This window comes from Ruegeria sp. CE12 (assembly GCF_056537525.1).
Genome location: NZ_JBQFRS010000007.1, coordinates 1 through 57,671 on the forward strand (window position 1 = coordinate 1; position 57,671 = coordinate 57,671).

Consider the following 57,671-nt stretch of genomic DNA (forward strand, 5'->3'; position numbering starts at 1 on the left):
GCGCGAAGCTGCAGGCGTCGCTTCGACCATAGATCCGGAAAGCTCTACAATACCTGCGGAGTAGTTTTCGATAACCCACCTGTGACCCCAATATGAAGTTGGGGTCACAGACAAGAAGAAGTGTCGAGCAAAAATACTGTCCGGGAAGCAATTACTCCACGGGGTTGTCGGCAACAAACCGACAGAGATGTTCAGCAACACGGTCGCCCGCCTCCAACAGGATCGAGTGCTTTAACTTTGGCAGGATAAACAGTTCCGAGTTCGGCAGCGCCTGATCTATCAGGCGATTCAGGCGCGGATTGCAGCCCCCGTCATTTTCACCGGTGAGCACCAGGGACGGGGCCGTGACACGCTGCAGCCAAGATGCCATTTCTGTGCCCGCATAGATTCGGAATACATTCAGGAAAACATCCGGATCCGTTCCGATCACCTGCTTCAGCCGGTTTTCAATCACTTCCGGATGTGTCGCGATGAATTCATCGGTGAACCAGCGGGCGGTCAGGGTTTCCAAAACCTGCGGGATGCCCTTTTCTTCCATCGCATGCACGACCCCCCAGACCTTCGCGCTGTCTTCCTTGGTGCGAAAAGCGGCAGTAGACAGAAGTCCTAGCGAGTTGACACGGTTCGGGTACTTCAATGCATAAGCTGGCCCGATCATACCACCTAGGGAATGACCGGCGAAATGTGCGCATTCAAACCCTGTCTTCTCTCGCACCCGCTCCAGATCGGCGACCAACTCATCCAGACCAAATGGGCCTTCCGGCAGCGGCGAGGTCCCGTGTCCGCGAAGGTCATAGGTTACGACGGTGAATTGGTCGGTCAAAATCGGCAGAGCCTTGGCCCAGGTATTGCGCGCCGCCCCGATTCCGTGAATCAAAAAGAGCGGTGGGCCGTCGCCCTGAACGGAGAATTCGCAGTCGATCACATCTGCCATCTATCAGCCCTCAATCCGGAAACTTGTCAGAGCAGAGCTGTCCGCCGGAACCCCAATCGCCTTTATCCACATCTGTTATCACCACGTGCACACTTTGCGGCGTCCCTCCTGCTGCGTTGATAAAGGCATCCGTCAGCTCTCGGATAAGTGCCCGCTTCTGCTCTGGGGTGCGTCATGAAAACATTTCGACACGAATTATTGGCATTGCGGTTCTCCTGTTGGGCCGTTCTGAGGGCGAACAACGTGGTATGCGCCCGCCATGTAGGCCAGGGGTCTCATACCCGCTTCATTCACTGTACTGACGCTGCCCGCGACAACCGAATGAGTTCCATGGGTCATTGTCTGTTCAACTGTACAGGTGAAAGATGTGGCTCCGGCAAGGACTGCACCCGAAGGCGCCTCTGACATTTCTATGCCCTGGAACGGGTCCCTTTGGGCGTGATCGAACATCCCGGAAAATTTTTGAGCGAGGTGTGAGGCACCCTCGGGCAAGACATTAACACTGAAAGCACCGTTTGCGGCGACTGTTCGGGCAATCCGACCTTCGCTTCTCAGGCAGACCAGTACCGACGGGGGATCAGCGGAAAGCGAGGTAAATGCACTCACGGTCGCACCCGCCCGCCCGGCAGACCCATCGGTTGTGACAATGGTGACTGAACTGGCAACCTGACGCATAGCCGAAATAAACATGTCACGGCTTACGGTCATTCCGCCGCCTCGGTGACAGTACGACTGGTGAAATGAGGCATGACCTCTTCGGCGAAACACTGCAGCCCATCCAGCGTCTCTTGAGCGTTGCACCCGAAATTGGGGTTCAGGATTACCCTGTTGATGCCGAGCTCGGAATAAGGACCGAGTTTGTCGATCATTTCCTGCGGCGTGCCGATGAGCAGGCTTTCGGCCAGTTCATCGACAGTTTGCTTGCGCGGAAGCTCGCGGATCATTCCCTTATCCACGACACCCGGCCCGGTAAACACGTTGTCGAAACGGCTGTAGTACCTGTTCGCAGCCGCGATCTTGTTTTGTCGGTCAGTTTCGTTTTGGGTTACAAAGCCAACCCGTGAAAGCGACAGGGTCAGATCGCGCCCAGCTTCTCCCATCTCGCCTTTGGCGCGACTGAAGCCATCGACTTGTTCCAACAACAGTTGCTGGTTTCCCGCAAGCGGTGTCGTCTGAATGTGGAAGCCGCGTTTGGTGCAGTGATAAATACCTTCGGGGTTCAGTACCGCCATCATCATTTGCGGCCCACCGGGACGTAGAGGACGTGGCATGATGGTGATCGGGTCGAACTGATAGAAGTCACCATCCCAACTTACTTCTTCTTCGGACAGAAGCGCCTGCAAAACGGCCAACGATTCATTGAACCGGGCTTGGGTTTCCTCCATCGGCACTCCCAGCCGCTCCATCTCGTATTTGAAGGCCCCGCGACCCACACCCAACATCAGACGCCCTTCAGTAAAGATGTCGGCAACAACCAATTCGCCTGCATAGGTGCGCATGTCGTGTAGTGGCAGCACGACGATTGAGGTCATGATCTTGACGCGGCTTGTATGCGCCGCGATTTTGACCGCAAACTGCAGCGGGGCTGGCATCATCAAGCAGTTGATCAGGTGGTGTTCGGTCACCGACACGGCATCAAAACCCAACCGGTCCGCGAGGATCGCCTGCTCCAGCATGTCGGCATAGACCCGATCCCCGCCATAGGATTTATCAGGGTAATCTGCAGAAAGTTGGATGCTGAATTCCATGATAAGCCTCCTTTGTCTGTCCACGCTACGGTGCCAGAAAAAGGAAATTCTATAAAACGGAATTATTCTATCAATTACATCGAAAAATCTGCATTATCTATTTATGAACATAGCCGCAATTCAGACGTTTCTCAGCGTCGTTCGTACTCGAAATCTAAATCGAGCGGCTGAGGAGCTAAACATCACGCAGTCTGCGGTGACCGCCCGGCTCGACGCATTGGATCAAGCCTTGGGGACCCGATTGCTCGTTCGATCCCGTAAGGGGACGATGTTGACCAAAGCGGGCTTTGCGTTTCTGGAACAGGCAGAAGTGATTACTCGCACCTGGGAAAACGCGCGCTCGCGTGCCAACCTGCCCCGGGGCGTGATACGTCTTTTCAGTTTCGTTTGTGATCCGGGACTGTGGACTGGCTTAGGTCAAAATTGGATCAGGCGAATTCGGGACGACCATCCAGAAACAGCCATTGAGATCTGGTCCGGGCTGACTGGAAATGCTCAATCCTGGTTGCAGAGCGGGATGAGCGATGCGGCACTGCTGACTGAACCCCTTGTCGGGACGGATTTCGAAAGTCGTGAATTCACCACCGACAGTTTGATCCAGGTCGCTACGCAACAGCGTGAGGCAATGCGTTGGGATCCTGACTACATTTATGTGGACTACGGCGCCACATTTAGGGCGCAACACGCCGAAGCCTGGCCAACCGACGAAACCGCATCTGTTGCCTTCAGTAGTCCGGATTGGGCACTTGCGCATCTGCTTTCTGAAGGCGGCTCCGCCTATCTTCCCCAACGTATGGTTGCCGATCTAATTGCAGAAGGCGCTTTGTTTAGCGTTGAAAACGCTGTCGTATTCGAACGACGGACATTTCTCTCTTGGCGCAAGGGTCAAGAAGATAACTTCCCTTGGCTTGCATCTTCGGGTGTAAATCCGAAAGAATACTAAGCTACAAAGGGACAGTTGTGCCGATCTGAATCTGGTCCCCGTGTGAGCTTAGCGAACTCAGTCGCTCATTCGCGAACATGTTGCCTCAAGACATCGATATATGCCGTTTTGTTGATTGGATGCCGCTTTCCGCTATCCTGCAGATCAAAGGGAGGCTTCGTCTATGCGAACTGTGTTTCTGGCAGGCACCTTGTCTGTTGTTGCGACGCTATGCGCCGCGCAAACTTACGACATTGTAATTCTCAATGGTCGTGTGATGGATCCGGAAACCGGATTTGATCAAATCGCTAATGTGGGAATAAGCAATGGTTGGATTACGTCGATTACCGAAGACGCTATTGAAGGCGCTGAGACCATCGATGCGACAGGGCATGTTGTAGCCGCAGGCTTCATCGACCTTGAGCAACACGGTCTGGACCCGTGGGGCATCAAGGTAAATCTTCGTGACGGCGTCACAACCCAAATGGATTTCGAGGTCGGGGCCGCGAACATAGATGAGTGGTATGACGCGCGCGAGGGTGTTACGCAGGCCAATTACGGTACTGTCATTGGGCAAGAGTTCGCACGGATGCGGGTTCATGACGGTCTTGCACTTGAAGGAGGAGACATCGATTTCCGCAATTTCTTCGCTCTTAGGGCACAATCGGTGGAAGATGGCGTTGAAGGATGGTCTTCGGTTCCAAGCAATCGTGAGCAGATGAACGAAATCACGGCGCAGCTTGATGAAGGCCTGCGTCTTGGCGCGCTCGGCGTTGGATCGACCATTGGGTATGCCCGTGAAGGTATTACCACGTATGAGATGTTCCAAGCGCAACGTGCAGCAGCCCGTTACGGGCGGGTGACCTCTGTACATCACCGGTTTCACCCCAGTGCTTCTACGCCGACTGAGACACAAACGGGGGTTAATGAAATCCTTGTCAACGCGATGGTGCTTGGCGCCCCACTGCACATTCATCACGACAACGATTATGGCTGGTGGGAAAACCAGGAAAAACTACAGATGGCCCGCGACCAAGGTTACAACGTCTGGTCCAGTTACTATCCCTGGACCGCCGGATCGGGCAACTACGGCGCCTCCATTATCGCCCCGGAAAACTGGGAAGGCTCGATGGGTTACAAATACGAAGAGACGATCTTTGATCCGCAACTTGACCGCTTCGTAACCAAAGACGAGTTCTTGAACTTTGCAGAGAATGAGCCCGGACGAACCGCTATCGTATTTAGTCCGCCAAGAGAGCAGTGGCTCAATGATTGGATAACAATCGCCGGGTACGGCATCTCTGGTGATGGGATGGCCGGGTTGAACATTGAGGGCAATCTGATGAGTTGGGATGCGCCCTACGAAGATTACGCAGGGCACCCGAGGTCTGCCGGTAGCCATGCGCTTGTATTGAGGCTGGCACGTGAAGCAAATGTGCCACTAATGCTTACGCTCACTCAGTTAAGCTACATCCATGCAAAGCGATTGGGTGATACCGGGTTGCGATCAATGCAGGTGCGCGGGCGGATGCAGGAAGGTATGGTCGCCGATATAACGATTTTTGATCCCCAGACAGTGACCGAAAAGGCAAACTATACACTGGGTCAACAAGGCCTTCCGTCGCAAGGTATTCCCTATGTGCTCGTCAATGGAACGATTGTTGTTAAGAACAGCGAAGTTCAACGAGATGTATATGCGGGACAGCCGATCCGGTTTCCAGTCGAGGAAAACGGGCGTTTCGTTCCGGCTGGTCGCGAACAGATCATGGGTATTCTCACGCCCGATACGGGCACAGCGCGCCCAACGCTGCTTGATGACATCACGAATAGTGAAGCCAATGTAGTACCTCTAGCGCCATCGCCAAAACAGTTTGCGTCGGTAGAGCCAACCGACGCTTATGATTGGTTTACACCTCGCAATGGCCTAGATGATGGTGCCCTGTTCTTTTGTGTCGTACACGCTCGATTTGAAGATCGCTCAACAGCAAGACGTGACTATGCGAAGGCCATGATGTCCAAAACGGGTGAAATTGGTCCCAAACAGCCGGGGCGGGGCATAGCAAACTAACTCGCTAAATTGCGCCCCAGCTCAATACAAAAAAGCCCGCTTTGGGAAGCGGACCACTACTACTGTAGCTATCAGACCGTGAGTAACATTCGGTTAACCCTGAAATCCAATGGCCCAATGATAGATGGAAAAAACGCGCACGTTGCGTGCAAAATATGGAAATCAGCGTTTCCGTATCACTATTGATGAACTGCTAATCAGTCTTCTCTGAGGCGCTTAGGTGCCCGCATTCAGCGAGGCGTGGACCTGCAAGGGGCAATCCAGTTGATCTCTTTACAGAGATGAAGGACCGTAAGAGTAATTTCAGAGGAGCCATAAGACTTACGTTCAATCATCCATTTAAGCCTAGGGAGAGCGAAAATGACCAACGCAACCTACAAGAAGATCGATGTCGTCGGCACGTCAACGGAATCTGTCGATGCCGCTATCAAGTCGGGAATCTCAAAGGCGGCTGAGACTGTAAAAAACCTTGATTGGTTCGAAGTTTCAGAAATTCGAGGTCACATAGAGAATGGTGAGGTTGCTCACTTTCAGGTCGCTATGAAAATCGGGTTCAGGCTCGACTAGGGCAACATGACACCCTCAGCTCAACAGGCGTTACTGAAGAAGAGCGCTGACAGTTCTTTCCAAAGAAGCAGGTCTATTTGTCAGCGTCGGTAAACCCGAACGCCCTGCGATATTTGGGGATGAAGAGCGCTTTCCCTTTCATCATGCGGGTGATCCAGTCGCCGAAGGTTGCAAAGAGCCAGCTATTTCCGATGACGGGGCCGAGTGGCACCAGAATGGGAGCTCTTTTCCTTGGCACGTAAGGCTTCTGCTTTTCGACGGATGCACCATCTATCACTTTCTTAAGCGTCTTGATGAGCCATGGATTTTGTCGGGTCGTCGCGACAATTGTCATTCCGTCGCCAACGTTGGCAATGTCACCGGCTACGAAGACATTCGGGTAGTCCGACGGCCGCAACCACTTGTCGGTCTCAACACGGCCTGCAGTGCCTGAGGTCACACCCGGAAGACTTTGGACCAATGATGTTTGAGGTTTAGAGCCAATCACCGGAAACACAAGATCAGCGGTAATCACACTGCCATCAGCCAGAGTTACAGATCCTTCGTAAGGCCGGTCCAAATGACGCAAGTCCTGCACCCTTTGGCCAAGAATGACAGTGACGCCGAGGCGTTCGAGTTTGCGTTTGAGCTGTGTACCAAATCTAGCCGGGTATTTTGGAAACAAGGTGTCATCGGAAGAAATCAAGGTGATGGTCTTTCCCGGCTGCGCCGCCGAGATCTCGCCCGCAAGTTCAGTTCCCACGGCGCCCGCGCCGACGATTGCTACAGAAGTCGCCCGTGCTAACCGTCCACTGACATCCATGCTGGCTTGACGGAAATCAGCGATGCTGTCTCCCGACGGTTTGAATGGGGCAGCATAAGACGATCCAGTTGCGATCACGATAAAATCCGCCGGGAAAACGGCTCCAGAGTCCAGGTTAACCTGGGTTTGGGAAACTGAAACTGCACGACCCCGCACGACTTTTCCTGACTCTAGTAAGTTGTCGTAGGGGAGGATGATCTTGTCCAATAATGTGGGTTCAACTAGCGCACGGATTGCGGCAGGCGGCTGCACGAAGGCTTCGCGTTGCTCAATCAGGGTGACATCCGCATAAGCGTCCAGTTTCTTGGCGACCTCAAACCCGACATAGCCTCCACCCACGATCACGATCTTCTTTTTGGTCATCGGGTTCCCCATTGCGGCACGTTGCATTGATGGTTAGCTAGCTTTGTACGATCGATCCAACAAGTACGGTCATTTGGGATACTGTAATGAAATCGGACGAACTTGAAGAACACTGCCAGATTGAATCACTGATCTCAGCCATTTCAGGACGTTGGAAACTGCTGGTTATCTATTGGTTGGCGCAAGGCAGCTGCCGTTTCAATCAACTCCAACGCAACTTGGGGTCCATTACTCATCGCACATTGACGCGGCAACTCAGCGAGTTGCAGGAGACGGGGTTTGTCTCTCGCAAAGATTTTCGGACCATACCGCCACACGTCGAATACAGCCTCACGCCTTTGGGCCAAAGCCTGATCCCACTGTTGTATGAAATGCACGAGTGGGCAGCGCAGAACGCGGATAAACTACCGAAGACAAAGACCCGTCCGGGCTAGCTTGGTCAACCAACTTTGGCTGAACGGAACAGCAAAATGATCGCAGCCTGTTTCTCTTGTGGACTTAATTGCGCAGACCATCGCGAACTACTGGCATCCGTGCATGTGAACATCACGCGCAGCGGGATGAAAGAAGCCGTATTTGCGCTGTCTCCTTCAATCAAGGGCCATCACCGGAGGTGGATTGCAGTTCGCACGAGAGCCTGAACAACATGATTGAAGGCTCCGCAGGCCGAGCCGTAAGCATAAATGAACCATAGGCCGGTTCAAAACCGTGCCTAGCGTTCCAGCCGGTCCTTGAAAGTGCACTCGATTACTATCTGACGTTTGACCAGATTTGGATGAGTTGCTTGCTGCCACAGGCCCCGAGCGATTTGTATCTACAACCTACATAAACGCTTGCCTATTGTTGCTACTGATCAGAACGACCACCTCAGACCGGCCTTAAAGAACAGTCCCTGGGCGTCGCTTCCAAACTCCTGTTCGGCATTTGCTTCAAACGTCATGTTGCGGGCAAAGTCGTGCTCGTATCCGAGCAGCACGCTGGCTCCGGTGAAATCTGTCGATGCGAACGAAAGGTCTTGTGTTGTGGAAAATACTGTAACGCTCGCATCGGTATTGCCCAGATCACGTCGTAGGACACCCGACAGTTGGCCGATCAGGACACCGCCGCTGTTCAGCGCATGTTCGGCTTCGACACCCAAGCGGGCTTCGATGACTTCGGTGGTTGCGGCTCCGACCGTTGCGTTGGCAGATGAACCGGTCTCGGTATAACTGTCATCATCTTGACGGGTATAGCGTACACTGCCGAAACCCAGCAATGCAAACGCGTCGCTGACGTCAAATGATCGCTCAACACCCAGATAGGCCGTTGCGAGAGTGCTATCGTAGTTGGCGCTTGCGTTGGCGCTGCCGGCAATTTGGCGTGAGCGCTTGGTCGACAACCAGCCATAGCCTAGCCCGGCCTCAATTGTGAAAGATCCAATCTGACGTCCCAAAGACGCGTCCAGATACACACCATTTGTGTCAAAATCTGTCGTATCGGTATCACCGTTCGAGCGGAGGACACCCAGCCCAAGCGCCAGCGCCAAACCATTATCCAGCTGTCCGGAGTACCCAACACTGCCATTGAATACTGTGACATCGGTATCAACTCCGGGCACGTTTTCGAAACGGCGACTCGCAGCATCTACAATCACATAGGGGCGGAAGGGGCCGAAGCTGACACCCGAAACACGGCCTGTTGCCGAATTGCGCGTAACCTGAGCCTGCCCTCCGTAGTTCAGTGTGCTCATGGAGCCATTGACCACTCCGCCGAAGAAGGCCGTCACGTCGGCTGAGTTCAGCAGTTCGGCGGAATCGACGCTGGCATAAATCGGTGCTGCGCCACCTTCATCTTGGACAAACCACGCTGACCGGCCATCAGAGGCTGTTGTGGCAAATGTGCCTGAGCCCGTTGCAGCGTCCTGGAACCGAAACACCGCGCTGCCACCGACGGCATTCAGATTTACATTATGTTCCTGTACCCGGATCAGCCCCCCGACTTTGTCCTGGGTGACAAGGTTTAGCGTCCCTGCGCCGGTTCCCAAATATATCGCATAGGCGTCCCCCGAGGCGGACGTCGCGGAGATATCGCCAACGGCGGTGATTACGCCGTCAAAGTTCCCGAAGTGCAGGCCGTAGGCGTTGACCTTGTCACCACCTGCCGCATCGGCCCGAATGACGCCGCTGTTGGAGAAGTTGCCCTGCATGTCCTCGATGTAGAACCCAGCGGCGGTGCCGTCGGCATTGTTCGTTGCATTGACCAATCTGGCAGTGGCCGTAACTGTTCCTGTGTTTGCGACGTCGCCTGCCATCGTATCGTATAACAGAACGGCCTGAGCGCGCGCGCGTTCGACCCCCTGGGCAAAAGCTGTGATATTACCCTGATTTTGAACCGTATCACTGGTACTACCGCGCACGTAAATTCCGCGTGCACTGGATTCTTCGGTGGCCGAAAAGCTCTGCGCGGTGATCGTTCCCGAGTTCGTTAGCTTGCCCTCTAGCCCATCGCGAACGAAGACCCCGGCCACATTTGCGCTGTGACCTTCTGCGCGAACTGAAACAGTGCCGCTGTTTGTGACATCACCACCGACCTTGCTTCCTACATAGATCCCATAGGCTTGCGCTTCGGTTTCCTGCGATGTGGCCTGTGCGATGACTGACCCAGAATTCGAGAAGCCGCCATTGAGTTGCTCATCGATGTTGAAGCCATAGGCCTCAGCTTCGGCTTGTGCAGTTGCTGACACAAATACCGAGCCCTGATTAGCGATGTTGCCGTTCAAATGGTCATCGTCGCCTGCGCTTCCCACATGCAAACCATAAGCTTTGGCAACACTGTCTGACGATTTGGCCCTGATGGAAATGGCACCCTGATTCCGGAAATCACCTTTCAATCCGTCTTGTGCATACAGTGCTGCAGCCCGCGCTTCCTTGTGTGCTGCTGCCTGAACCGTCATCGATCCGGTGTTGTTCAGGGTACTGACTGCTTCTTCATGGTCAAAGTAGAGCGCATAGGCGTAGGCATATTCATCATCAGAACTGGCTTGCACCGCGAAAGACCCTGAGTTTTCGATATCCGCGTCAACCTGATCATTTCTGGTTAGCAGCCCATAGGCCTCGGCTTGTTTCGTTCCCGCGTCAGCAATCGCCCGGATCGTCCCGGAATTGTTCAACGCGCCGGTCCACTCCCGATTGATATAGACGCCCGCAACGGTGGCTTCGGTCGCACCAGTACCCTGAACCGAAATCGCGCCCGAGTTGAGGATGTTACCTTCCAGCCCCGACACCACAGAAATGCCATACCCAAGTGCGTCATTGGCCGTGCTTTGCGTGACGACCGAGATATTGCCCGAGTTCATGATGTTTGCGCCAACCTCACCGGACAGCCTCAGCCCAATCGCTTCGGCTTCGTCTTCGGCGCCGGCCTGTAGCGCTATTGTACCGCTGTTGCTGACATCCTTGGTGACACCGCCACTGATATAGAGACCATAGGCGTCCAAGTCATCTTCATCGATCCGGCCGACAACTTGAATCGTGCCCGTATTAGAGAAGGCGCCATCCAGTCCTTCGTCAATCCGAATGCCGTAGACATCTGCCGACGTTCCACTGTCAACTTCGCTGCGAATAAGCCCGCTGTTCAGAACATCTCCGGTCACGCCATCTTGAGCGTAGAGACCATAGGCATATGCTTGTTTGTTCTCTCCGATCGCCTTGACCGACAGGACACCCGAATTGTTGAAACCACCCTGGATGTGACCCGTGACATCCAGACCCTTCGCCATGACATCTTCATGAGACGCACCCGTGGCAGTCGCCGTAACTGCTACGCTACCAGAATTGAAGAACGTACCCGTCAGCTTACCATCGACGCGAAAGCCCGATGCCGTGGCCGTATCCTCACCGGAAGCCGATACAAACACCGAGCCCCCATTGGTAATGTTCTCGGTTACGTCACCATAAGAGATCATGCCGTAAGCAAATGCATCTGACGAAGATGCAACGGCCTCTGCACGGATTGATCCGTTGTTCGTCATGCTGCCGGTCAAGCCGCCTCCGACGCGTAAACCCGCGACATTCGCGGCATCGGAACCCGCACGTGCGACAGCTCTGATGCTGCCTGAGTTGGCCACATTGCCGGTCATGCCACTGGTAACGTCCACACCGCTGGCGCGAGCGCTGGATCCACTGGCATCGGCCATGACCGAGATACCGCCCAGATTGTTGAAGTCACTGGTCAGTCCGCCGGCGATGTCGATACCATTGGCCGAAACTTCATCGGACCCTTTAGCATTTACAACAATCGTACCGCTATTTGTGACTGCCCCCGTCAGTCCACTGCTGATATCAACACCGTCCGCGCGGACGGATGTTGATCCTGATGCGTTGACTACAACCGTACCAGAATTCGACAGATTTCCAGTCATACCTCCGGATACATGCAGGGCCTCCGCCTGAACCTGGCTAGAGCCACCTTTCGCAGTAACCGAAACGACACCGGTGTTTGAGAAGTTTCCATCAAATCCACTGGTGACGTAGAAAGCGTTGGCATCTGCCTCAGACGAGCTGATGGCCTCGATGGACACAGATCCACTGTTCGTTATGTCTCCGGTCAAGCCGCTGCTGATGTAAAGTCCATCCGCATCCGCTTCGCCCGCGTCGCTAACAGCTTTGACGGCAAAGCTTCCTGAGTTGACGAAATTTCCGGTCAGACCGCTGCTGACGTAAAACGTGCTTGCGTAAACCGACGTGCCCCCTGCAGCATTGACCGTGACAGTACTGGCGTTGGTGATGTCGCCTGTCATCCCGCCGCTGACATAGAAAGCATCGGCATCCGTTCTATCGATGCCGCCTTGAGCATCAACTGCTATGGTACCGGAATTCAGGAAACTGCCCGTCAGACCGCCACCGATACGTATGCTGGCGGCGTTTGCTGTGTCGGACCCTGCATGCGCAATGGCGGTGATCCTGCCAGAATTAGAGATATTGCCCGTCATGCCACTTGTGATGTCGATACCACTGGCGCGTCCGCTGGTATCATCAGCATCGGCCTCGGCCCTAACGGTTCCGCTGTTCAGGATATGACCTGTCAATCCGCCGGCGATGTCGATCCCGTTGACCCGAACTTCGTTGTTACCATCTGCCCTGACGGCAATCGTGCCGCTATTGTTGATAGTGCCCGTCAGTCCACTGCTGATATCGAAACCATCCGCGCGCACCGAGGAAGACCCTGAGGCGGAAACGGTGACCGTGCCCGAGTTCAACAGGTTTCCATCCATTCCGCCCGCGACGTGCAATGCCGATGCGGATGCACGATCCGAAGCACCGCTTGCTCTGACTGATACCATACCAGAATTCGAGTAGCTTCCGGTAAACCCGCTGGAGACATAGAACGCGTCAGCATCAGCCCGCGACGCGCCGGTCGCTTCAATGGTGACGGTGCCATTGTTTGTTATGTCACCGGTCATGCCACTACTGATGTAGAACCCGTCAGCGTCTGCTTCACTCGCGTCGCTATCGGCTTTGACCATGATGCTACCGGAATTCAGGAAGCTGCCGGTCAGGCCGCTACTGACATAAAAGGCGTCAGCATCGACCGACGAATTGCCCGATGCGTTGACCGTTACGGTGCTGGAATTGGTGATGCTCCCCGTCATTCCGCCGCTAACATAAAAGGCATCGGTGTTGGTTTCCTCACAGCTGCCTTGAGCAGAAACCGAAATGTTGCCGGAGTTCAGGAAGTCGCCCGTCATGCCGTCAGCGACTCTGACAGCAACGGCCTCTGCCGTTTCGGCTCCGGTGTTAGTGGTGACAGTAATTGTGTTGGAACTGATAATGCTGCCGTTCAACGCTCCATCGATATTGATGCCGGTTACTGAAACCGAAGCACCGCTTGTTGTGGTGGCGCTGAGAGTTCCGGTGTTCCTGATGGTTGTGCTGACGTCGTCCCCAAACATCAAAGCTGTAGCCGAGGCATTCGACGATCCTGCCGCAGCGACCGCTGAAACGGCTCCTGCATTCATGACGGATCCTGTGGATTGAATGCCATTTTCAAACCTGCCGCCAGTGGCGACAGCATTGTCCGCGACCGTGGATGCGCTTGCCGACAATGTTCCTGAGTTTGAGAATGCCCCGCCGAACTCGTCATTGGCTAGGAAGCCATAAGCCGTAACGTTGGCTGCACCTCCGGTAATGGAAGCGCTTATTGCGCCGGTGTTGATGATCTGACCCGAGGGCAGCAACTGGTTGTTCGCCTGAAGACCTACCGCCAGCGAGTTTGCTGTTGCAGAGATAGAACCGCCGTTGGTGAGGACGCCGGAATAATCCGTGTCCAGTTCGACAGCGCGCGCCGTGGGTGCAGAAACGGTTACCGAAGTTGGTGATGTAATGCTGTTGTCTTCGTCACTCGCAAATACTAACGGCGCTGTTTGCGATGCGGTGATGACTTCTGCTTGGGCCTCGCCTGACGGTAATGAGCCTATCGATGCCGCTGCAAGAAAGACCGAAGGTGCGATGCTGGCAATCTTGCCTTTCCATTTGACAACGCGCCCACCCCTAGCCACGTGCGCCTGCACGGACCGCCGCAATCCGGTTGTATTCACTGATGTTCCCCCAAAAAGGTCTTTTTTTATGATTTGTCTATGCTTGGCCTAGAAACAAATATCGGCGTAATTGTGGCAAACTTCGAAGGTGTGCATCATGCTTTTCCGAACAGGTTAGTATTTAGTAGTCGCCACGTATCAATATGATATTAATTGGTAAATTCAGTCAGATACGTCATTGGTAGGCGAGCACTTTTGAGTGGAGCTTGTACGGTACTCATCGCCATGACGCGCCGCTAAGCTCCAGGAAAAACAACTGGACTGATCGCGCCTGCTATGACTCGATTGCTGCAATATAAATACAGTTAAGGTGTGGGGGTGACCCCCCGGAGTATGAGGTCTACGGTCACGTCCTTACGCTGCAATTTTGGGGCAGGTTTGAGCACCAAGATATCGTAGTTAGGAAGTGCAAAACGACTGTTCCTAAATTGGGGACTAGAGGCATGCTCATCCGGGTCTCAACGCCTGAACAGTTTAAATGCAGAGAGCCGGATCGTAAGAACCGGCTCTCTGATCGTTAGTATGGCAACTCTCATCAGTCGCACCATCTGACGCTCAGTTATTCTTCAAGGCCAGGAGCGTTCGCCCTCGATAACTTGTGCGCTGAGTTCAAGATCGCCAACATTCTCGAAGGTTGGATAGGCTTCCTGCATTGCCGCGACCAAAGCGGCAGAGTTTTCAGCCTCTTCCGACGCTGCTTCGAACGCAGCGACGTATTCTTTGGTGAAATCAACGATGCTTTCATCCTCGGCACTATCGCCAATGACATGCCCGGGAATGATACGCTCGGGGTTGAGCGCGGTGATCTGCTCCAATGTTGCACGCCAGTTGTCGCGGCTTTCGGGTGTTTGGTTGTCTGCAAGCCAAACATGGACGTTTTCATAAAGAACCACACCGCCCATAACGGTTTTCTCGGTTGGTGCCCAAAGGAAGGTGTGAACGGGGTCATGGCCGTCCAAGCCTACAACCTGAATGATTTCTCCGTCCACGGTGAGGTTGTCGCCCTCCAGAACGTCCGGGATGATCAACTCGGTCGGCGCATTTTCCTTCAGGATCGGCCCCCAGAAATCATATTTGAGCTGGATCGTCTTCTCGATCCCTTTCACGGTTTCCGGTGTGGCGACAATTTTGACATCGGGATAAGCTGCGCGGATCGTATCCAGCCCGAAATAGAAATCGGGGTCTTTGTGGCTGATGAAAACGGTCGTAAGCGGTTTGCCGGTCGCCTGGATCATGCTGACCAGTTGTTCGGCATCATCCTTTTCAAACTGCGCATCGACCAGCAGCACTTCGCTGGGTCCTTCGACCAGATTTGAAGACACCGGGAACAGGCTGCCTTCGTTGGGAGTGAAGTGGGTGATTTTCAGGTCGGCAGCCATTGCAGCCGTTGAAATCATCATTGCTGCTGTAGCGGTCAGGATTGCTTTCATAGTCATCTCCTTTGTCAGGGGGCAACCATCTATGGCCGTTGCGGTTGCCTTACGTGTGACAAATAGGGAGTCGACGTTGTCAGCTAAATACGCATTATATGGACTTAGTGTCAGCTAAAAGATGACGATTAATGGCAAAATCAAACCTGAACCGGCTCGAGTATTTTGTGGCAATAGCTGAGGCTGGAACTATCACGGCGGCGGCAGATCGTATGCGTGTCAGTAAGGCCGTTGTCAGCAAGCAATTGCAGCTTCTTGAAGAAGAGCTTGGGGCAACATTGATTGTTCGAAATTCTCGCCATCTGAACCTGACGGAAATCGGTCAGTCTTTTTATGCGGCTGCGCAGGCTTCGGTTGCACAGGCGGAAGAAGCTTACGCGATGGTGAGGCGTGGTAATGCCGAACCTTCCGGAACACTGCGCATCACTGCACCACTTGATCTGGGTGCTGACTATGTTGTTCCAGTCGTTGCGGAGTTTCGTAGAATGCACCCCGCGGTAACCATCGAGCTGACATTGAGTGACGTGCGGATTGATCCGGTTGAAGCACGATTCGACATTGCCTATCGTGTTGGCTGGCTGTCTGATTCTGCGAATATCGCCCGCAAGTTGGGAGAGTTCAGACAGATCGTCGTTGCCTCTGCAGAGGTCATCAATGAGTTGGGCGATCCTGATACACCTAGTGACTTGTCGAATTTTCCGTTTATAGAACATCGGGCACTATCGACTCCGCTCCGCTGGCGTTTTTCCGGTCAAACTGGCGAAACAATTGATGTTGAAATGAAGCGTGCCCTGTCGGCTGACGTGACGCCGGCAATCAAGGCGATGACACTTGACGGGGCAGGTATCTCAATCCTTCCGGATTTCTACGTTCGGAAAGAGCTCACGGATAGATCTCTGATCCAGCTACTCCCGGACTGGACGCTCCCGTCCGGAGGAATTTATGCAGTTTATCCGCCGACACAGTATAGATCGAGCGCTACGCAGCGGTTTTCGAAGCTCTTCGCCGAGAACATGGGCAAAGAACTGGCATAAGCAGCAAGTTGGGAACCAATCACTGACTATTGAGTTGCGACAGCCTGCATAGATGCCTTTTTGTGTTTCTTCACATGGGGTGAACCAAGATCGTCACGCTCGTTTCGGTGCCGTTGCATCGCAGCATTATTGTTTGCAATCACATCGCCCTTTGGGCCAGCCTGCTGCCTCTACTGCAAGAAGTTCATGGCACTTCAAAAACCGCTGATACGCTCTATGAGCCAGTACATCGACACTGAACCGATGCCGTAGGCGGCAACTACTGTAGCCCCTTGGCTGATTGGAGCCGCAATCAGGCGCCAGGTTGTCACCAACAGAGCCAAGACGCCGACAAAACAAAGCTGTCCGGCTTCAACGCCTAGGTTAAACGCAAGCAAGGCTGCAGGAATATCATTCGCGGGCAGTCCAATGTCAGCCAAAGCCCCTGCAAAACCCAGACCATGCAAAAGTCCAAACCCGAAACAAACGATCCAGGGTTTTTGTTCTGAAAGTCGGAACCGACCTTCGCTGCTCTTTACAATCTCCATCGCCAGAAAAACGATGGACAGTGCGATAACGGCTTCTACCGGCGGACCCGGAACGTTCAATATACCAAACGTTGCAAGCGCTAAGGTTATGGAATGCGCAAGTGTGAAAGCTGTCACTGCCCCCACCAGTCTCCATGGATCGCGGACCAGAATGAACAATGCGAAGACAAACAGCAGGTGATCCCAGCCTTCCAGTATGTGTTCAAAACCCAACTGGAAGTAGGCGATGAAAACCGACCATGTTGTTTGTTCAGAAGGTATGTTCTGAACGGTGGCATCTGACGTGAATCGAAGTGTCGCGGGTGAGGATTCTAGGGGGAGTAGCCGTACCAATACATCGTTCTGTTGCGTCTCTAATCCTTCAATCTTGATGGGTTGCCCCGCAATGCCCGCGCGGCACTCGACAACCCAGGAAGAAACCCACGCTCTGCTATCGGAAATCGGATCAGGCCCACGTGCCGGGGTGCAACTCTCTGGCAATACAGCATCAATCGCCATTGGCTGACCATTCACATCGGGCTTTCGCCAATGAACGCTCCAGGTGTCAGAAGCGATTTGGCGAATTTCCAAGTATCCCGGATCAAGCGCATGCGCATCAGCACCACTTGTGGAGCACGCAAACAGCAGGGCTACCAATAAGCAGACGATGAGTTTCATTTGAGCCGACCTGAAAGATCAGGCGTTACAATTTCGTAGTTATCGGCCAGAGCGTTAAACTGCGCTAGCGCCAGATCCTCACTCATCGCACGGTGCCAATCTCGCAGCACCACGCTGTGAATTTCTGACAGGGGAGGTATTTGACTGGGTTCGACGGCCAGTACCTGAACCAGATGGACCCCATAACCAGACTGGATCGGTCCCGTCCACTGATCTGTTTCAACCTCCGCGAAGCTTTTCGAAAATCCAGCGCCAAAGACCGAGTCAATTGCTCGGGTCGGGGTCAAGGGCATTGAGGCAGGTAGCAGTGTGGAGGCGCCGACAGCTGTGACATCTTGATCTGTGCGCAGTGCTGTCAACGCCTGTTCAATTTCGGCATCGCTTGGTTCTTCACCCAGAAAGACCTGAGTGAAAGCCACCTTGGCGGGCGTAGCGTAGCGTTCTGGGTTTTGTTGAAGAAACGCCTCTAGTTCTTCGTCCTCCGGAACAACTGAAGTAGCGATAGCTTCGGTTAGAAAATCCATTTTCTGGCTGAGCCGAGATCTGATCACGGTATCTCCGCGATCCAAGCCAAGCTTTTTCGCTTCCCTGACCAGAATCTCCTCACGAATTGACGCATTCACCAAAGCTTCTAGTTCAGCGCCGCTTGGAGAGCGTTTCCGCATCGCTTCAAACTGGGAAGCTAACAGAGCGACATCGCTTTCGCTGATCGTGATAGTCTCGAGGTCTTCGACGGTCTCGCTATCTTTTGAAACTATGTGGAACCAAAAAAAGATTGCCGCTCCAATCAAGAAGAAATGGAACAGAGGTTCTTTTAGTAATCGCATGAAGACTCCTGCGTGAAACGCAATCAGGTTTTATGTATCGATGCTGGCATCAGACAAATTGATTATACAAGTTAATGAATGCTCCGCGCGCTTTAGATGTTTGGTTATAGCTCCGAGGTAGGGCTGCTACCTCGGGCTCTCTTCTCCAGCACAGAGCGTGTCACTCTGTCGGCGTATACCAAATCGGGGACGAATATGCGCGCTCCTGATGTGTGAGTATCGCATCTTCTGGCAATTCGGAGCCGAACCTCAATTTGTCATACAGCACCCAGCGCGGCGTCGGGATTTCGATGGCACGCACATAATAAAACGCCCGCGCGTTCGGATCGAAATCAGGATCAGACCAAACGGTTACCAACTCGGCGGTGCCGATTGTGTTGGTCCAGCTGGCGGTTTCCAAATCCACTGTGTTTCCAACCGCTGGGATTTTGCCGTTTTGATCAGCAACACGATTATCCGACCACGCCACGTCGTAGACTTTTTCCTGCAAGGTCCCTTCGGAGTCGAGCCACCCCTTTATCACTTGCACGCGATCCAGATTGGCTCCGATCGGGTCGCGAAGCGCCGCGATAAGGAATGCAGGCGCACCGTCTCCTTCGCGAGGACGCAGGTCAGAACCCATCGGAACACCTTTGGTGTAGCCAACATCTGCAAGGAAGCGGGTTTCAACGTCCGCATCATTGAAATCCCATCCGCCAAAGAACCGCAGGCCAATTCGGGGTCCGGTGGTTGCATAGGTCTCTCTGCGTTTGAACGCATCGAAGATGGCGGCACGGGTATTCTCAGTCGCCCAAACTGCAGTGTATCCAGAGGCAACAAGGAGGTCGCCGGGGATTTCACCAAGATCATTGGCGATGAAGGGATGTTCGATCCGCGAGGCTGAAGGTTCAACGCTGACGGACTTTCCAAAGAAGTTGTCTTCTTCGGCTGTGGCCAGAGAGGTATGGCTGTCCGTAGCGCCACCCATCCCGAACTTATAGGGGTTCACGCCGAACTTTTCTTCCAGCATCAAACCGCGCTTCAGCGCCTCGCGGGCGTATTCACCAGCCAGCATATCGTCGGTCTTCAATTCTGTGATATCGAGATTGCCTACGTCCCAGTTTTCGTAGTCCGCGAATTCATCGTCCGGGCTCAGGAATGGATGTGCTTCGCCATCACCCTTGATTTGCGTGACCTCATAGTGCGGCTCCCACTTTGCTCGGGCGGCTACATAATCCTCGTCGACCTTGCCGCCATGGTATGTGTCGTCGGTTGGGAACATCCACCCGTTCGACAGGTTGCCGTTGTGGGCAAAGGCTACCGCGCGGCCACCCGTTTTTTCTTCATATTCTTCAAGCCAGGCATACAGCGATTTTGGGTCTGTATCGCCATATGGTGGTTGTGTAACCGGGGGAACCATCTGCAGAGCTCGGATCGGCCCATCGCGGAGCATGACATTGCGATGCAGATTGAAACCCTTGGGAACCGATGTCCACTCGAAGCCGATGAACGCCGTAAAGTTTCCGGGGTCGTTGTGCTGCTCGGCCGCCAATACAATGCTTTCCCAAGTAAAGGCAAAAGCATCCGCGCCGGGGCTGTAAGACTCGAGTAGGATCTCGGGCAGGGTCATTTGCGAGAAATTGGTAATGATATCAAAGGCCGTTTTTCCGGCTTCTTCACCGCCCGCTTTGTACCCCTCGTACCACTCTAATCCTTTTGGATCAGCAAGAACGCCAGGCTTCCCAGCTTGCAGATCCGGTGCAAACCCCATGAGATCAGTGTGATCTGTGAGAACCATCCAATCCAGTGGCCGGGCCAGCCTCACGGGTTGACCTGTAGAAGAAATAACCTGCTCACCTTTTGCAAAACGCCAGGCGTCGTCTGGCAGTAGTGTGTTCCCAAAGGCGCCGGCGTCCAGTGAAAGCCCCGTGTGAAGGTGCGTGTCTCCCCACAGTGGGCGTTCAGGAAAACTCCGGTTTGCATATGGCGAATAAGGTCGATCTGAGAACAAACCTTCAGCAGCCTGTTCGCTTGGGACAGCGTCGGCCAAGATATTCGTCGGCGCCAGTCCAAGTGATATAAAGCACACCAATATACGAAGCATTATGACCTCCCAAATCAACTTAGCCCGGCGGTGTCGATGAATTACATCGCAACAAAGTGATATTCGTATTTCTCTATATCATAGTGAGTTGCCTAATTGAGAAAAATCTTGGAACTCTGATTTGTCGCAACGACGCAACCAAAAGCTTTGGCCGATGGGTGCTCAGAATGGGTCGAAAACAATATGACCTGCATTCTCATTGATTTGTGGCTTAGCCCAACTGAGGTGTGCGCTGAGCCTGAAGCGGTTCTACCGCTTGGTGTGCGACCGGGCACTTTGGCGGTCATAGCTCACGTGTTCGTCTAAACTAAGAGGCAAGATCAACTATTCGCACAGCATAGTATCTATCAACCAGATGGATCATCACTAAAGACATTGGAGTCCAACCTGTAGAAGCGTCGCTGAAACAGGAGTTATCAACATGACCAAGAAGATCACAATCATCGGTGCCACAGGCCATCTGGGACATCGTGTGACCAAAAAACTCGACGAGAAAGGTGTTGAAGTGACCGCCCTCGTGCGAGACCTCGAGGCGGCTAAAGCTGCTCTGCCTGCTGGGGTTCGGCTCGTTCAGGGTGATGTGTCAGACCCCGCTAGTCTGCTTTCAGCTTTGCAGGGAACCGAGACGCTGTACATCACACTGAATACCGAGACGTTGGACACCGCCGCGCCGTTCCACACCGAGCGGGAAGGTGTGATTAACGTTGTCGCGGCGGCAAAAGAGGCAGGGGTTCAACACATCATGCAAATTGCGGGCGTTGACACCGCATACCCCGATTTTTCAACCGAAGGGATGGCTTATGGTACCAATGCGATCCGTCGGGGCGGGATCGATGCCATCAAGGCGTCCGGCATCCCCTATACCTTCTTCTATTGTTCGTTCTTCCTAGATTCGCTGCCAAAGTTCTTGATGGATAACCAGTTTGCCGTCATCGGTAATTACATTCATCCAATCCGGTTCACCAATTCCAGCGACCTGGCTGAACTGGTTTTGAATGCCATTGGCAATGATGCGGCAAAAAACAAAGAGCTCGCCGTTCAGGGCCAGCAGGCTAAGACCTACACAGAAGGAGCGACCGAATTTTTGAAAACTTACGCGCCTAAGGCAGAAGTCATTCAGTTACCAATGGAGGCGATCGGCCAGATGGGACTGCCGGAAGAGCAGGCGGTCTTCATGGAGCATTTGCTCACCTTCGTGCAACAACTGCGGGAAGAGCTGGTCGCTGGCGAAACGTGGGAAGTTCTTGGAAAACCAAAACACACCATTGCATCTTTTGCAAAGGAGCTTCGCGAAGAAGCCTAGGCCATAGTGGAGTTCTGAATAACGGCGTTTTCAGCCAGTAGCTCGCACAGCTTGGCAGTGGCCTGACCCATCGGCTTTTCAAAAGACCAAACCATATCCACCGAACGTTCGGCATAGGGTTTGGTCTCGAATTGCAGCGGCAGGAATTTCAGTGCGCCGGTCTGAACAAAGATGTCCACCGCATGCAATGGCAGCGCCGACCACCCCAGGTCGGCCCTCACAAGATCGATAGCCTCAGTTGCAGTGCTCACCTGCCAGATCGACGGCGAGGCCTTGAGAATTGCACTGTTAGGGTTGTCAGCTTCTTTCAACAAGATCTGACGATGCTGGCGCAACTCCTCCCACGAGACCGAGGGTGTATGTGCAAGCGGGCTTTCAGGATGGCTGACGCAAACCAGCTTGAGTGAGCCCAAAGAGCGGAAGTCAAGCGATTGAGGGATGCCCTCGGGTTCCAGAATAATGCCGAGATCCACTTCGCCTTGAACAACCAGCCGCTGGATATCTCCGGCGGCGAATGACTGGATCTCAACGTCAACAGATGGAAAGTCAGCGCTGAAGGTTCGGATGATCTCTCCCAGATTGGCCAGTTTGATGTGCGGTGCCATGGCGATCGTTATGCGGTTCTCCAGGGTCATGGATAGGGCATCGGCAATCGCCAGAAACCTGCTGCGACGCTCGAGTAGAATTTCGGCCTGCGAGATCAACATCTCTCCCGCATCGGTGAGGGTAGGGTATCTTCGGCTGCGATCAAAAAGCTCGACGTTCAGATCGACCTCGAGGTTGGCGACCAAAGTGCTGATCACCGACTGTGCTTTGTTGCACTTTCGCGCTGCCGCAGAAAAAGACCCTTCGCTGTGAGTGGTGACGAATGCCTCCAATTGTTCGAACGATGCGCGCATCAGGAGTTCTCCGCTAACTATCTGTTAGTGGTATGGTATTGTGATTAATGGGTTGTAACAACAGATCCATTTGACCAAGAATTCTCCGCTGGCAGCGAATGTCCGCGCTGATGGATCGCATTGAGGTATCTGCTGACATCGCCGAACGGCGGGCTCGGGTCGACGGTGTTTTTGGTTGATCAGTGCCTTCGTCCACCATAGCGTACCACGTATGTCTGAATTTGATTTCCTGATCGTCTTAGAGCGCCACAGCGCTCACCGCCGAAAGCGTTTCGCCGGATAGCGATTCCTCGTTTGGCTCACTGCTTAGCGAAACTTTTTTTCGGAGATCTCAGATGACTGAATTCAATACTATTCCTGTGCTTGATCTTTCACCATTGATCGATGGCGAAGATACATCCGACCTGGCCCTGGAGTTCCTAGATGCATACGGCAAGACCGGGTTCGGCTATGTCATAAATCATGGAGTGGATCCTGCATTGCGCGCCGCCGTGTTCGCGGCCTCAAAGAAGTTTCACGCGTTGCGAGAGACTAAAAAGCAGGCAATTGCGCTGGATGAATGCCATCGTGGGTACATAGCCATAAACACCTCGACGGACGTAAATTCCGATTTGGCCAAAGTGACAAAGCCGAACCAATCTGCTTCGTTCATGATGATGCGCGAGGACCCGGAGAGAGACCCTGATGTCTATCTGTCCGGACCAAACCAGTGGCCAGACCTGGATGGGTTTCGAGAGGCTTGTGAGGCCTATGCTCATGCAATGACCGAATTGGGCAACAAACTGTTGAGGTTGGCACTGGATGCAGTTGGTGTCGAGGATCGTTCAATTCTCGCTGCATTCGAAACGCCGACTATATGGCTGCGCTTGCTTCACTATCCACCGCAGCCTCCGAAAGCGCCGGATGATCTGTTCGGTTCAGCCCCCCATAAGGACTTTGGATTTCTGACATTGCTGGCGCAAGATGATGTTGGTGGCCTTCAAGTTCAGACACCGGCTGGCCATTGGGTGGATGCGCCGCCAATCGAGGGTGCTTTCGTAGTTAATGTCGGCGACATGCTGCATCACTTGTCCAACGGAAGGTTGTTGTCCACGCCGCATCGGGTGATCAATGCGAGCGGACGAGAGCGCTATTCCGTGCCGTTCTTCTTTGACCCACATGTCTCTGCCGTAATCGCACCCCTCCCGGAAACAGGCATCGCTAGGTTTGAACCTTTGAACTTTGGTGAGTTTCTCAGAAATGAACTCGAAGCCAGCTACGATGCCCATCAAGCTGACCAGTCAGAAACTTAGAGCGTGCTGTTATCCTTGAGAAAAATTTGCTCTCCCGTCATCGATGGAAGTAACAGTGCTACGGTTAAATATACTGCACAATTTGCAGGGGGTGCCTGCGGCAACAGATTACTACTTGGAACAGGTCGCCTTCATCGCCGCAGCGTGGCGATGGATTACGTGACTGTTCGGAATTCATCTTTGATAAAAGGAGCAAGGCAACCTTGGGCGAGGCAAACGCGCGTCAGGAGGGGTTGGACTGATCAACCAGCCTTCGGGTTCTTCTGCGAACTGGTTGGCCATATTGTTGGCGAAACGCCCTGCGCAGCCCAGACGCTGAAGAAAAGCCGCAACGCAGGGCGATCTCCTCGACACTCAGTCTGGTATGTGTGCTGAGGTCGCGCGCACGTGCCAGACGAAGCGCCTGGTAATGACGCCCTGGAGAAACACCAAGCTCCTGCTTGAACAGACGGGCCAGACTGCGTTCTGACATGTTCGCGAAGGCTGCGAGTTCGGCCAGCGAAAGCGGTGTTTCCAAAGTGTCAGCCATACGGGTAATCAGCATACGCAGCTGTTCTGAGCCATGGATGCGAAGCCCACGTGCCCCGGAACCAGAAAGTTGCGCACTGGCGCTGTCCTGCAGGAACATGGCCGCTGCCTCTTGCGCTGCTACTGCACCGTAACGACTGGTGATGAATTCCAAGATCAGATCCAGCGCTGTAGCGGCGCTGCCGCAAGTCCAGAACCGCCCATCCTGCACGAAACGGTCGGGTTCTACGGCGGTGGCCAGAAAGCTCTCGGCAAACTCGTCGTGGAGTTGCCAGTGAATGGTGGCACGGCGCCCATCCAATAGGCCCAGGGCCGCCATCAGCCAGGAACCCGTGTCTGCCCCGATCACTACTCCCGATCGCAAGAGGGGATTCAAATGGCGCGAGAGTGGTTTCTGCACAGCTTCCGCGCGGAACTCGTCACCACCCACGATCAGAGTCAGGTCGGCCGCACTCATGCCCTGAAGCGATCTGTCAGGTGCAACACGGATGCCGCTGGAACTGGTCACTGGGGCGTCACTCGCAGTCAGGATTGTCCACCGGATATCTGCACCACGATTGTCACGAACCACCCGCAGCGGTTCCAGCAGGCACGCCAGAACGATGTTGGAAAAACTTTCCGACAACAGAATCGAAACGGTGAGCTGTGTCACTTTGGCAGAATCCGCACATTTTTCGACAATATTGGTCCGTTCGGCATCGGGGCACAATCCTAACGTCAGTTCAATGCCCCAAAGCGCGGCAACATGTCAGCAGCCCGACAGGAGACACGTTTTCATGACAACACGGCCCCTTGATCATATTCGCGTGCTTGATTTCGGCCAGTATCTGGCGGGCCCCCTGGTCGGAATGATGCTGGCTGATATGGGGGCCGAAGTGATCCGCATTGATCCGCCCGGAGGCCCAAGGCTAAAAGAACCAGCCACCGACATGCTGTCACGTGGCAAATCTGCGCTAACCTTGGATCTAAAAAGCGAAGCGGGCCTTGCCACGGCGCGGGATTTGGTTGCCCGGGCCGATGTGGTGATCGAAAACTTCCGACCCGGGGTGATGGAGCGGTTGGGCCTGGGGCCGAAGACTTTGCGGGAAATCAATCCGCGCATCGTGTCGCTGTCTTTGCCGGGCTTCGCCTCGACCGATCCGGCGCTGGCCGATCTGCCTGCGTGGGAGGCAGTGATTGCCGCGCGCACCGGGCAGTTCACCGACATGGGGTTGAACCGGCGGCTGATGGGGATCAACCCTTCTTTCACTCCACTCACTCTGGCCTCTGCCTATGGCGCAGCATTTGGCGCGATGGCTGTGCAGTTCGCCCTGCTTGCACGGGACCGCAATGGCGGCGAGCATATCGAGGTTCCACTGGCATCTTCCTTGCTTGAAGGGCTCGTCTACAACTGCGAACAGATCGAGGATTACCCCGAACGTTACAAATCCCCACGCGAAGTGGAGCTCGACCGGCGAACGGCCGCGGGCCTGCCCATGAACCTCGGATTTAGCGAACTGGAAGAGTTCCTGGATCCATTCTATCGCACTTATACCTGTGCCGACGGGCGGGGGTTCTATGTGGTGGCAGGAAGCGTCAAGACGCACCCGCGCCGGGTGTTGGAGACCTTGGGGCTGAAAAAGCTCGCCGACGAACTGCCCGATTTCGATGCCTATCTGGATACACGTGATTGGCCCGATGAATGGTCGCTGCGAAACTATCCCGTTGGCGAACGTGACAGAGAGCGGGTGTCGTCGGCAATGAAGGCTGCATTCCTGACCAAGCCTTCATTTGAATGGGAAGCACTGTTCGGAGCGGCCAAGGCACCGGCCACGGCGCAGCGGTTTTCAAAGGAATGGCTCGCAGACCCCCACGCGCTGGCCTCGGGTCTGGTGCTTGAGGTCGATGACCCGCGCTATGGCAAGATGCGGCAGATGGGGAACGTGGCCTGGCTCGCCGGGGATGCGGGGGCTTTGCAAAAAAGCCCTGGGCCTGAACCGGACAGCGCCCCTCTATCCGACATACTGGCCGAGGTTCCCCGAACAGCCGCAGGTGGCGACGGAGAGGGCGGGTGGCTCGATGGACTAAAGGTGCTGGACCTGACTAACGTTATTGCCGGCCCGACCATCGGGTCAACTCTTGCCCGGTATGGAGCGCAGGTGACCTCGTTTCAGCCAGTGGATCCTTCGGTTGATCCTTGGAATACGGTGGTCTTTGGGCTGCACGCGCATCGCGGAAAAAAGAGCGTTCTGCTAAACCTGCGCTCGGACGACGGTCAGTTGGCTTTACGGCGACTGATCGAGGCGTCGGATGTGATAACAATGAACGGTACCGACGAACAGCGTGACGCCTTGGGATTGAGCGAAGCGCAGCTGGCGGCTATCAACCCGCGGCTGATCTTGGTGCAGCTCGACGCCTTTGGGGGGCCGGCGCGCGGGCCGAAATCTGATCATCTGGGATATGACGATCTGGCGCAGGCGGCGACCGGGGTCATGGTACGCTTTGGCGGTGGTATGCAAACGCCCGAAGAACATGCGCATTTCGGAACCATCGACGTCCTGACCGGATTCTGTGCCTGTGTGGCACTTGGCGCGGCGCTGCTGCGACTCGAGAAAACTGGCAAAGGTGGCATCGCGCGTGCAGCGCTGGCCGGGGCAGGAAATCTGATTCAGGCCCAGTTGATGTATGACTTCGACGGGCGCGCAGCCTTCGACGAGCCTGCGGGGCGCGAGGCTCTGGGTTGGGGGCCGTTTTATCACTGCTACCGCGCGGCGGATGGTTGGATGTTCTTTGCTGCGCCATCCGAAGGGAGGGAGGCGCTGGCGCGCCTGCCGGAATTTGCTGATCTGGTCGCGATGCCCGAAGTAGAAATGGTGGCTGCGATTTCACAACAGTTCGCCACGCGCAACGTAGCCTACTGGTCGCAGGCATTTGCCGGAACTTCTAGCACCGTGATGCCACTAGGTTCGCTGCACGACACACGTGATGCAGTTCTGCAGCCGGAAAGTGGTGGCCGGATCGATCTGACCCGGGGAACCTTCAGTGTGATCCGGCATGACCAGCACCCTATGGACCGCTGGTGTGATCTTGTGGCACCCAATGCGGTCCGTCCCGCGCGCGCGGCCATTACCATTCCCGGGCCGATGCCCAAATACGGAGCCGACACTCGCCTGGTTCTGGGCGCAATCGGCTTTTCCCTTGATCAGATCGACGCCATGATCGCCTCCGGTGCGATAGCGGAAAGCTGGTCCGGAAAGTACTTGCCGGAATAGGATGTCGAGATGACCCATTCGGAAACTTCAGGTCCTGCCACGACGCCCCGCACGCGGGCTAAGGCGCGGCATATCCTCGATAACTACTACATCGGCCCGTCGCGTGATGACGCGGTGCTCGAGATTTGGGGATATACTGACCGGATGACTTATGCCCCGGGTGACCGGGTGGCGCTGCGGGTGTCAACGACTGCGGACACCTGGGATTTGGAAATTGGCCGGGACGGACAGCGCTATGAGCCGCTGCTGCGCGAGTCGGGGCTTGCGGGAATACACCAAGACACGCCGCCCGACTGTTCGGTAAAGGGGTGTGACTGGGATATCGCCTACGAATTCACCATCCCCGACGACTGGCGCGAGGGTGGATACCTGATCACGTTCAGCGTCGAGTGTGACGGAGACAGGATCGAGGAACACCACCTGATCCTACTGCGCCGAGCACCCTCAAAGCCACCGACGCCTTACTTACTGGTTTGCGCCACCGGAACCTGGCTGGCCTACAATTGCTGGGGTGGATCAAACCACTACGAAGGGATTACCGGACCCAAAGGCAACGCGTTCTCCCCGATCGTCTCAACCCAACGCCCATGGACGCGGGGGTTCTGCAAGCTGCCGGAGGGTGCCCCTCGCGCAGTGCCAGAGGGTGCCCATGTCCCCGGCGGAATGGTGCGTTACCCCTATATGGAGTGGGCATACGCCTATGGCTATTCCAAGAAATACGCCTCAGCTGGCTGGGCCAGCTATGAACGGCATTTCGCGCGTTGGGCAGAGGCGCAGGGGTTCGAACTGGACTTTGCCACACAGCACGATCTAGAGGCCGATCCGGAGTTGTTGCGCCGCCATAAATGCGTGATCTTTGTCGGCCATGATGAGTACTGGACCGCCAATATGCGCCATGCGGTGGATCGCTATGTCGATGGTGGAGGGCGGGTTGCTCGATTTGGCGGCAACTTCCTTTGGCAGACGCGGATCGAAGACGAGGGTAGGACTCAAATCTGTTATAAATATACAGCAGACCGCGATCCTCTGGTGGGGACGGATCAGGCGCATCTGGTCACTGCGGCCTGGGAGATCGCCCCGGTGAACTGGCCCGGCACCACGACACTCGGTGCAAGCGGACTGAAGGGTGTCTATGCTGGCCTGGGCCGCTGCGTGGGGCAGGGCAGTGGCGGTTACACCGTCTATCGACCGCAGCATTGGGCCTTCCGGAACACAGAGCTAGGGTATGGCGATCAACTGGGCGCAGGATCACGCATCTTTGGCTATGAGGTGGACGGCGTTGATTACCGGATGGAGGACGGTTTGCCCTTTGCTACCGGCAGCGATGGGGCTGATCAGGCGATACAGATACTGGCGCTGGGGCTCGCAACTAACGTGGAGCCATCACATGGGGTGTGGGGCGAGACGGCCTATATCGGTGACAGTGACGCGCATTTCAAGGCACAGGCCGTGTTTGGTAAAGTCACGCCCGAGACCATGGATCGCAGCGCTCGCGGCAATGGCGTGATCGTTCATTGGGTACGTGGCAAAGGCGAGGTGTTCAATGCGGCGACCTGTGAATGGGTCATGGGACTGACCCGCCGGGATTGGCAAGTTGAGCAAGTCACCCGTAACGTGTTGGAAAGGTTTGGGTGATCTTGAATATCCCTCAGTAGGTGCCGTCGAAGCGAAGTGTTGAGAGGAAACCGCCTGTGATGACCAGACGTTAGGTAACAGCGGTATCGCCAGAAAAGCTCTTGATATCCCCGGAAGGCCCATTGTGATGGAGAACTGCAAGCTCTGGCGCGAAACTGCGGAGCGGATGTGTCTTCGGCACTTCGTGGTCCGTCAACAATTGGCTTTCGCCCCGAACATCTCAGCCGTTCTGATCCCGAAGGCGTGGATGTTCCTGCCGGTGTCGAATGAGTTGAAGTACCTGGGAAGGAAATACTGTTGTACTTAAGTACAGCGTTTCAAAGCCAACCCATAACTGTTCGGATCGACGGGCATCACGAAGTTGGCGAAGGCGATCAGGTGTTCATACACCTTACCCGATCCTCGATACATACTTTTGCGCGGTGAAAGAGCCCATGCACAGCCGCTATTACTTCGTGGCAAATCCGTGATCACCGAACTCGGGCATTTCAATGCAAATCTTTAGCTCGTTCCGGAAACCGGAATATCCGTTCCGGCTGCAAAGATCTAACAAGTCGATTGCCAATTCTCTTGCTTCAGAATGTCGGGATTCCTCCAGCAAAACATGGACCTCTGCCGTCAGCAGCCAGGCTTCAAACGCATCCATTTTCATCAACTGAGCCAGATTAAGACCCTTGTTGAGAACAGTCCGTGCTTCATCGAATTCGTGTTTTAGCGCAAGCAATCGAGCCAAAGGAGCAGCGGAAAAACAGCACAGCACATCGATTCCGGCCGAATCCGAAGTTCGAAGCGCTTGTCTGAGAGCTGCTATTCCAGTGTCCAGCTCACGTTTCATACAAGACTGTATTCCTCGGGCGACAAGCGCAAAGCTTTGGTCATAGGCTTTCCCGGTTTCCTCGGCGATGCTAAGCGCAGTGCGAATATCCTTTTCACTTTCAGTGAACCGTCCGGCCATACTGTAAGCATTGGCCCGCGTCGCAATGCCCAAAACCGAGATCGAACCCGTGGTACCTATGTCCACTGTACGAAAGGTCTCTGCAAAGAGGCTTTCGTGACGATCGATTGCAGATACCGAGCTGAGATAATCCCCGTGAAACCAAGCGGCCTGGGCCAGAGCAAAGGCAGCCTTGGCTTGCAGCATCGTATCGCCAGACGTTTCGGCGTTTATCAATGCAAACTGCGACACTCTTATAGCATCCCGCACGTCCGAAAGAACCGAAAGCATGATCCCTTGGTCAATTTGCGAGGCGATACGGGACGATGTATCTCCGATCTTTTTGCACAAGTCCTCAGCCTCGCGCGAAATGCTCAGGATACGTTCGAAGTCCCCGCTGGCCACCAAAGATACACGCAAGCCCCTGCGCGCTTGCAGCCCCAGCTTGGCCACCAAAAATGCATCAGCCTCGTGACGGATCTTATCGATGCAGCGTAGAGCGTGTTCAAAGAATGATACGGCTGCCTCAAACGAATAGAGCTTGATCGACAACTCACCACAGTGGTTATAGGCATTTGCGGCGTCCAGCCAGAGTTCACCACCATCCGCATGACGGGCGACCGACTGCATGTGGTCGAGATTGTCGGTATCCCCATCCTTGTTCAAGGTTGAGAAAATGGTCCGGTGGTGTTTGTACCGCCGCAGCCTGGGAACACTGCGATAGCCGACTTTCTGGATCAATGCGTGGCGGAACCGAATGGTTTGAGCATTGCCGCCCACCGCAAACTCGAGCAGACCCTGTTCAATCAGGCTATAGACCCGGGCCTGCGCATCTTGGAATTCACTTTGAAGGGTGTTGAACAATACGTCCCGGTTCCATTGCATTCCGCCAACAGCAACGATCTGCAACGCCTTTCGATCTTCAAGATCAAGTGCATCGATACGTGAGGCAATCAATGGCTGCACTCTTATGGGGATGTCGAACTCATCCACAGTATCGGGAAGCTTGTTGGGATGTTTGTCATCATCCAGGCGGTCGCGGATATTGTACACAAACTCTTCGACAAACAGCGGAGTTCGGTCACTCAATTCCTCGATGTATCCGGCGACAAGCTGATCGACGCCACTGTTATCAAGCAGCAATCTGATCAGGTTTTTGCAAGCCGCAGCTTCCAATGGGGGTACGTGGATGACGTCCAGCAAAGGTTTTGGCCCGGATGAAACGAAATCTGCATTGCGCGACGTCAAAAGGATCAGGACGCGCTGTGCCGCAATTTTGTCCAGCAGAGTGTCTACTACGTCCAGCGTACCTTTGTCGGCCCAGTGCAGATCTTCGACAATCAGCACCATTGGCGCCCCGGATCCCAGAGCCAAAACGAGCCGCGCAAGCGCATCGACCAGAAGCTTTCTGCGGTGCAAATGGTCGGCCACACCCATCTCGGATTGTGGCTGAACTCGCGTGAATAACGAAAACAGCTCTTGTCTTGTTGCTTCGCCGAGATCGTGAAGGCTTGCCAACACGTTAGACAGTCTGGCTTCTAGCCCGATTTTGGATGTGGGATCAGAGTATTGAAGATAGGACGTAATTGCGCGCGTAATCGGCAGAAACGCAGCTTCCTGATCCAGTGATGTACAATTGAATTCCAGCGTTTCGTGTTTGCCAAGGAAAGCGCTGTCGGCGAACTCATGCAACAATCGGGACTTTCCAATTCCCGCGGTTCCGATGAGCAAAGCTGCATTGCCCTGACCGGAACGGATCGTGTTCCAGGCGTCGAACATACGTTCCAGTTCTTGTGCTCTGCCGACAAACGGCGACCGGCCCCTTCGGATACGTGAACGCCACCGCGAGACCTGTTTTTTACGCGCCCGTATCTCGTACAATCTAATGGGTTCCGCCAGATTGCCGAGTTCAAGCTCGCCGACTGGTTCGTGTTCGAATACCCCACCCGCGTGTTCGATCACTGCACCGGAAACAGTAACTACGTTGTGACGGGCGCGGCTTTCGATCGTGCTGGCAATATTCATGACTGGGCCAAGGAATGCTTGCTCTTCACCCAGCGTGTGCTGGAGATGACTCACCAACAGTTCACCACAGTGCAGCCCAATCCGAATATCTGGCTGCGCACCGTCCATTTTCGACAGGTTTTGAATGATTTCCAGGGCGCTTGCGATTGCCTTGATTGCATGATCTTCGTCTGCATCAGGCGCCCCAAAAACTGCCAGGGCTCCATCACCGGTAAATAGTGTCGTCGCGCCATGACTCTCACAGGTCGACATCATCAGCTCAATTGCTGGTCCAAGGTGGTCAACAGCATCTTCGGGATCGAGAGAGCCGATCATCATCGTAGATTTGACTATGTCAGCGAACATGACAGTGCACATTTTGCGCTCTGTCGGTTCTATCTGAACGTTGCCTGCCATTCTGTCAAAGTCCTGTTAAAATGTACAACTTTGCTAAGTTAAAAATTCTTGTAGATTATAGCACCTTAAAGATTTGGCCCGCAGGCCTTTCGATAAACCCGACGATTGAAATTAATTGAAACGTCATGGTTAATGGACTAGCCGTATACAAATATTAATAAGAGGGATTGACGTGACAGACAAACATAAACACGGATTAACGCTTGAAGATGTTCAGATGATCATTGGTCGGGGCGTTCTTGATGAATCTTTTCGTAAAGAATTTATTGCTGACCCAGAAGACGTCGTTAAACGTCTGGGCATCTCTGTTGATGAGGACGGTAGCGCGGTTGACCTGCTGAAAGCGATCAGCGCTGTCTTCGATGGTCGCGCCGATGTACAGGCTGCCATGTCCGATATCAGGAAAGCATACGAAGTGTCTTCGGACGGTGTGATCCGGCCTCGCTGCGCCTGACGCGCAATGACAGAAACGGCACTCAGCCCGACACTTGATGCAGGCGCAGAACATCATCGTCTGTGTCTGGTGTCGATGCCGTTTTCATCGCTTCAACATCCTGGCCTGGGGTTGGCGTTGCTTGCACAACTGGCCCGCAGAGCAGGTGCCCGGACAAGCGAGAAGTTCTTTAGCTTTGATTTCGCAGAACTCATTGGGCTGGATCGCTATTCGCTTTTATCGGACGGAAGGTTTTATCAGGCGCTTCTAGGCGAATGGGTTTTCAGTGACCTGATCTATCCCCGAAGCGAAGCCGTTGCCTTTGAGTATCTGACGACGGTTCTGGCTGATCACGTGTCAGGTGTGGAATGGCTGACCGTGATGCAAGACGCCATTTCGGCCCGCGAACAGGTCGGTGCCTTTGTGGACAGGTGCGCCGAAGAAATCCTTCAGGATAAACCGACCGTAGTAGGCATCACATCGTCGTTTCAGCAAGTGATGTCTTCATTGGCCATCGCCAAGGCTGTACGCCGGCGATCTGAGGATGTTGTGATCGTGATGGGCGGTGCAAATTGCGAAGGGCCGCTCGGTCAGGCCCTGTTGCAAGCCCACCCTGAACTGGACGCAGTCTGCATTGGTGAGGGAGATGAAGCGTTCCCCGATTTTCTCGGTGTATTGCGGTCGCGTGATGATCTGCCAAGTGTGCCGGGCATACTGACGCAATCACAAAAGACGCGGCCGCTCAAAGATGCGACGGCCCCTCTGGTCACCGATCTGGATGCGCTGCCTGTCCCGGACTTCACCTCGTTTTTTGATAGGTTCAATAATACACCCGGTTTGCCGGATCTGTTCAAACCATCGGCGACAATTGAAACCTCTCGTGGATGCTGGTGGGGTGCCAAACACCATTGCACATTCTGTGGCCTCAACGGCCAGTCCATGACCTATCGCAGCAAATCTGCTGATCGGGCATTTGCAGAGTTCAGTGAGCTGGCCGATCTGTATGGTCCGGACCTTGTTGTGGTCGACAACATTCTGGACCATCGCTATCTCAGGACGCTTATTCCTAAATTGGCGCAGGATGAACGCCCGTTTCTGATGCACTATGAGGTCAAATCCAACCTTTCACCGGCCGTGATTGCCTCTTTGGCAGACGGAGGTGTCAGAAAGGTTCAGCCAGGGATCGAAACGTTTGATACGAAAACCCTGACACATATGCGCAAAGGTGTGTCTGGGATTCAGAACATTCAGACCCTGAAACTTTGTGCAGAAGCCGGTGTGTTTGTCGAATGGTGTTTTCTGTTCGGATTCCCGGGTGAAAACCCCGAAGGTTTTGAACGTATGGCGCACCTGATACCGCACCTGCACCACCTGCAACCTCCGGGTTCGGTCGGCCCCGTCCGGGCTGATCGCTTCAGCCCTTACTACGACTATCCCGAAGCCTATGGCATTCAGGTCCTACCGGCAAAGCCTTATAAGTATATCTTTGATGTTCCAAAAGAGGATCTCACACAGTTTTCCTATCACTTTGACATCGTCGATAAATCAGACACCACGGCGCACAACCGCGCAGAACCCACACTCAAGGCGCTGACGGTTTGGCAGAACGATGCCGGCTCTGCCGAGCTGTATCTGGACAAGGATGTTGTGATTGACACACGGTGCCCAGATCAGCGCATTGAGCATCAGCTTTCGTCCGCAGAGCGTGCGGTCGTGGCGCATGCCTCCACTATTGTTGGTGCCACTCAATTGGAGGAGCGTGTAGCCCCTCAATTCGGTCGGACGTCAGTGCGCAAAGCGGTTGAGCGGTTGTGTGAGCTTAACCTGCTGACTGTCGAACAAGACGCCTTACTGTCGCTTGTACTCAGGACGCCTGGTTTCACGCGGGCTCCCGATTGGAATGTTATTCGGAACAGTCCGCACCTGGCTTTTGCCGTGCAACGACGTGAAGATTTTGTCTGATAAGGGCGTGTCTATTTTGGTTTCTCTAACCGCGGCTGGGATGTTGTGCTAAAGGTGCCACGGCTTGCCCAAATTTTTTGCACACCTCTGTCAGAGGCTCGGTGGATTGGACGTTCTACAGAGCCATAACCTCGGACATTCGGATTTTTGTCGGGATTGCTGGATGAGTTCGTCCCGCATCACGCCGATCCGGACTTTCAGCTAATTTGCGACATAGCCTGTGAAAGCGCGAACGCTGCCGACGGCCAGACTGCAAACAAATCAATTGGTCCTGAATCTATGCAGTTCACCGAACTATGGTTAGAGTTACCTGTATGATTTAGCCGAGATTTGTTATGCAAACCAATTCTATTTCCCGTCGGTTTTTCCTTGGATCTGCGACCGCCTCGCTAGTCGGCGTGCCCCTGACTGCGTTTGCCCAGACGACATCGCCGTCTCAAATGGCGGGCGTTGCGGTACCACCTGGTCAAATTGCGACAGCAATCGCGGCATTGGATGATGTTGTTGCCGAGATCATGGCGCGCAGCGGTATCCCCGGCGTCTCCGTCGCGGTCGTGCACAAGGGTGAAACAGTTTTGACCAACGGTTACGGTCTGCGTCGCGTGGGGGTATCGGATACCATCAACCCGGACACCGTGTTTCAGATCGCTTCCGTATCAAAATCAGTCGGGGCCACAGTGGTTGCGCAACAAGTGGGACAAGGTCTTATATCCTGGGACAGCCCCATGTACGAACTCTTGCCATGGTTTCGTCTGTCGGACCCGGCGCGAAGTGAGTTGTTGACCATTGGGGACCTGTACAGTCACAGGTCCGGTCTGCCAGATCACGCAGGCGATGATTTGGAAGATCTGGGCTTTGACCGCACAACGATACTGGAGCATCTGCGGTTGCTGCCGCTCGCTCCATTTCGGACATCTTACGCCTATACCAATTTCGGCCTCACCGCCGCCGCTGAAGCAGTAGCGGAAAAAGCGGGTATCGATTGGGCAACGTTGTCTGCGCAGGCGATTTACCAGCCGCTTGGTATGACGCGCACTAGTTCGCGTTTCGCTGACTACATGGCGGTCACTGACCGGGCTGTTCCTCATACGCCCAGCGATGGAGTGTTTCTCCCGCAGTTTCAGCGCATGCCTGACGCGCAGTCGCCAGCAGGTGGTGTCAGTTCCTCTGCCAACGATATGGCCAGATGGATGCAGTTGATTCTGGCAAATGGCCGTTACGGTGACGATCAGATTATTCCGCCCGAGGCCCTGCTTCCTGTGATCAGTCCGCAAACCGTATCATCACCGCCGACATCCCCAGACAGCCGCGCCGGGTTCTATGGGTTTGGCTTCAATGTCAGCACCGAACCTTCCGGGCGGGTAAAACTCAGCCACTCAGGGGCCTTTGTAATGGGCACGGGCACCTGTTTCTCTCTCATTCCCTCTTTAGATCTCGGCATCGTCGTATTGTCGAATGCATCTCCGGTAGGGGCGGTGGAATCCATCGCAGCGGAATTCACCGATCTGGCTCAGTTTGGAAAGCAGACCCGCGATTGGTATGCAGGCTATTCTCAATTGTTCAAACCGTTCTTTGACCCACTCGGCCATACTGTGGGCGCCTTTCCCCCGGTCGACGCGGCCGTTCCTCTGAATTTCGAAACCGCTGTCGGCAAGTACAGCCACCCATATTTTGGGACTGTGGAGATTCAGGCGACGGGAGAGCAATTGGTATTGTTAGTTGGACCGCATTCGCAGGATTACCTGCTGCAACCGTGGGACGGAGCCACCATGGTTTTCGACTTTGTTACGGAAAACGCTCCACCCGGATCGCGCTCAATGCTGACATTTGAAGATCTAGCGAGTGGCAAAGCGGGAAGTATCGTAGTTGAGCTGTTTGGTGAACACGAACCTTCTCGTTTCATCCGTGTCTGACTCTGTTTCCTGATGGCGTTGTTTAATGTCCGTCGTATACCTGCCCATTGACCGGCTTAAAGCAGACCTCTGTTCCGATGTTGCACAGAACCGCCTCTCGTTGGTCAGGCATTAACCCTGACTGGCCACTAGGTGGTATTGGGCTTGTAGGATTGGTGGTCGGCTTTGAGTGCCGTTCGAAAATTTCGCAAACACTCGCGAGCGGGGCTGATCTACCCTGATCCAAACAACAGCCATTCTGACTTTCGGTACTGACGCTGATCGCTGGAGGCTCGCTTGTTATTGATCAAAAGAAAGCAAGTTAGAGAGTTTCTTTGCCCCTCGCTTTAAAGTTTCCAGAAACAGAACTAACCCATCTACGTCATGCCTCTGAGTTGGAGCGTGTACCGACAAAGTAGCAACGAGACGTTTATTGGCGTCAAAAATTGGAACTGCAATGGCAGACATCCCAAGCATGAACTCTTCGTTGTCTGTGGAGTAACCGTTTTGGGAGATAAGGGTAATCTCATCTCGCAGCGCTTTGGGCCTCGTCAAGGTATGGTCGGTTTGGGGAAGTAGTTTTCGAGCCGAGAGGTAGCCATCAAGCGTCTTCTGGCGAAGGGTTGAGAGGTACATCTTTCCGCTTGCCGTGCAATGAAAAGGTACTTGGGTGCCAATTGGCAACTGAATTCGAAGTGGCCACTTTGTTTCAACCCGGTCGAGATAAATCATACCCTCCCGGTCGGGGATGGCGAGGTTGCAGGTTTCTCCTACTTCGTCGGCAATGCCACGCAAAATCGCAAGCCGCGCGGTGCGCAGGTGTTCTGCCGACATCGTGTTGACCGACAGCTGGCGCAAGCGCGGACCGGGCCCGTAGGATCTGCCATCCAGATCGCGTTGAAGAAACCCTTCGGCTTCGGCGGTTTGAAGCAGCCTGTGAATTGTCGGTTTCGCAAGACCGAGCGTATCAACTAGCTCTGCCGGTTTGACGGGAACACCGCGCCTTGCCACTTCTTCCAGGATCAGAAGTAACCGCAAGTTCGTGGGAATTTGGGTTTCACGTTGTGATGCGTCCGTAGATACCATCCCGTTACATTCTAGTTGTTTGGCAGTAGGATCAAGGCCAGATCAGGTACCAAAGAGACTAAAATCCATACCGAAAGCAGCGCTGCGAGATACGGAACTGTGTATCTGAGCAAGCGGAAATACGGCACACCCGTCACGCCAGATGCGACATAGAGATTCAGGCCATATGGTGGAGTGATGAACCCGATCGAAGCGCCAACGAGGAAGATGACCGAGAAGTGAATCGGATCAATCCCGACAGAGGCCGCAATAGGGGCAAGGATTGGTGCAAGGATGATCGTGACAGGTAAGCTCTCCAGTACCATTCCCGAGAAGAATACAATCACCATCGATGTAAACAGAACTGCGTGATAGCCGCCCATTGAGGTCACGAAATCGCCAATTGTCTGCTGGGCGCCGAGCAGGGACAGAATTTGCTGCATGACGACAGATATGGCGATCAATGGTGCCAGAATTCCCGTGATTTGTGCAGAGCGGATCACGATCGAGGGGATTTCAGGGATCGTGAAACCTTCGACGACCAGCATTTCTGCATAGGTCTTTTCAGAGGGTGAAATATCGCCGCGCGCACCCATAATGCGATTGATCGGGTAGCTGACCAATCCGGCAATCACGCAAAACCCGACAGTTACACCAGCCGCCTCGGTCGGAGAGAACTTGCCAGTGTAGATCCCCCACAAGACCAGCCCGATCGCAAAGAAACCAAGCCAGGCACCGAAAGCAGTTTTGAGAACCCGGTTCAGCTGCAAAGGGATCAGGTGACCCCAGCCGTTGATCCGGCAGATTATCCAGCATGCAAACTGCATGCCGAACACCATCAGTGCACCGGGAAGGATGCCAGCTACAAACAGCTCGGAGATTGGCAGGTTCATCAGGAAGCCGTAGACGATGAATATGATCGACGGTGGGATAATGATCCCAACGGTGCCACCAGCTGCTGCAGTTGCGGCACTGAAACGTTCGTCGTATCCGCCTTTGACCATCTCGGGGTGTAACATTGACCCGATTGTCGCGGTAGTCGCAGAGTTCGATCCCGAGATCGCAGCAAACAGCCCGCAGGCCCCCAACGAAGCCATCGCCAACCCGCCGCGTATCCAGCCCAGACAGGCATAGGCAAAATCGCTAAGCCGTCGGGCAATGCCAGATTTGTTGATCAGGTCGCCTGTCAGGATGAACAACGGCATAGCCAGCAGGGCAAATCCTTTGTTGAAAACATTGAGCAGCTCGGCGCCCATGTTGTCGAGTGTCAGTCCCAAAACGAATGAGCAACCGATCACCCAATAGCCGATAACCAGCAGCACCGGCACGCCCAGCATGAACAGAAACGTGACCCCCAGAGAGATCAGAGTGACCCATGTACCGTCTGTCATCAGTCTGCTCCTATCACGGCCTGCTTGATCAGCGGCTCGCCGGTTTTCCAGTTGTTGAGATCATCTGCCAGGTTTTGAAAAACGCGCCCGACCATCAGGAAGAATGAAAGCGGGGCGGCCAGCAGGAACCACCACTGCATGATGTTGTCGGTCCCAAGCACGATCTGAAAATTCGAGGCGGACAGCGCAACAAGCCGCGACGTGGTCACAATGACGATCACCGCAAAGATGAACCACAGGACGGCATCGAGTATCAGGCACGCCAACTGTCCGCTTCGCGGCATCGCCGTGCGGAATTCGCTGAAACTCAGATGGGTGCGCAGACGCACATTATAGGAGGCCCCAAACCAGGCCATCACCATGAACAGAAGTGGAGGAATGGTGGTGGACCAGGGTTCCTGATCATTGAAGACGAACCGGTCGATCACGCCCCAAAAGATGATCAATGCGATGGCGAGGTAGGAATATACCATAACCGAACGCTCAAGATGGCGTTCGATAAAGGGCACCTTGCGATAGATCAGCATCACCAGAAAGCCGCCTAAGGCTGCAACAATCGTGCCGACAATCCAAGCGGCATCAGATTCCAAGGCGATTTGAATCTCGAATGAATCGCGAGTGAGCAAGGCGCTGAAAATCGCGCCGATATCTGCCCATAATGACATGAACCCCGTCCTCCCAGTCGGTGTTTGAATGAGCCGGCCCTTTTGAGGCCGGCTCGGTCAGATTAATCAGGCTTGGCCCATCCACCAACGGCGTGGTTCAACATTTTCCGGTAGGGTGTCTGCGGGGATCTCGCGCGCGATGTCGTAGATCTCCTGGTAGGTGTCGATACCACCGGCCCACTTGTTGAGGCGTTCGCGCCACTGTGCCCACGGTTCAGGGTTGTAGTTCGGAGCGCACATCTCTTCGGCCAGTTTGATCTGATCATCGGGCAGGAAGGCCGGACGAACGCCGTTTTCGGCGAAGATCGTGTTGGGAAGCTGGGGCTCCGAGAAACCGACCGTGTTCAAAAGCGCAGCTTCGTTCGCGCCTTGGATGAGGGCTTGTGTGAAATACGACGATTCCATCACTGCATCCTGCAGTTCACCTCCGAGGCTATCGAACACTTTTGCCGACATCGACGTATGCTCGGTTCCGCAGAAGAACTTGAGGTTTACTGACTGCGAAACCACAGGCGCCATATTGGCGTAGGCAACAGCCGATGCCCACGTTTCGGCACCATCGATCAGGCCTGTCTTAAGAGCGTCCAGTGTCTCTTCCCACGCAACTGGAACCGGGTTCAGGTTCAGAAGCTGCATGGCGATCCGGCCAAGCTGTGTCCCCGTCACGCGGTTCTTTGTGCCAAATAGCTCTTCCAGTTTGGTAACGGTCGGCTTGTCAGCAAAGGTCGAGCCCATTTGCAGACCGCGCAGTTCGCAGTGGGTGAACAGGAATTTCAGCCCGTGCCGTTTCTCAAGTGGTTCACGCAGGATGCGCTGGCTCGCCGGGCTATAGAAGAAGTGGTACTGAGCTGCACGGCTGGGGAACATATAGGCATAGTCCAGCACGTTCAGATAAGGCGCGCCACCAGCCGAGTTCTGGGTCGAGGCCGCATAGATGTCGACGATTCCCTGCTGCGTCTTCTCCACACAACTCAACTGTCCGCAAATCTGGTTGTCGCCGATGAACTCGATGCGAATCTCGCCGTCGGTGCGCTCCTCCAGGTCGCGAGCGAACTCGATAGCGCCCGCCCGCTCGATCAATAGGTTTCGGGTGTTGAAGCCGGACGCACCGAATTTGAGTGTGTGCTTTGGTTCTTTCGAGAATCGTTTTTCGTAAGTCGATTCAGCTGCTTGCGCGAGATTGGCCAGGCTCATCGCCCCGCCGAATCCACCTGCGGCCAGCAGCGTCGAGCTCATGCCATAGCGTCCAGCCACACGGAAAAAATCCCGCCTTGAAATACCGCTTAGTTTGTTACCGATCTCCATTGCTTACCTCCCTGATCGCAATTATTGAGACTTTTTGTATCAAAAAATGCTAGTATAGTTCCGGCAATTTGCATAGGGTTTTTTTCAGTGACATTGGGAGGAGACCATCATGGAGGTAGATTATGCAGTTGTCGGAGCCGGTTCTTCGGGCTGTGTCATCGCCAACCGACTGAGTGCCGATTCTCAGACGACGGTCGCCTTGCTTGAGGCAGGAGGACCGGACACCAATCCGTGGATTCACATTCCCGTCGGCTACTTCAAGACCATGCATAACCCTTCTCTCGACTGGTGTTATCGCACCGAACCGGATCCGGGTCTAAACGGACGATCGATAGACTGGCCGCGTGGTAAGGTGCTGGGCGGGTCATCTTCGCTGAACGGGTTACTTTATGTTCGTGGCCAGAAAGAAGATTACGATCGCTGGCGCCAAATGGGTAACACGGGATGGGGTTGGGATGACGTGTTGCCCCTGTTCAAACGTAGCGAAGATCAGGAGCGCGGGGAGGACGATTTCCATGGAATCGGCGGCCCGCTCTCGGTTTCCAATATGCGGATTCAGCGACCAATCTGTGACGCGTGGGTCACGGCCGCGCAGGCTGCGGGATATCCGTTCAATCCTGACTACAACGGTGAAAGGCAGGAGGGTGTTGGCTACTTTCAGCTAACTACGCGAAACGGTCGCAGGTGCAGTGCCGCCGTTGCTTATTTAAAACCTGTTAGGAACAGGAAAAACCTGAATATCATGACACATGCCTTGGTCAGTCGCATCGTGCTGGACGGCAAAAAGGCCACAGGGCTTGTGTATCGAGACCGCGCAGGGAATGAGAAAACGATAAAAGTCCGTCGTGAAATCATATTGTCCGGCGGGGCTATAAACTCTCCACAGATCCTGATGTTGTCCGGCATCGGAGACCCCGAACACCTGAAGGAAAACGGAATCGAGCCTGTGCACACGCTGCCTGGTGTCGGGAAAGGTTTGCAGGATCATTTGCAAGCGCGTCTGGTGTTCAAGTGTAATGAGCCCACGCTGAATGACGAAGTGCGCAGTCTGTTCAATCAGGCTCGTATTGCTCTGAAATACGCATTGTTCCGGGCAGGTCCGATGACAATGGCGGCCAGCCTTGCAACGGGATTTCTGAAGACCAGACCTGAGGTGGAAACGCCTGACATTCAGTTTCATGTTCAGCCATGGTCTGCAGACAGCCCCGGTGAAGGCGTGCATCCGTTTTCGGCCTTCACGATGTCGGTCTGTCAGTTGCGCCCCCAAAGCAGGGGCGAGTTGCGTCTGAATGGTCCAGATCCTACTCAACACGTGAAGATTATCCCGAATTACCTGTCGACCGAAGTTGACTGTCGCACCATCGTTGATGGAGTGAATATTGCACGCAAGATCGCGCGTCATAATCCGCTTGCGTCAAAAATTTCGGAAGAGTTCCGGCCGACAGCCGAACTATCCACTGACGACTACAGTGGAACCCTGGATTGGGCGAGATCTAATTCTGTTTCGATTTATCATCCCACCGGCACCTGTGCGATGGGGTCGTCCGACAGATCAGTCGTAGATTCCAGTCTAAAGGTGCACGGACTCGAAAACCTGCGGGTTGCCGACTGCTCAATAATGCCGGAAATCGTTAGTGGGAACACCAATGCCCCAGCTATCATGATTGGAGAGAAAGCAAGCGAACTGCTTTCTCACAGGGCTTAGGTGTGTCGTCCTGACATTACGTTAAACCACCAGTTTGCATTGTCGCTGGAGATCAGGGAATTCCTCTGCTCATCGCGGCGACAGTTAATGCAGAGCATCGCGACCAGCAGAATGTCGGGCGAGCTGTCGCTTTGCATTTTCCTGCGTTCAATAAGCGTTAAAAAGCTCAGATTGATGGTCGCCTGATCAAATCGGATGAACGCATGCCGCTTTCCTAACTTGTTGAACCGCTGGCCGATTACTCTGGCTAGGGGTTTCGAAAATAGCTTTAACCGCTGGAGCCATTTCCGTTATGTGAGGTTTCGACTGATCTGCGACACCAGCCAACCTTTTGTTGATCTGGCCAAGAGTTTCCCGCCTTAGATCTGCATGGCAGGTGCATAGCTCCAATTGAGGTCGCTGACAGGGTCGTTAGCGCACTTTCGATGGCCTTGTGCACTCTCGTTTCCCGGATATCTCAACACCGTGTTGAAATTTCGTCTGAAAATAAGGCCTCGAACGGGTGTTCAGAGCGCCCGAGTTTTGTATGAAATAGGAAAGACCAACAAGGGAGAAACAAATGAAAAAGCTGCTATTGGCCGCTGCGGCATCTGCCCTGTGCGCAACAGGCGCACTGGCTGAGGTCAAGGTCGGGATGATCACCACTCTGTCCGGTGGTGGTGCGGGTCTTGGAATTGATGTCCGCGATGGTTTCATGCTGGCAATTGCACAGTCCGGCCGTGACGACATTGAGGTCGTGATCGAAGATGATCAGCGCAAACCGGATATTGCGGTTCAGCTTTCGGATAAAATGATCCAGTCCGAGCGTGTTGATGTGATGACAGGGATCATCTGGTCCAACCTTGCTATGGCGGTTGTCCCAGCGGCGGTGAACCAGAATGTGTTCTACCTGTCGCCCAATGCCGGGCCTTCCCCGCTTGCAGGCAAAGGCTGCCACCAGAACTATTTCAACGTTGCGTGGCAGAACGACAACCTGCACGAGGCCGCAGGGGCTTATGCCAATGAAGCGGGCTATGAAAAGACCTTCATCATGGCGCCAAACTATCCGGCGGGCACTGATGCCCTGACCGGCTACAAGCGGTACTTCAAGGGTGATCTGGCCGGTGAAGTCTATACCAAGCTTGGTCAGACGGACTATGCCGCCGAGATCGCGCAGATCCGGGCAAGTGATGCGGACAGCGTGTTCTTCTTCCTGCCCGGCGGCATGGGGATTTCCTTCCTCAAGCAATATGCCGACAGCGGTATTGACCTTCCAGTTGTTGGTCCTGCGTTCAGCTTTGACCAGGGCATCCTTCAGGCCGTTGGGGACGCAGCACTTGGCGTCGTGAATACGTCGCAGTGGAACAAGGACATCGACAACCCAACCAATGAGGCTTTCGTCGAAAGTTTCCAGGCCGAGTACGGTCGTCTGCCATCGCTTTACGCGAGCCAGGGGTTTGACACTGCGAACCTGTTGCTGTCTGCGCTTGAGAAGGCTGATCCGTCCGATGCAGATGCATTCCGCGAAGCACTGCGGGCCGCTGACTTTGACAGCACACGCGGGGATTTCGCCTTTGGCCCGAACCATCACCCGGTGCAGACCATCTATGCGCGCGAAGTGATCAAGGAAGGCGACGTCTTTACGAACAAGATCATTGGTGCAGCGCTGGAAGGTCATTCTGACGCTTACGCGGCCGACTGTAAAATGTGATCGATCCCTGCCTGCCTTCTGACTGAGGGCAGGCAGATACCCGGAGTTTCCATGTCTTCGATCCTGATTATCGAGCAGATCCTCAACGGACTGCAATTCGGCGTTATGCTCTTTTTAATGGCTGCCGGCCTGACTCTGATCTTCGGGGTCATGGGTCTGATCAATCTTGCCCACGGCTCGTTATACATGGTTGGGGCGTTCGCTGCGGCGGCTGTGGCAGGTGTAACGGGCTCGTTCTTTCTGGGTTTGATCGCTGCTCTTGCGGCTGCTGCTCTGGCCGGTGCAATCATCGAAATCGTTGTCATCCGGCGACTCTATGATGCCGCGCATCTTGATCAGGTTCTGGCTACTTTTGCTCTGATCCTGATCTTTTCAGAGGGTACACGCTGGGTTTTCGGATCCTTTCCACTGTTCCTGAACATTCCAGAGGCACTGTCCGGTCCCGTGACTTTGCCCGGTGGGATCGAATATCCCCTGTACCGTCTGACTCTGATCCTGATCGGGATGGCTGTGGCGGGGGGGCTTTGGTTGCTCATCGAACGTACACGGATCGGGATTCAAATTCGTGCCGGTGAAAATGATCGTGAAATGATCGCAGCATTGGGTGTCGATATCTCAAAGCTCTACACGCTTGTTTTCGCGCTTGGGGCCGCTCTGGCTGGTCTGGCCGGAGCCTTGGTGGGCGCAATTCAATCGGTTCAGGTCGGTATGGGTGAGCCAGTGCTTATCCTTGCGTTCGTCGTCATTGTCATCGGCGGTATCGGGTCGATCCGGGGGGCATTCATCGGGGCGCTTCTGGTGGGTCTAACCGATACATTGGGCGGCGTGTTTCTGCCCGAACTGTTCAAACTGTTCATGGATACAGGCGCTGCTCAGAAAAGCGGCTCGGCCATCGCATCCATGGGAATATACATCCTGATGGGACTGGTTCTGATCTGGCGTCCCACCGGCTTGTTCGGAGCACGTGCATGACGCTTGATGAACGCTATATCAACGGTCTCGTGCTGATCGGGTTGCTTGCATTGCCACTTTGGGCGTTGGCAGCGGATGAACCGTTCACGATCACACTGGTAACCCGTGCAGTCATCCTTGCATTGGCAGCGGTCGGTCTGAACCTCATTCTGGGTATTGGCGGGATGGTCAGCTTTGGCCACGCCGTTTTTTTCGGCATTGGCGGCTACGCGATGGGTATCCTTGCCTATCACGCACAGACCTATACTGCGCTCGACCTCGGGTTCTTTGAGACAGATGGCACCAATTCAATGCCGGTCATCTGGCTTGTTGCAATGATAATGTCAGCGGTCGTGGCGTTCTTCATTGGCCTTTTGTCCCTGCGAACATCCGGTGTCTACTTCATCATGATCACACTCGCCTTTGGCCAGATGTTCTTCTACTTCGCAATCTCTTGGGCCCAGTACGGTGGCGAGGATGGGCTTTCGATTTATGTTCGAAATGGTTTCCCGGGCCTGAACACGCTGGTTCCAATTCAGTTCTTCGGCATATGCTTCGCCCTGCTGTGCATTGTGCTCTTTCTCTTTTCGCGACTCCAGTCATCGCCCTTTGGTTTAGCATTGAACGCAGCGCGTCAAACCAATGCTCGGGTCGAGACTGTTGGCTTAAACCCCATGCATCTCAAACTGCTGGCCTTTGTCATCTCAGGTGCCATCACGGGGCTGGCCGGGGCTTTGTTTGCTGATCTGAACCGCTTTGTTTCACCCACAATGTTCAGCTGGCAATTGTCCGGCGAACTAATTGTCTTGATCATTATCGGTGGGGTAGGGCGCCTGATGGGACCAGTGATTGGTGCCTGTGTATTCGTCGCGCTAGAGCATTTTCTGGGTGAACTCACAGAATTCTGGCTTGTCTATCTGGGCATTATTCTGTTGTGTATTGTCCTGTTTGGACGCGGCGGGTTGATTGGTCTTCTGACCGGCAAGGAGGGGGCACATGTCTGAACCGATCCTTGCAACTCATGGTCTGAACAAAAGCTTTGGTGCTCTCAAGGCAACCAACGACGTTTCCATTGATCTCATGCCCCGCGAAATTCACGCGATCATCGGGCCCAACGGAGCGGGAAAATCCACACTGATCAAGCAGATCTGCGGTGGGCTAAGGCCGGATTCAGGGCGAGTGGTACTGTGTGGGCAGGACGTGTCTGGCAAAACCACCCAAGCCAGAGCGCGTGCTGGATTGGGGCGAACTTTCCAGATTTCCGACCTGTGCATGGAAGATACAGTGCTGGAAAACGCAGTGCTGGGTGCGATGGGTGCTCAAGGGGTCGCCTGGCGGTTCTGGCGCAGCGCCTTGAAAAACAGTGCACTTCTGGAAAGAGCTGAAGCCGCATTGAACCGCGTTGGCCTTGCCGAGGAATGCAACACGCGCTGTGCCAACCTAAGCCATGGCCAACGTCGGCAATTGGAGGTGGCAGTTGCGCTAACGCTGTCACCAAAGGCTTTTATCATGGATGAACCGATGGCGGGGCTTGGTGCAGAAGGTTCCAAACGGCTGACCGGTTTTCTGGATGGATTGCGCGAAGAAGCCCCAATCCTGCTGGTGGAACATGATATGGACGCGGTCTTTGCCCTGGCGGATAGGATCAGTGTCTTGGTCTATGGCAAGGTCATCGCCACAGGAACTGCCGATGAAATCCGCAGCAGTCAAGAAGTGCGCGAAGCCTATCTGGGGGACGAGGCATGAGCTTTCTTACCGTTCAGAACCTTACCGCCACCTACGGTGTCAGCCAGGCATTGTTCGGAGTGGATCTGACAATGGCAGAGGGTGAAGTGACGGCCCTGATGGGGCGAAATGGGATGGGCAAATCGACAACCGTAAAGGCGATTTGTCAGATGATCAGGTCCGAAGGGACACTTACCCTGGGTGGGTTGAACCTACATGAACTTTCCAGCCACAAAGTCGCCCGCAAGGGTGTGGGTCTTGTGCCGGAGGGGCGTCGCTGTTTTGCCGACCTTACCGTGCGCGAAAATCTTGTTGCTGCAGCTCGGCCCGGGGATTGGAACATGGCCAAGGTGACCGAGTTGTTTCCTCGGCTTGGTGAACGGGAAGGCCAACGCGCGGTATCTTTGTCGGGCGGAGAGCAACAGATGCTCGCTATTGGCCGAGCGCTTATGACCAACCCACGCCTGCTGATCCTTGATGAGGCCACCGAAGGCCTTGCGCCGATCATCCGGCAAGAGATTTGGGCGGCCTTGCGCCGTCTGAAACAGGAAACCAGCGTCGCTATTCTGTTGATCGACAAATCTCTTAAGGAACTGGCAGCCGTCTCGGACAAAGCAGTGATACTGGAACGCGGTAAGACGGTTTGGGCAGGTGCCATGGCGGATCTGACGCCTGAAATATCCGAGAGATATGTGGGTGTCTGATGGGGTTTGAACCCCATCAGAAAGCGCTATCCAACCCTTTGACTAAGAGCGGGAGTTTCCAATCGAGTTGTTACCTCAGCTGGCAACCCAAATTAAAAACCAGTTTACGCACGCCGCGGGAACGGTAGTCATCTGAACCGGTGGCTTATCATTCATCTACTTCGCGCAATGTGATGGTGGGCGCGAGCGTTAGCCCGCTGCTTTTTTAAACGCCAGATCCAATCCCTCAACCACATGATCCACGTCCTCCAAGGACAGACAAAGCGGGGGCACCATGCGCAGACAAGACTGAAAGGGTCCCGATTTTGACAGGATGATCCCCTGATCACGGCAGGCCTCAAAAACTTCTGTAGTCGTTTCCTTGTCGGGTGTTTTGTCGGCGCGGTCACTGACCATTTCGATCGCAAGCATCAGACCTTTGCCGCGCACATCTCCAATGGCCTGATGCTTGTCTTTGAGATCGTGCAACCGTTCCAGCAAGGCAGCTCCCACTTTACGGGCGTTATCCTGCAGCCCCTCATCTCGCATTACTGATAGCACAGCACGAGCTGCAGCAGCCGAGGTTGGGTTGGCACCATATGTGTGGAACATGAATTTTTCCGCCATAGGGGCAGCAATGTGTTTTTTGGCCACTACGGCACCGATGGGAAAGCCGTTGCCCAGACCTTTTGCCATCACCACAATGTCCGGTACAACGTCATCCGCCTCAAAACCCCAGAAGTTCTCTCCGGTGCGACCAAATCCGGACTGAACTTCATCGGCGATGTAAAGTCCTCCTGCTGCGCGCACTCGCTCAGCAGCGCCGGACATATACCCCTTAGGCATTTCGATGATACCACCATAGCCCTGTACGCTTTCAACGAACATTCCGGCAATCTGGCCTGAGGTTGCCGAGGCTATCGTCCGGTCGATTTCATCCAGATAGGGCTGCCTGCCGGGACCGAAGATTCCGCGATACTGGTTGGGTTCCGGGACGAAGGCCACGTTGCCTGGCATTCCCGGATGGCGCCAGCCCGCAATGCCTGTGATGGACTGCGCCGCCGCCGTCGGGCCATGATAGGCGGTTCGCAAAGCCAGCAGATCCAGATTGCCTGTGTAAGTGCGCGCCATGGTCATCGCCAGATCAACCGCCTCGGACCCGGAGTTGGTCAGATGCACCACCCATTCATGGCCTTTCGGCATCGTGGCGGCCAGTTCCTCGGCGAGATGCGCGGGAGTAGGATGGTAGAACATCGTGGTGCAATGGGTCAGATCCTGAGCCTGTTCCATTGCAGCGGAAACAACGCGTGGGTGTGAATGACCTACAGAGATGCAGACGTTCATACCAAGTAGGTCGGTGTATTTGCGACCGTCCGTGTCCCACAGATATTGACCTTGGCCCTTGCGAAATACGATGGGTTCACGAAATGGGGTGAACCGGGTCAATGACGCCGCATAGTACTGATCGCGCCGCGCGGCGGTCGCGTCAAAATCCCATTCTGTGTGCAAAGCATGATCGGTCATTAAAGGCCTCCGGTCTTCAGGCGAGTGTTATTCGGGTCAAAAGGTGGTTCAGGCAGGATGGTCGCGGCACAGTGCTGACCAAGGATCGAAACAGTCAGCCCAGTGCGGGCAGATGGGTTCCGCAGATATCCCAGCGCCAACACCTTGCCGGTTCGGTGGCCATAGGCGCCTGATGTGACGATGCCTACAGGGCTGTCATCCTGCCAAATTGTGTGGGCATAGAACGGATCAACATCTTTTGCCTCAATCTCGAGCAGGACCATTTCCCAAGGGTTTTCGCGGGAAAGGCTCTCTCTTAGATCCGGTCGTACAAAAGGCTTAAGCCCGGCTTCCAGAGGGCTGCGTTCAGTCGTGAGATCGCTACCCCAGCCACGATAACCCTTTTCCAACCGCATGGAATTGGCGGCATAAGCGCCATAAAAACCCCGACCGAACGGAAGTGCAGCCTGTTCCAGCCAGTTAAACAGCTGTACCGCTTTGTTGGCAGGTACATGTAGTTCCCAGCCAGCTTCGCCGATATACGAAACACGCAGGGCGCGAACCGGGATATCTGCAATCGTGGTCTCGAGAACGGTCAACCAGGGCATATCGACCAGATCGGGCAATACCTGCGCCGCGTTCGGACCCATGACACCGATAACAGCGTAGTCCGCTGTGATATTTGAAACCTGAACTTCAAGATCTTTGGCGCAGGCGCAAATGAGATCGAAGTCGATCTCTTCGGCGGCTGCAGCGGAGGTCATGTAGGCATGTTGAGACCCAAGTCTGCTTACAGTAAATTCTGACAACACTCCACCCGCCGGAGTAAGCGCATGGGTCAGGCCAATACGGCCAGGTTTTGGAGCACGATTAGCTCCGAGTCTTTTCAGAAACTCAACAACATCAGGCCCGGTTACTTCGAACTTTGAAAAGACCGAAAGGTCTGCGATGGCGACATGGTTTGAGACGGCCTCAACTTCAGCAGCGACAGGATCAAACCAGTTCGAGCGCCTGAAGGTCTCATCTGCTGTAGTGCCGGGGGTATCCGCGAACCAGTTGGGCCGTTCCCACCCATGGGCGGCACCCATTACCGCGCCACGTTCAATCATCACTTCATGCAAAGGTGACAGCCGCAATCCGCGACCGGCGGGCCGTTCCTCGTTCGGGTAGTGCACGCCAAACTGCAGACCGAAACACTCGATAGCTTTCTCGACGCGGTATTCACGATCAGCCCATGATCCAAAGCGGCGACTGTCCACCGCCAGCGCATCCATCGGCGGGGCGCCATGGGTCATCCAATGGGCGAGGAACCAGCCAGCGCCTCCACCCTCCATGACACCCATGGAAGATCCGGTCAGTAACCATGCATTCTGCAATCCATGGGCAGGACCGATCAACGGATTGGCATCGGGTGTAAAGGTAATCGGGCCGTTGATGACGGATTTTACGCCCCCGTTTTCGAGCGCCGGGATACGTTCCATGGCAGCCAGGATAATGTGTTCTACCCGGTCCAGATCGGGCGGCATAAGATCCGCCCCGAATTCCGGCGGCACACCATCAACCGACCATACCTGTGCCTGTTTCTCGTAAGGACCCAGGATCAGGCCATCGCGTTCCTGCCTGACATACCAGCTTTCTTCCGGATCGCGGATGATCGGGAGTTCGGGCAAGCCTGCAGAGATTCGATCACTGACTGCCTGCACGGTATCTGTCACCAGATACTGATGCAGCACCGGGACCGAGGGGATGTTCAGTCCCATCATGTGCCCAATTTCCCAGCCCCAGGTACCGGCCGCGTTGACGACATGATTGGCGTGAACTGGGCCTTTGGGAGTCTCAACTCTCCAGAGCTCCGCTTCACGACGAATATCTGTCACGGGACAGTTGCGCCAGATCGCAGCCCCACCGCGACGTGCAACCTCGGCCATTGCGTTTGTCGCCAGTGACGGATCGACGTGGCCATCATCGGGTTCGTAGATACCGCCCAGCAATCCATCGAGCCTTGCTAGCGGGAACAACTCGGCGATGCGTTCGGGGGTCAGTATCTCAAGTGGATATCCAGTGAACTCTGACAGCCCCGCCACGTGGCGAAATTCGTCCATACGGTCCGGATTGCGCGTGATCCGCATCGCGCCAGACCTGTGAAATCCGCAATCCCTGCCTGTCTCTGAAGGCAGGATATCACGATAGAGCTTGACCGAGGTGGCGCGCAGTTCCTGAATCGTCGGGTTATGCGCAAAATGTGTACAAAGCCCTGCGGCATGCCAGGTTGATCCGTGGGTCAGGTCGTTTTTTTCGACCAGCAACACATCCGACCAGCCAGCCTTCACCAGATGATACATCAGCGAGACACCCATCGCCCCGCCGCCGATAATCACTACCTGCGCTTTGGTCATGCGCGCATCCTTTCACCTTTGGGGTCAAATGGAGCCCGGATTAGGGGGATTGCCGGATAGTCGCGGCCAGCAACTCGGACGCTGAAACTGCGTGCGCATGTCCCGGCCAGAGATTCACCCGGCGCAGTCTGAACCATTGCAAAGCACAGGTTCAGGCCAGTACGGGGTCCGCGCGCAGCCGAGGTTGTCAGCCCGACATGTCGCCCTGCTTCGTACACAGGTTCGTCATGCAGCATCAATGCATCACCCTCGACCTGCATCAGGACCAGGCGCTGACGAAGGCCATCCTCGCGTTGAGCCTGTAGAGCTGATTTGCCAATAGAGTCTTTGCTCCAATCGATCGTGAAACCCAGCCCGGCCTCCAGTGGGGTTACTTCTGGCCCCAACTCGTGGCCCCAATGCCTGAACCCTTTTTCGAGGCGGCAACCGTCAAGCGTAAAATGCCCCAATGGATGGCCTCCAGCCTCTTTGAGAGCATTAAAAAGAGTTGGTGCCTCGGCGTTTGCAACCGTCAACTCCCAACCCAACTCACCCACAAAGCTCACCCGGGTGGCGCGGCATTCGACATCAGCAAGGTAGGCCTTGCGGGAATGGCCGAAAGGCGTTTCCGGCAAACTCCCCAGTCCTTCCAACAAGTCGCGACTGCCCGCCCCCATGACACCGATGGTGCAGAATTGCTCAGTGACATCAGCAATGTGGGTGCCGTTCGGCAGGTTGCGGCGCAAATAGGCAAGGTCGCGAGCCCGGGTTGCTGCACCTGAGGTAAGATGGAAGGCTTCCGCTCCGATCCGAGTGATCGTTACATCCATCTCTATCCCACCGCGCGCATTCAGCAACTGAGTATAGACTGAGCGCCCGAATTCCACATCCAGCTGCGCCGTACTCAACCGGTTTAATCCCACGAGCGCTTCAGCCCCGGTAATGTCGAGCTTGGTGAACGGACTCAGATCAATCAAAGCTGTTCCTTCAGCCATGACTGCCGCTTCGGCCCGAGCTATGGGCCACCAACCCTGCGCGCCAACCGAATACGGTTGCGGATCGCCGTACCACAAACCACGTTCCCAGCCCGCTGTAGCACCAAACATGGCGCCAGCCTTTGCCCAGTTGTCATGCAGCGCGGTCTTGCGTAGTCCCCGCCCGGCCGTTGGTTGTTTATAAGGCCAATGCAGCGCGAACAGATCAGAAACAGCCTCTTTCATGCGTGCTTCCATATGGGAAGGGGTTGCCGTTTTAGGGTCAACCCGGGCCACATCTACCTCCCACATGTCCATCGACGGATGTCCATCGATGATCCAGTCCGCCAAAGCACGACCGATGCCAGCGGAGCTCATCACACCGACCGAGTTCATTCCGGCAGCAACATAAAGCCCATCTACGGATGTTTCCCCGACCAGCGGGCGCGTGTCGGCAGTAAAACTCTCGGGGCCGTTCATGAAAAGCTGGATGCCGACTCTCTCCAAATCTGGACAAAGCTCTAGCGCGGCTTCGAGGAACGGGGAAAACTGATCCCAGTCGTCAGCGAGTTCAAGAAAGGCCCGGTCGCCTTCGGGCCCGTAGGCATCCCAGCACTTTGCATTGGGTTCGAAACCACCGATTACCAGTTTGCCCGCGTTTCCCTTGATGTATATGCCGCGATCAAGATCCCGGATGACTGGGAACGGGTTGGGTAGATCCGGTATGGGCTCAGTGACCACATACATGTGCTCAACAGCCTGTAGGGGAAGGGCGACGCCTGCGGTTGCTGCGAGTTCACGAGACCACGCACCGGTGGCGAGAACAACATGATCCGCCGCCAGTTGCGATCCGTCGGACAATTCCACACCGCTGATCCTACCTTTTACGACCAGCAATCGCTTGACCTGAACACCTTCGCGTATTTTCAGACCCCGATCCCGGGCCGCGCGGGCATATGCCATACACAGATCGACCGGGTTTACGTTCGCATCTTCCGGGACGTATAGCGCCCCGGCGTGATCCTTGAGGTCGAGCATTGGCAATGGAACGTCCGAGGCGTTGACCACACGGGGCGAAAGACCCTGAGTGATTCCCAGATCTGCAATCCTGTGCAACTCGTCCAGTCGCGCTTCTTCACGGGCCAACCAGTATCCGCCGGTTCGTTTGTAACCTGTAGAAAGGCCTGTCTCTGCCTCCAGTTCGGGAAAGACGTCCAGCGCTGCCATAGCCAGTTTCGTCATATTTGGGGTGGCGCGCAACGGCCCAACGATCCCGGCCGCATGCCAAGAGGTGCCTGATGTCAGCTGGTTCCGCTCCAGCAGAGTGACGTCAGACGCGCAACGTTTGGTCAGGTGATAACCAAGGCTCAACCCGATGGCCCCGCCGCCGATGATCAATATGCGGCTCATGCAATACTCCGTTGACCGCTGCAGCGTCTTGTTCCAGATTTTGCCTTATGAAAATTCACGCTCTCTGGTGTCATCCGCGATCGGTCTCCACGGCCTTCGAACGCATTATGCGTGAACGAGGCGATCTGACCGTGCTGCATGAGCCGTTCATGTACCATCACTATCTGACCACCACGGACAGGTTGTTTCCTGATTTCGCGCCTGAACCGGGGCATCCGACCACATATGCCGACATTCGTGAGATGATCTGCGAAAAGGCGCATGCCAGCCCGGTGTTCTTCAAAGATATGGCATATTATGTCGCTGAAACGTTGCCGAACGATCGAGACTTTGCCGGACAGATGAGCCACGCATTTCTGCTGCGTGATCCGACCGAAGCGGCGTTGTCCTATGCCCGACGCGATCCGGCGTTCACACGGACCGAACTGGGGCATGAGGCGCAGCATCGCATGTATCACGCGCTGGTTTCTTTGGGGCAGGATCCGCTGGTCCTGACGGCCGATCAATTGCGAGACGACCCAGAGAAAACCCTGCGCCGCTACTGGGCGCATATCGGATTGGATTTCGCCAGCCACGCTTTTGCCTGGGATGATCGGGTGCCTGCAGGATGGGAGGCCGTCAAAGGCTGGCATCGCGAAGTTTTGCAAAGCGGCGCGATACGAAAACCAACGCAAACGAATGCCGCAGACCAGCTTGCCGCGCTTGGCGAGCCCTACGTTGGAATCTCGGCCCATCATGAGCCGTTTTATGCAGAGATGCGGGAGATCGCAGAAATGCAGGCCCATCAGTAGTAATCCTGATCAGGTTTTTCCGATTTCCGCTGCGCGATATAGTCTTTCAGCGCGGCATCTATATCCGGGTCAAGACCAGGATCTTCGTAATTCTGGAGCTGTTCCTTCCAGATTGCGTTTGCGCGTTTGGCGGCGTCTTTCGATCCGTCAGCTTGCCATTGCTCGAAAGAACTGTCGTCAGGTGTCCAGGGTCGAAACAGGGCAGTCATGAAATTGGCCTGCGTGTGCTCTGATCCAAGAAAGTGCTGCCCCGGTCCCGTGGCTGCGATTGCTTCCATGGCCTGTGCATTTTCGCTCAGGTCAATCCCGTCAAAGAAACGCGCTACCTTACCGCAAAGATCGTGATCGATGATCGTTTTTTCGAAGGACGTGACCAATCCTCCTTCCAGCCAGCCGGTGGCATGATTGATCAGGTTTGCCCCTGCGAACATCGACATCAACAAACCCCAGGCTGCCTCTTGCTGGCTTTGTGCGTCAGGCACTTTCGATGAACTGAGCGTTCCGACAGTGTGCAATGGCACGCCCAGTCTGCGGGCCAGCTGCCCAGCGGCCAATACCATTAATCCAGCCTCGGGCGTGCCAAATGTGGGCGCACCTGATTTCATTGACATCGTTGATGCGAAGCTACCCATCAGGCAGGGCGCGCCCGGCGCGACAAGCTGAACCAGCGTCATGGCTGCCATGGTTTCAGCAAGTACCTGCGCGAGGGTTCCCGCTACTGTTGTGGGTGACATCGCCCCGGTCAAAACCCAAGGCGTGCAAGCGACGGGCTGTCTCGCTCGCGCATAGGTCTTTAACGCTCCGGACATATGGCTATCCATCACCAGCGGAGCGTTTGTATTTGAAACGCAATACAAAACCGGGTTTTCGGCGACAAAATCTTCGCCGAACAAAATACGCGCCATATCAATTGCATGGCCCGCGCGTTCGGCTCCGATAAACGCTCCCATGAATGCCCGGTCAGAGTATCGGATATGGGCGTACAGCATATCCAAGTGTCGTTTGTTGGCCGGCAGGTCGACCGGCTCACAAACAACTCCGCCAGAATGGTGAAGCCAAGGCAGGCTGTGATGGAGTTTCACCAAATTGGTAAAATCCTCGTAGGAGGCGTAGCGCCGCCCCCGATCCAGATCATGGACGAAAGGCGGCCCCCAGGATGGACACAAGACAGTTGCGTCTCCGCCAAGTTGCACATTGTTCGCTGGATTCCGCGCATGCTGAACAAATTCGGACGGAGCAGTGGTTGTGATCTTGTTGCGGCAGAACCCCGGGGCGAAACGCACCCTTGTCCCTGAAACATCGCACCCCGCGTCGGCAAAAATCTTCAGAATCTCTGGATCGTCCTGAAACTCCATCCCGGTTTCTGCCAGAATGCGATCGGCATTGGCTTCAATCTGCTCCAATCCCGCTTCGCTCAGAACACTGAACGTCGAGAGTTTTCGCATGACAAACGGTGTACGAGGCTCGGCTGCGGGGGCTCGTTTCACATCTCGGCGCTTATGTCTTCGCTGACGTTCCATGTGCGCAACGTCGCAGCCGGATTGACAGTTTCCAATCATATTCGCACAGTATTAGGTATTCTTATACTAATGATGATTTCATGCCCGACCGTCGAACTCTATCACCTGGCCTGATCCGCTCTCTCGAAGTCTTTATTGCCGTGGCTGAAACTGGGCAGATGCGTTCTGGCGCACGGTTGTTGGGCCTGTCCCAACCCGCAGCTTCGCAACATATAGCCGCTTTGGAAAAGGCCTTTGCCACCCAGCTGATTGATCGCAGTGTCCGGCCAGCACGATTGACCCACGCCGGAATGCGGCTGCACAATCGAGCCCAGAAAATTTTGCATGCCCTTTCCGATATGGAATCTGAACTACGCCACATTGGGGAAGGCTCTATCAATCTGCTGCGCGTGGGTATTCAAGCTTCGATCGCCACTACTTTGACGCCGTCGCTGGTTACGCTGGCCCAACAGGAGTTTGGGGTCGAGGACATCACCTTGCACGCAGGACAGAGTGGCAATCACGAACATCTTCTTCGCACAAAACAGGCCGATCTTGCGATCACCTCGAACCCGTTCCTCGATATGGACGGGCTGGAGCGGCATCACATACTGAAAGAAGACTACTTACTGGTTCTACCCGCTGACTATGACGGCCCAACAAGCAGCCTTGAGGCGATCCAAAGAAAGCTACCTTTGGTTCGGTTTGGAGATACGACAAACGCGGGCCGCCAGATTGCCCAACATCTTCGCAGGCTGCGGTTTGAACCGGATAGAGTGATTCAGGCCGATCGCTCGAGCATGGTGACCTCCTGCGTGGCTGCAGGGCAAGGTTTCAGCCTTTTGACGCCGAC

General features: G+C 54.8%; 40 protein-coding genes and 1 pseudogene (1 of these 41 running past the window's edge). 20 read left to right on the forward strand and 21 right to left on the reverse strand.

Going from position 1 to position 57,671, the window contains the following annotated elements:
- Nucleotides 1–151: 151 nt before the first annotated feature.
- From ACR0IO_RS15990 to ACR0IO_RS16005, 4 genes and pseudogenes are all read right to left on the reverse strand, one after another.
- Nucleotides 152–934: an alpha/beta fold hydrolase gene (locus tag ACR0IO_RS15990; RefSeq protein ID WP_480742588.1), complete on the reverse strand. Its 783-nt coding sequence runs from the start codon at nt 932–934 to the stop codon at nt 152–154.
- 10 nt (nt 935–944) lie between these two features.
- Nucleotides 945–1,094: pseudogene (locus tag ACR0IO_RS15995) on the reverse strand (tautomerase family protein); the annotation flags it as partial.
- 35 nt (nt 1,095–1,129) lie between these two features.
- Nucleotides 1,130–1,642 carry a flavin reductase family protein gene (locus tag ACR0IO_RS16000; protein WP_480742589.1) on the reverse strand — a complete coding sequence of 171 codons (513 nt, stop codon included), beginning with the start codon at nt 1,640–1,642 and terminating at the stop codon, nt 1,130–1,132.
- Entirely contained in the window at nt 1,639–2,682 is a 1,044-nt protein-coding gene (locus ACR0IO_RS16005) for an LLM class flavin-dependent oxidoreductase (RefSeq protein WP_480742590.1), read from the reverse strand. The genes ACR0IO_RS16000 and ACR0IO_RS16005 overlap by 4 nt, the downstream gene beginning before the upstream one ends.
- Before the next feature lie 103 nt (nt 2,683–2,785).
- On the opposite strand from ACR0IO_RS16005, the gene ACR0IO_RS16010 reads away from it, so the two are divergent.
- From ACR0IO_RS16010 to ACR0IO_RS16020, 3 genes are all read left to right on the forward strand, one after another.
- Complete coding sequence (locus tag ACR0IO_RS16010; RefSeq protein ID WP_480742591.1) at nt 2,786–3,625, forward strand: LysR family transcriptional regulator; 840 nt, start codon at nt 2,786–2,788, stop codon at nt 3,623–3,625.
- A 163-nt stretch (nt 3,626–3,788) separates the two neighbouring features.
- Complete coding sequence (locus tag ACR0IO_RS16015) at nt 3,789–5,672, forward strand: amidohydrolase family protein (RefSeq protein WP_480742592.1); 1,884 nt, start codon at nt 3,789–3,791, stop codon at nt 5,670–5,672.
- Nucleotides 5,673–6,032: 360 nt separating this feature from the next.
- On the forward strand, nt 6,033–6,239 hold the full coding sequence (locus tag ACR0IO_RS16020; RefSeq protein WP_155147607.1) for a dodecin: 207 nt from the start codon (nt 6,033–6,035) through the stop codon (nt 6,237–6,239).
- Nucleotides 6,240–6,312: 73 nt separating this feature from the next.
- Here ACR0IO_RS16020 and ACR0IO_RS16025 read toward each other — a convergent pair whose 3' ends face one another.
- Nucleotides 6,313–7,404, reverse strand: coding sequence for an NAD(P)/FAD-dependent oxidoreductase (locus tag ACR0IO_RS16025; RefSeq protein ID WP_480742593.1), 1,092 nt, complete (start codon nt 7,402–7,404; stop codon nt 6,313–6,315).
- Between the two features lie 86 nt (nt 7,405–7,490).
- On the opposite strand from ACR0IO_RS16025, the gene ACR0IO_RS16030 reads away from it, so the two are divergent.
- Nucleotides 7,491–7,838 carry a winged helix-turn-helix transcriptional regulator gene (locus ACR0IO_RS16030; protein WP_155147611.1) on the forward strand — a complete coding sequence of 116 codons (348 nt, stop codon included), beginning with the start codon at nt 7,491–7,493 and terminating at the stop codon, nt 7,836–7,838.
- 419 nt (nt 7,839–8,257) lie between these two features.
- Here the strand turns inward: ACR0IO_RS16030 and ACR0IO_RS16035 are convergent, their stop codons facing one another.
- Together ACR0IO_RS16035 and ACR0IO_RS16040 are read right to left on the reverse strand one after the other, a co-directional pair.
- Entirely contained in the window at nt 8,258–13,978 is a 5,721-nt protein-coding gene (locus tag ACR0IO_RS16035; protein WP_480742594.1) for a hypothetical protein, read from the reverse strand.
- 566 nt (nt 13,979–14,544) lie between these two features.
- Nucleotides 14,545–15,408 carry an MBL fold metallo-hydrolase gene (locus ACR0IO_RS16040; protein WP_480742595.1) on the reverse strand — a complete coding sequence of 288 codons (864 nt, stop codon included), beginning with the start codon at nt 15,406–15,408 and terminating at the stop codon, nt 14,545–14,547.
- A gap of 131 nt (nt 15,409–15,539) precedes the next feature.
- Here ACR0IO_RS16040 and ACR0IO_RS16045 point away from each other — a divergent pair, with 131 nt between their 5' ends.
- Nucleotides 15,540–16,442, forward strand: a complete 903-nt coding sequence (locus ACR0IO_RS16045; RefSeq protein WP_480742596.1) for a LysR family transcriptional regulator — start codon at nt 15,540–15,542, stop codon at nt 16,440–16,442.
- 194 nt (nt 16,443–16,636) lie between these two features.
- On the opposite strand, the gene ACR0IO_RS16050 is transcribed toward ACR0IO_RS16045, so the two are convergent.
- The 3 genes from ACR0IO_RS16050 to ACR0IO_RS16060 all read right to left on the reverse strand — a co-directional run bounded on the left by ACR0IO_RS16050 (nt 16,637) and on the right by ACR0IO_RS16060 (nt 20,536).
- Entirely contained in the window at nt 16,637–17,626 is a 990-nt protein-coding gene (locus ACR0IO_RS16050; protein ID WP_480742597.1) for a HupE/UreJ family protein, read from the reverse strand.
- Nucleotides 17,623–18,453, reverse strand: coding sequence for a peptidyl-prolyl cis-trans isomerase (locus tag ACR0IO_RS16055; RefSeq protein WP_480742598.1), 831 nt, complete (start codon nt 18,451–18,453; stop codon nt 17,623–17,625). Before ACR0IO_RS16055 ends, ACR0IO_RS16050 begins: the two co-directional genes overlap by 4 nt.
- 160 nt (nt 18,454–18,613) lie before the next feature.
- Nucleotides 18,614–20,536 carry a DUF3604 domain-containing protein gene (locus tag ACR0IO_RS16060; RefSeq protein ID WP_480742599.1) on the reverse strand — a complete coding sequence of 641 codons (1,923 nt, stop codon included), beginning with the start codon at nt 20,534–20,536 and terminating at the stop codon, nt 18,614–18,616.
- 421 nt (nt 20,537–20,957) lie between these two features.
- On the opposite strand from ACR0IO_RS16060, the gene ACR0IO_RS16065 reads away from it, so the two are divergent.
- On the forward strand, nt 20,958–21,839 hold the full coding sequence (locus ACR0IO_RS16065) for an SDR family oxidoreductase (protein WP_480742600.1): 882 nt from the start codon (nt 20,958–20,960) through the stop codon (nt 21,837–21,839).
- Here the strand turns inward: ACR0IO_RS16065 and ACR0IO_RS16070 are convergent.
- Nucleotides 21,836–22,738: a LysR family transcriptional regulator gene (locus ACR0IO_RS16070; protein ID WP_480742601.1), complete on the reverse strand. Its 903-nt coding sequence runs from the start codon at nt 22,736–22,738 to the stop codon at nt 21,836–21,838. The genes ACR0IO_RS16065 and ACR0IO_RS16070 overlap by 4 nt on opposite strands.
- Nucleotides 22,739–23,073: 335 nt before the next feature.
- Here ACR0IO_RS16070 and ACR0IO_RS16075 point away from each other — a divergent pair, with 335 nt between their 5' ends.
- Nucleotides 23,074–24,030, forward strand: coding sequence for an isopenicillin N synthase family dioxygenase (locus tag ACR0IO_RS16075; protein WP_480742602.1), 957 nt, complete (start codon nt 23,074–23,076; stop codon nt 24,028–24,030).
- A gap of 223 nt (nt 24,031–24,253) precedes the next feature.
- Here the strand turns inward: ACR0IO_RS16075 and ACR0IO_RS16080 are convergent, their stop codons facing one another.
- Entirely contained in the window at nt 24,254–25,210 is a 957-nt protein-coding gene (locus ACR0IO_RS16080; RefSeq protein ID WP_480742603.1) for a GlxA family transcriptional regulator, read from the reverse strand.
- Nucleotides 25,211–25,334: 124 nt separating this feature from the next.
- Between ACR0IO_RS16080 and ACR0IO_RS16085 the strand changes: the two genes are divergently transcribed.
- Nucleotides 25,335–27,809, forward strand: a complete 2,475-nt coding sequence (locus ACR0IO_RS16085) for a CoA transferase (protein ID WP_480742604.1) — start codon at nt 25,335–25,337, stop codon at nt 27,807–27,809.
- Nucleotides 27,810–27,818: 9 nt separating this feature from the next.
- Complete coding sequence (locus ACR0IO_RS16090; protein ID WP_480742605.1) at nt 27,819–29,444, forward strand: N,N-dimethylformamidase beta subunit family domain-containing protein; 1,626 nt, start codon at nt 27,819–27,821, stop codon at nt 29,442–29,444.
- Nucleotides 29,445–29,892: 448 nt separating this feature from the next.
- Here ACR0IO_RS16090 and ACR0IO_RS16095 read toward each other — a convergent pair whose 3' ends face one another.
- Nucleotides 29,893–32,799 carry an ATP-binding protein gene (locus ACR0IO_RS16095; RefSeq protein WP_480742606.1) on the reverse strand — a complete coding sequence of 969 codons (2,907 nt, stop codon included), beginning with the start codon at nt 32,797–32,799 and terminating at the stop codon, nt 29,893–29,895.
- Between the two features lie 172 nt (nt 32,800–32,971).
- Between ACR0IO_RS16095 and ACR0IO_RS16100 the strand changes: the two genes are divergently transcribed.
- The 3 genes from ACR0IO_RS16100 to ACR0IO_RS16110 all read left to right on the forward strand — a co-directional run bounded on the left by ACR0IO_RS16100 (nt 32,972) and on the right by ACR0IO_RS16110 (nt 37,107).
- Nucleotides 32,972–33,253: a hypothetical protein gene (locus ACR0IO_RS16100; protein WP_155147633.1), complete on the forward strand. Its 282-nt coding sequence runs from the start codon at nt 32,972–32,974 to the stop codon at nt 33,251–33,253.
- A 6-nt stretch (nt 33,254–33,259) separates the two neighbouring features.
- A complete protein-coding gene (locus ACR0IO_RS16105; RefSeq protein ID WP_480742607.1) occupies nt 33,260–35,194 on the forward strand; it encodes a RiPP maturation radical SAM C-methyltransferase in 1,935 nt (644 codons plus the stop codon).
- Between the two features lie 335 nt (nt 35,195–35,529).
- Nucleotides 35,530–37,107 (forward strand): serine hydrolase, encoded by a 1,578-nt coding sequence (locus ACR0IO_RS16110; RefSeq protein WP_480742608.1) that lies wholly within the window; start codon nt 35,530–35,532, stop codon nt 37,105–37,107.
- Nucleotides 37,108–37,386: 279 nt separating this feature from the next.
- On the opposite strand, the gene ACR0IO_RS16115 is transcribed toward ACR0IO_RS16110, so the two are convergent.
- The 4 genes from ACR0IO_RS16115 to ACR0IO_RS16130 all read right to left on the reverse strand — a co-directional run bounded on the left by ACR0IO_RS16115 (nt 37,387) and on the right by ACR0IO_RS16130 (nt 41,512).
- Nucleotides 37,387–38,172 carry an IclR family transcriptional regulator gene (locus ACR0IO_RS16115; RefSeq protein ID WP_480742609.1) on the reverse strand — a complete coding sequence of 262 codons (786 nt, stop codon included), beginning with the start codon at nt 38,170–38,172 and terminating at the stop codon, nt 37,387–37,389.
- Nucleotides 38,173–38,183: 11 nt separating this feature from the next.
- On the reverse strand, nt 38,184–39,542 hold the full coding sequence (locus ACR0IO_RS16120; protein ID WP_155147642.1) for a TRAP transporter large permease: 1,359 nt from the start codon (nt 39,540–39,542) through the stop codon (nt 38,184–38,186).
- The gene (locus ACR0IO_RS16125) at nt 39,542–40,207 is read right to left on the reverse strand and encodes a TRAP transporter small permease (protein WP_155147644.1); all 666 of its coding nucleotides are present in this window, start codon (nt 40,205–40,207) and stop codon (nt 39,542–39,544) included. Before ACR0IO_RS16125 ends, ACR0IO_RS16120 begins: the two co-directional genes overlap by 1 nt.
- Nucleotides 40,208–40,273: 66 nt before the next feature.
- Nucleotides 40,274–41,512: a TRAP transporter substrate-binding protein gene (locus ACR0IO_RS16130; RefSeq protein ID WP_480742610.1), complete on the reverse strand. Its 1,239-nt coding sequence runs from the start codon at nt 41,510–41,512 to the stop codon at nt 40,274–40,276.
- A gap of 109 nt (nt 41,513–41,621) precedes the next feature.
- Here ACR0IO_RS16130 and ACR0IO_RS16135 point away from each other — a divergent pair, with 109 nt between their 5' ends.
- From ACR0IO_RS16135 to ACR0IO_RS16160, 6 genes are all read left to right on the forward strand, one after another.
- Nucleotides 41,622–43,217: a GMC family oxidoreductase gene (locus tag ACR0IO_RS16135; RefSeq protein ID WP_480742611.1), complete on the forward strand. Its 1,596-nt coding sequence runs from the start codon at nt 41,622–41,624 to the stop codon at nt 43,215–43,217.
- 559 nt (nt 43,218–43,776) lie between these two features.
- The gene (locus ACR0IO_RS16140; RefSeq protein WP_170335999.1) at nt 43,777–44,907 is read left to right on the forward strand and encodes an ABC transporter substrate-binding protein; all 1,131 of its coding nucleotides are present in this window, start codon (nt 43,777–43,779) and stop codon (nt 44,905–44,907) included.
- A gap of 51 nt (nt 44,908–44,958) precedes the next feature.
- Complete coding sequence (locus ACR0IO_RS16145) at nt 44,959–45,879, forward strand: branched-chain amino acid ABC transporter permease (protein WP_480742612.1); 921 nt, start codon at nt 44,959–44,961, stop codon at nt 45,877–45,879.
- Nucleotides 45,876–46,862 carry a branched-chain amino acid ABC transporter permease gene (locus tag ACR0IO_RS16150; protein ID WP_480742613.1) on the forward strand — a complete coding sequence of 329 codons (987 nt, stop codon included), beginning with the start codon at nt 45,876–45,878 and terminating at the stop codon, nt 46,860–46,862. The genes ACR0IO_RS16145 and ACR0IO_RS16150 overlap by 4 nt, the downstream gene beginning before the upstream one ends.
- Nucleotides 46,855–47,604 (forward strand): ABC transporter ATP-binding protein, encoded by a 750-nt coding sequence (locus ACR0IO_RS16155; protein WP_480742614.1) that lies wholly within the window; start codon nt 46,855–46,857, stop codon nt 47,602–47,604. The genes ACR0IO_RS16150 and ACR0IO_RS16155 overlap by 8 nt, the downstream gene beginning before the upstream one ends.
- The gene (locus ACR0IO_RS16160) at nt 47,601–48,287 is read left to right on the forward strand and encodes an ABC transporter ATP-binding protein (RefSeq protein WP_480742615.1); all 687 of its coding nucleotides are present in this window, start codon (nt 47,601–47,603) and stop codon (nt 48,285–48,287) included. Before ACR0IO_RS16155 ends, ACR0IO_RS16160 begins: the two co-directional genes overlap by 4 nt.
- A 189-nt stretch (nt 48,288–48,476) precedes the next feature.
- On the opposite strand, the gene ACR0IO_RS16165 is transcribed toward ACR0IO_RS16160, so the two are convergent.
- The 3 genes from ACR0IO_RS16165 to ACR0IO_RS16175 are packed head-to-tail and all read right to left on the reverse strand — an operon-like array spanning nt 48,477 to nt 54,528.
- Nucleotides 48,477–49,790, reverse strand: a complete 1,314-nt coding sequence (locus tag ACR0IO_RS16165; RefSeq protein WP_480742616.1) for an aspartate aminotransferase family protein — start codon at nt 49,788–49,790, stop codon at nt 48,477–48,479.
- Entirely contained in the window at nt 49,790–52,165 is a 2,376-nt protein-coding gene (locus ACR0IO_RS16170; RefSeq protein ID WP_480742617.1) for a GcvT family protein, read from the reverse strand. The genes ACR0IO_RS16165 and ACR0IO_RS16170 overlap by 1 nt, the downstream gene beginning before the upstream one ends.
- Nucleotides 52,162–54,528 (reverse strand): GcvT family protein, encoded by a 2,367-nt coding sequence (locus tag ACR0IO_RS16175; protein ID WP_480742618.1) that lies wholly within the window; start codon nt 54,526–54,528, stop codon nt 52,162–52,164. Before ACR0IO_RS16175 ends, ACR0IO_RS16170 begins: the two co-directional genes overlap by 4 nt.
- Before the next feature lie 47 nt (nt 54,529–54,575).
- On the opposite strand from ACR0IO_RS16175, the gene ACR0IO_RS16180 reads away from it, so the two are divergent.
- Entirely contained in the window at nt 54,576–55,319 is a 744-nt protein-coding gene (locus tag ACR0IO_RS16180; RefSeq protein ID WP_480742619.1) for a sulfotransferase-like domain-containing protein, read from the forward strand.
- On the opposite strand, the gene ACR0IO_RS16185 is transcribed toward ACR0IO_RS16180, so the two are convergent.
- Nucleotides 55,313–56,839 (reverse strand): trimethylamine methyltransferase family protein, encoded by a 1,527-nt coding sequence (locus tag ACR0IO_RS16185; protein ID WP_480742620.1) that lies wholly within the window; start codon nt 56,837–56,839, stop codon nt 55,313–55,315. The genes ACR0IO_RS16180 and ACR0IO_RS16185 overlap by 7 nt on opposite strands.
- An 80-nt stretch (nt 56,840–56,919) precedes the next feature.
- Here ACR0IO_RS16185 and ACR0IO_RS16190 point away from each other — a divergent pair, with 80 nt between their 5' ends.
- Nucleotides 56,920–57,671, forward strand: partial view of a LysR family transcriptional regulator gene (locus ACR0IO_RS16190; RefSeq protein ID WP_155147669.1) — the 5' portion only. The gene runs 211 nt beyond the window's last position; only the first 752 of its 963 coding nucleotides appear in the window; it begins with the start codon at nt 56,920–56,922; the stop codon falls past the right edge of the window.

Bases quoted from the DNA above. Each gene is read 5' to 3' on its own strand.
- ACR0IO_RS15990 (WP_480742588.1), bottom strand. From the start codon at position 934: ATGGCAGATGTGATCGACTGCGAATTCTCCGTTCAGGGCGACGGCCCA.
- ACR0IO_RS16000 (WP_480742589.1), bottom strand. From the start codon at position 1,642: ATGACCGTAAGCCGTGACATGTTTATTTCGGCTATGCGTCAGGTTGCC.
- ACR0IO_RS16005 (WP_480742590.1), bottom strand. From the start codon at position 2,682: ATGGAATTCAGCATCCAACTTTCTGCAGATTACCCTGATAAATCCTAT.
- ACR0IO_RS16010 (WP_480742591.1), top strand. From the start codon at position 2,786: ATGAACATAGCCGCAATTCAGACGTTTCTCAGCGTCGTTCGTACTCGA.
- ACR0IO_RS16015 (WP_480742592.1), top strand. From the start codon at position 3,789: ATGCGAACTGTGTTTCTGGCAGGCACCTTGTCTGTTGTTGCGACGCTA.
- ACR0IO_RS16020 (WP_155147607.1), top strand. From the start codon at position 6,033: ATGACCAACGCAACCTACAAGAAGATCGATGTCGTCGGCACGTCAACG.
- ACR0IO_RS16025 (WP_480742593.1), bottom strand. From the start codon at position 7,404: ATGACCAAAAAGAAGATCGTGATCGTGGGTGGAGGCTATGTCGGGTTT.
- ACR0IO_RS16030 (WP_155147611.1), top strand. From the start codon at position 7,491: ATGAAATCGGACGAACTTGAAGAACACTGCCAGATTGAATCACTGATC.
- ACR0IO_RS16040 (WP_480742595.1), bottom strand. From the start codon at position 15,408: ATGAAAGCAATCCTGACCGCTACAGCAGCAATGATGATTTCAACGGCT.
- ACR0IO_RS16045 (WP_480742596.1), top strand. From the start codon at position 15,540: ATGGCAAAATCAAACCTGAACCGGCTCGAGTATTTTGTGGCAATAGCT.
- ACR0IO_RS16050 (WP_480742597.1), bottom strand. From the start codon at position 17,626: ATGAAACTCATCGTCTGCTTATTGGTAGCCCTGCTGTTTGCGTGCTCC.
- ACR0IO_RS16055 (WP_480742598.1), bottom strand. From the start codon at position 18,453: ATGCGATTACTAAAAGAACCTCTGTTCCATTTCTTCTTGATTGGAGCG.
- ACR0IO_RS16060 (WP_480742599.1), bottom strand. From the start codon at position 20,536: ATGCTTCGTATATTGGTGTGCTTTATATCACTTGGACTGGCGCCGACG.
- ACR0IO_RS16065 (WP_480742600.1), top strand. From the start codon at position 20,958: ATGACCAAGAAGATCACAATCATCGGTGCCACAGGCCATCTGGGACAT.
- ACR0IO_RS16070 (WP_480742601.1), bottom strand. From the start codon at position 22,738: ATGCGCGCATCGTTCGAACAATTGGAGGCATTCGTCACCACTCACAGC.
- ACR0IO_RS16075 (WP_480742602.1), top strand. From the start codon at position 23,074: ATGACTGAATTCAATACTATTCCTGTGCTTGATCTTTCACCATTGATC.
- ACR0IO_RS16085 (WP_480742604.1), top strand. From the start codon at position 25,335: ATGACAACACGGCCCCTTGATCATATTCGCGTGCTTGATTTCGGCCAG.
- ACR0IO_RS16090 (WP_480742605.1), top strand. From the start codon at position 27,819: ATGACCCATTCGGAAACTTCAGGTCCTGCCACGACGCCCCGCACGCGG.
- ACR0IO_RS16095 (WP_480742606.1), bottom strand. From the start codon at position 32,799: ATGGCAGGCAACGTTCAGATAGAACCGACAGAGCGCAAAATGTGCACT.
- ACR0IO_RS16105 (WP_480742607.1), top strand. From the start codon at position 33,260: ATGACAGAAACGGCACTCAGCCCGACACTTGATGCAGGCGCAGAACAT.
- ACR0IO_RS16110 (WP_480742608.1), top strand. From the start codon at position 35,530: ATGCAAACCAATTCTATTTCCCGTCGGTTTTTCCTTGGATCTGCGACC.
- ACR0IO_RS16115 (WP_480742609.1), bottom strand. From the start codon at position 38,172: ATGGTATCTACGGACGCATCACAACGTGAAACCCAAATTCCCACGAAC.
- ACR0IO_RS16120 (WP_155147642.1), bottom strand. From the start codon at position 39,542: ATGACAGACGGTACATGGGTCACTCTGATCTCTCTGGGGGTCACGTTT.
- ACR0IO_RS16125 (WP_155147644.1), bottom strand. From the start codon at position 40,207: ATGTCATTATGGGCAGATATCGGCGCGATTTTCAGCGCCTTGCTCACT.
- ACR0IO_RS16130 (WP_480742610.1), bottom strand. From the start codon at position 41,512: ATGGAGATCGGTAACAAACTAAGCGGTATTTCAAGGCGGGATTTTTTC.
- ACR0IO_RS16135 (WP_480742611.1), top strand. From the start codon at position 41,622: ATGGAGGTAGATTATGCAGTTGTCGGAGCCGGTTCTTCGGGCTGTGTC.
- ACR0IO_RS16140 (WP_170335999.1), top strand. From the start codon at position 43,777: ATGAAAAAGCTGCTATTGGCCGCTGCGGCATCTGCCCTGTGCGCAACA.
- ACR0IO_RS16145 (WP_480742612.1), top strand. From the start codon at position 44,959: ATGTCTTCGATCCTGATTATCGAGCAGATCCTCAACGGACTGCAATTC.
- ACR0IO_RS16150 (WP_480742613.1), top strand. From the start codon at position 45,876: ATGACGCTTGATGAACGCTATATCAACGGTCTCGTGCTGATCGGGTTG.
- ACR0IO_RS16155 (WP_480742614.1), top strand. From the start codon at position 46,855: ATGTCTGAACCGATCCTTGCAACTCATGGTCTGAACAAAAGCTTTGGT.
- ACR0IO_RS16160 (WP_480742615.1), top strand. From the start codon at position 47,601: ATGAGCTTTCTTACCGTTCAGAACCTTACCGCCACCTACGGTGTCAGC.
- ACR0IO_RS16165 (WP_480742616.1), bottom strand. From the start codon at position 49,790: ATGACCGATCATGCTTTGCACACAGAATGGGATTTTGACGCGACCGCC.
- ACR0IO_RS16170 (WP_480742617.1), bottom strand. From the start codon at position 52,165: ATGACCAAAGCGCAGGTAGTGATTATCGGCGGCGGGGCGATGGGTGTC.
- ACR0IO_RS16175 (WP_480742618.1), bottom strand. From the start codon at position 54,528: ATGAGCCGCATATTGATCATCGGCGGCGGGGCCATCGGGTTGAGCCTT.
- ACR0IO_RS16180 (WP_480742619.1), top strand. From the start codon at position 54,576: ATGAAAATTCACGCTCTCTGGTGTCATCCGCGATCGGTCTCCACGGCC.
- ACR0IO_RS16185 (WP_480742620.1), bottom strand. From the start codon at position 56,839: ATGGAACGTCAGCGAAGACATAAGCGCCGAGATGTGAAACGAGCCCCC.